51 protein-coding genes, 1 tRNA gene and 1 other RNA gene (1 of these 53 only partly in view) are annotated in these 57,671 nt (G+C 63.0%); 20 read left to right on the top strand and 33 right to left on the bottom strand.

Annotated features, from left to right (window positions below; all coding sequences use genetic code 11):
- Positions 1-166: 166 nt before the first annotated feature.
- From R4P64_RS14350 to R4P64_RS14325, 6 genes are all read right to left on the bottom strand, one after another.
- On the bottom strand, positions 167-940 hold the full coding sequence (locus R4P64_RS14350) for a fumarylacetoacetate hydrolase family protein (RefSeq protein ID WP_092808550.1): 774 nt from the start codon (positions 938-940) through the stop codon (positions 167-169).
- Positions 941-1,040: 100 nt separating this feature from the next.
- Positions 1,041-2,054, bottom strand: coding sequence for a 3-isopropylmalate dehydrogenase (locus tag R4P64_RS14345; RefSeq protein ID WP_033236585.1), 1,014 nt, complete (start codon positions 2,052-2,054; stop codon positions 1,041-1,043).
- A 72-nt stretch (positions 2,055-2,126) separates the two neighbouring features.
- Positions 2,127-3,719 (bottom strand): phosphoglycerate dehydrogenase, encoded by a 1,593-nt coding sequence (serA, locus tag R4P64_RS14340; protein ID WP_092808551.1) that lies wholly within the window; start codon positions 3,717-3,719, stop codon positions 2,127-2,129.
- A 250-nt stretch (positions 3,720-3,969) separates the two neighbouring features.
- Entirely contained in the window at positions 3,970-4,971 is a 1,002-nt protein-coding gene (gene ilvC / locus R4P64_RS14335) for a ketol-acid reductoisomerase (protein WP_172937779.1), read from the bottom strand.
- Positions 4,972-5,023: 52 nt separating this feature from the next.
- The gene (gene ilvN, locus R4P64_RS14330) at positions 5,024-5,527 is read right to left on the bottom strand and encodes an acetolactate synthase small subunit (RefSeq protein ID WP_033236588.1); all 504 of its coding nucleotides are present in this window, start codon (positions 5,525-5,527) and stop codon (positions 5,024-5,026) included.
- Complete coding sequence (locus R4P64_RS14325; protein ID WP_033236589.1) at positions 5,524-7,464, bottom strand: acetolactate synthase large subunit; 1,941 nt, start codon at positions 7,462-7,464, stop codon at positions 5,524-5,526. The genes ilvN and R4P64_RS14325 overlap by 4 nt, the downstream gene beginning before the upstream one ends.
- Before the next feature lie 267 nt (positions 7,465-7,731).
- On the opposite strand from R4P64_RS14325, the gene R4P64_RS14320 reads away from it, so the two are divergent.
- Both R4P64_RS14320 and ilvD read left to right on the top strand, forming a co-directional pair.
- Positions 7,732-8,259, top strand: a complete 528-nt coding sequence (locus tag R4P64_RS14320) for a PH domain-containing protein (RefSeq protein WP_045067163.1) — start codon at positions 7,732-7,734, stop codon at positions 8,257-8,259.
- A 114-nt stretch (positions 8,260-8,373) separates the two neighbouring features.
- Entirely contained in the window at positions 8,374-10,215 is a 1,842-nt protein-coding gene (gene ilvD, locus R4P64_RS14315) for a dihydroxy-acid dehydratase (protein ID WP_045067162.1), read from the top strand.
- Positions 10,216-10,275: 60 nt separating this feature from the next.
- Here ilvD and R4P64_RS14310 read toward each other — a convergent pair whose 3' ends face one another.
- From R4P64_RS14310 to R4P64_RS14290, 5 genes are read right to left on the bottom strand one after another with little or no spacing between them, the layout of a single operon-like run.
- On the bottom strand, positions 10,276-11,172 hold the full coding sequence (locus R4P64_RS14310; protein ID WP_317821342.1) for an STM4011 family radical SAM protein: 897 nt from the start codon (positions 11,170-11,172) through the stop codon (positions 10,276-10,278).
- Positions 11,169-12,509, bottom strand: coding sequence for an STM4012 family radical SAM protein (locus R4P64_RS14305; protein WP_317821341.1), 1,341 nt, complete (start codon positions 12,507-12,509; stop codon positions 11,169-11,171). Before R4P64_RS14305 ends, R4P64_RS14310 begins: the two co-directional genes overlap by 4 nt.
- On the bottom strand, positions 12,506-13,375 hold the full coding sequence (locus R4P64_RS14300) for an STM4013/SEN3800 family hydrolase (RefSeq protein WP_317821339.1): 870 nt from the start codon (positions 13,373-13,375) through the stop codon (positions 12,506-12,508). Before R4P64_RS14300 ends, R4P64_RS14305 begins: the two co-directional genes overlap by 4 nt.
- Positions 13,372-14,448, bottom strand: coding sequence for an STM4014 family protein (locus tag R4P64_RS14295; protein WP_287163042.1), 1,077 nt, complete (start codon positions 14,446-14,448; stop codon positions 13,372-13,374). The genes R4P64_RS14300 and R4P64_RS14295 overlap by 4 nt, the downstream gene beginning before the upstream one ends.
- Positions 14,449-14,479: 31 nt before the next feature.
- Positions 14,480-15,433 (bottom strand): STM4015 family protein, encoded by a 954-nt coding sequence (locus R4P64_RS14290; protein WP_045067921.1) that lies wholly within the window; start codon positions 15,431-15,433, stop codon positions 14,480-14,482.
- A gap of 395 nt (positions 15,434-15,828) precedes the next feature.
- Here R4P64_RS14290 and R4P64_RS14285 point away from each other — a divergent pair, with 395 nt between their 5' ends.
- Positions 15,829-17,364, top strand: a complete 1,536-nt coding sequence (locus R4P64_RS14285) for an amino acid permease (RefSeq protein ID WP_092808555.1) — start codon at positions 15,829-15,831, stop codon at positions 17,362-17,364.
- Positions 17,365-17,438: 74 nt separating this feature from the next.
- On the opposite strand, the gene R4P64_RS14280 is transcribed toward R4P64_RS14285, so the two are convergent.
- Positions 17,439-18,266 (bottom strand): DoxX family protein, encoded by an 828-nt coding sequence (locus R4P64_RS14280; protein WP_033236595.1) that lies wholly within the window; start codon positions 18,264-18,266, stop codon positions 17,439-17,441.
- Between the two features lie 89 nt (positions 18,267-18,355).
- Here R4P64_RS14280 and R4P64_RS14275 point away from each other — a divergent pair, with 89 nt between their 5' ends.
- From R4P64_RS14275 to R4P64_RS14265, 3 genes are all read left to right on the top strand, one after another.
- The gene (locus tag R4P64_RS14275) at positions 18,356-19,516 is read left to right on the top strand and encodes a PQQ-dependent sugar dehydrogenase (protein WP_317821333.1); all 1,161 of its coding nucleotides are present in this window, start codon (positions 18,356-18,358) and stop codon (positions 19,514-19,516) included.
- A 109-nt stretch (positions 19,517-19,625) separates the two neighbouring features.
- A complete protein-coding gene (locus tag R4P64_RS14270) occupies positions 19,626-21,173 on the top strand; it encodes an HNH endonuclease signature motif containing protein (RefSeq protein WP_317821331.1) in 1,548 nt (515 codons plus the stop codon).
- Positions 21,174-21,298: 125 nt separating this feature from the next.
- The gene (locus R4P64_RS14265) at positions 21,299-22,345 is read left to right on the top strand and encodes an NAD(P)-dependent alcohol dehydrogenase (protein WP_317821329.1); all 1,047 of its coding nucleotides are present in this window, start codon (positions 21,299-21,301) and stop codon (positions 22,343-22,345) included.
- 80 nt (positions 22,346-22,425) lie between these two features.
- Here the strand turns inward: R4P64_RS14265 and gatB are convergent, their stop codons facing one another.
- The 4 genes from gatB to R4P64_RS14245 all read right to left on the bottom strand — a co-directional run bounded on the left by gatB (position 22,426) and on the right by R4P64_RS14245 (position 26,982).
- Positions 22,426-23,937 (bottom strand): Asp-tRNA(Asn)/Glu-tRNA(Gln) amidotransferase subunit GatB, encoded by a 1,512-nt coding sequence (gene gatB / locus R4P64_RS14260; protein ID WP_317821327.1) that lies wholly within the window; start codon positions 23,935-23,937, stop codon positions 22,426-22,428.
- A 25-nt stretch (positions 23,938-23,962) separates the two neighbouring features.
- On the bottom strand, positions 23,963-24,994 hold the full coding sequence (locus R4P64_RS14255) for an ATP-dependent 6-phosphofructokinase (RefSeq protein ID WP_033233152.1): 1,032 nt from the start codon (positions 24,992-24,994) through the stop codon (positions 23,963-23,965).
- A 107-nt stretch (positions 24,995-25,101) separates the two neighbouring features.
- Complete coding sequence (locus tag R4P64_RS14250) at positions 25,102-25,764, bottom strand: response regulator (protein WP_033233151.1); 663 nt, start codon at positions 25,762-25,764, stop codon at positions 25,102-25,104.
- A 9-nt stretch (positions 25,765-25,773) separates the two neighbouring features.
- Positions 25,774-26,982 (bottom strand): sensor histidine kinase, encoded by a 1,209-nt coding sequence (locus R4P64_RS14245; protein ID WP_033233150.1) that lies wholly within the window; start codon positions 26,980-26,982, stop codon positions 25,774-25,776.
- 167 nt (positions 26,983-27,149) lie between these two features.
- Here R4P64_RS14245 and R4P64_RS14240 point away from each other — a divergent pair, with 167 nt between their 5' ends.
- The 3 genes from R4P64_RS14240 to R4P64_RS14230 are packed head-to-tail and all read left to right on the top strand — an operon-like array spanning position 27,150 to position 29,990.
- On the top strand, positions 27,150-27,833 hold the full coding sequence (locus R4P64_RS14240; RefSeq protein ID WP_317821324.1) for a hypothetical protein: 684 nt from the start codon (positions 27,150-27,152) through the stop codon (positions 27,831-27,833).
- Positions 27,830-29,113: an alpha/beta-hydrolase family protein gene (locus R4P64_RS14235; protein ID WP_317821322.1), complete on the top strand. Its 1,284-nt coding sequence runs from the start codon at positions 27,830-27,832 to the stop codon at positions 29,111-29,113. Before R4P64_RS14240 ends, R4P64_RS14235 begins: the two co-directional genes overlap by 4 nt.
- 25 nt (positions 29,114-29,138) lie before the next feature.
- Positions 29,139-29,990, top strand: coding sequence for a fused MFS/spermidine synthase (locus R4P64_RS14230; RefSeq protein ID WP_317821320.1), 852 nt, complete (start codon positions 29,139-29,141; stop codon positions 29,988-29,990).
- 8 nt (positions 29,991-29,998) lie between these two features.
- Here R4P64_RS14230 and R4P64_RS14225 read toward each other — a convergent pair whose 3' ends face one another.
- The 3 genes from R4P64_RS14225 to R4P64_RS14215 all read right to left on the bottom strand — a co-directional run bounded on the left by R4P64_RS14225 (position 29,999) and on the right by R4P64_RS14215 (position 36,041).
- Entirely contained in the window at positions 29,999-33,010 is a 3,012-nt protein-coding gene (locus R4P64_RS14225; RefSeq protein ID WP_317821617.1) for a bifunctional [glutamine synthetase] adenylyltransferase/[glutamine synthetase]-adenylyl-L-tyrosine phosphorylase, read from the bottom strand.
- Complete coding sequence (locus tag R4P64_RS14220) at positions 33,010-34,350, bottom strand: glutamine synthetase family protein (RefSeq protein WP_033233146.1); 1,341 nt, start codon at positions 34,348-34,350, stop codon at positions 33,010-33,012. Before R4P64_RS14220 ends, R4P64_RS14225 begins: the two co-directional genes overlap by 1 nt.
- A gap of 107 nt (positions 34,351-34,457) precedes the next feature.
- Positions 34,458-36,041, bottom strand: coding sequence for an alpha/beta hydrolase (locus R4P64_RS14215; protein ID WP_317543582.1), 1,584 nt, complete (start codon positions 36,039-36,041; stop codon positions 34,458-34,460).
- A 196-nt stretch (positions 36,042-36,237) separates the two neighbouring features.
- On the opposite strand from R4P64_RS14215, the gene panB reads away from it, so the two are divergent.
- From panB to pip, 3 genes are read left to right on the top strand one after another with little or no spacing between them, the layout of a single operon-like run.
- Positions 36,238-37,083 carry a 3-methyl-2-oxobutanoate hydroxymethyltransferase gene (gene panB, locus R4P64_RS14210; protein WP_033233144.1) on the top strand — a complete coding sequence of 282 codons (846 nt, stop codon included), beginning with the start codon at positions 36,238-36,240 and terminating at the stop codon, positions 37,081-37,083.
- Between the two features lie 54 nt (positions 37,084-37,137).
- The gene (locus R4P64_RS14205; RefSeq protein WP_033233135.1) at positions 37,138-37,569 is read left to right on the top strand and encodes a lipoprotein; all 432 of its coding nucleotides are present in this window, start codon (positions 37,138-37,140) and stop codon (positions 37,567-37,569) included.
- On the top strand, positions 37,569-38,540 hold the full coding sequence (pip, locus tag R4P64_RS14200) for a prolyl aminopeptidase (RefSeq protein WP_045067144.1): 972 nt from the start codon (positions 37,569-37,571) through the stop codon (positions 38,538-38,540). The genes R4P64_RS14205 and pip overlap by 1 nt, the downstream gene beginning before the upstream one ends.
- 7 nt (positions 38,541-38,547) lie before the next feature.
- On the opposite strand, the gene R4P64_RS14195 is transcribed toward pip, so the two are convergent.
- From R4P64_RS14195 to rnpB, 3 genes are all read right to left on the bottom strand, one after another.
- Positions 38,548-39,999: an RNB domain-containing ribonuclease gene (locus tag R4P64_RS14195; RefSeq protein ID WP_317821316.1), complete on the bottom strand. Its 1,452-nt coding sequence runs from the start codon at positions 39,997-39,999 to the stop codon at positions 38,548-38,550.
- A 9-nt stretch (positions 40,000-40,008) separates the two neighbouring features.
- On the bottom strand, positions 40,009-40,194 hold the full coding sequence (locus R4P64_RS14190) for a hypothetical protein (RefSeq protein WP_033233133.1): 186 nt from the start codon (positions 40,192-40,194) through the stop codon (positions 40,009-40,011).
- A gap of 336 nt (positions 40,195-40,530) precedes the next feature.
- An RNA gene (gene rnpB, locus R4P64_RS14185) (RNase P RNA component class A) lies at positions 40,531-40,944 on the bottom strand.
- A 54-nt stretch (positions 40,945-40,998) separates the two neighbouring features.
- On the opposite strand from rnpB, the gene R4P64_RS14180 reads away from it, so the two are divergent.
- On the top strand, positions 40,999-41,526 hold the full coding sequence (locus tag R4P64_RS14180; RefSeq protein WP_116103075.1) for a DUF1697 domain-containing protein: 528 nt from the start codon (positions 40,999-41,001) through the stop codon (positions 41,524-41,526).
- Complete coding sequence (locus tag R4P64_RS14175; protein WP_317821313.1) at positions 41,523-42,758, top strand: SLC13 family permease; 1,236 nt, start codon at positions 41,523-41,525, stop codon at positions 42,756-42,758. Before R4P64_RS14180 ends, R4P64_RS14175 begins: the two co-directional genes overlap by 4 nt.
- Here the strand turns inward: R4P64_RS14175 and R4P64_RS14170 are convergent, their stop codons facing one another.
- The 4 genes from R4P64_RS14170 to cobC form a co-directional block, all read right to left on the bottom strand.
- Positions 42,759-43,922, bottom strand: coding sequence for a bifunctional RNase H/acid phosphatase (locus tag R4P64_RS14170; protein WP_033233129.1), 1,164 nt, complete (start codon positions 43,920-43,922; stop codon positions 42,759-42,761). It abuts the gene before it with no gap.
- Entirely contained in the window at positions 43,919-44,656 is a 738-nt protein-coding gene (locus R4P64_RS14165; protein WP_095885946.1) for a zinc ribbon domain-containing protein, read from the bottom strand. The genes R4P64_RS14170 and R4P64_RS14165 overlap by 4 nt, the downstream gene beginning before the upstream one ends.
- Positions 44,657-44,736: 80 nt before the next feature.
- Positions 44,737-45,867: a Nif3-like dinuclear metal center hexameric protein gene (locus R4P64_RS14160; RefSeq protein WP_317821312.1), complete on the bottom strand. Its 1,131-nt coding sequence runs from the start codon at positions 45,865-45,867 to the stop codon at positions 44,737-44,739.
- Positions 45,864-46,913 (bottom strand): Rv2231c family pyridoxal phosphate-dependent protein CobC, encoded by a 1,050-nt coding sequence (gene cobC, locus R4P64_RS14155; protein ID WP_233363551.1) that lies wholly within the window; start codon positions 46,911-46,913, stop codon positions 45,864-45,866. The genes R4P64_RS14160 and cobC overlap by 4 nt, the downstream gene beginning before the upstream one ends.
- Before the next feature lie 56 nt (positions 46,914-46,969).
- On the opposite strand from cobC, the gene R4P64_RS14150 reads away from it, so the two are divergent.
- Genes R4P64_RS14150 through R4P64_RS14140 form a run of 3 tightly spaced genes read left to right on the top strand, consistent with a single transcriptional unit; the run spans position 46,970 to position 49,063 of the window.
- Positions 46,970-47,656 carry an HAD-IA family hydrolase gene (locus R4P64_RS14150; RefSeq protein ID WP_317821311.1) on the top strand — a complete coding sequence of 229 codons (687 nt, stop codon included), beginning with the start codon at positions 46,970-46,972 and terminating at the stop codon, positions 47,654-47,656.
- Positions 47,643-48,119, top strand: a complete 477-nt coding sequence (locus R4P64_RS14145; RefSeq protein WP_317821310.1) for a low molecular weight protein-tyrosine-phosphatase — start codon at positions 47,643-47,645, stop codon at positions 48,117-48,119. The genes R4P64_RS14150 and R4P64_RS14145 overlap by 14 nt, the downstream gene beginning before the upstream one ends.
- A 50-nt stretch (positions 48,120-48,169) precedes the next feature.
- Positions 48,170-49,063: an SURF1 family protein gene (locus tag R4P64_RS14140; RefSeq protein ID WP_095885941.1), complete on the top strand. Its 894-nt coding sequence runs from the start codon at positions 48,170-48,172 to the stop codon at positions 49,061-49,063.
- On the opposite strand, the gene R4P64_RS14135 is transcribed toward R4P64_RS14140, so the two are convergent.
- Positions 49,004-50,008: a cobalamin biosynthesis protein gene (locus R4P64_RS14135; RefSeq protein ID WP_317821308.1), complete on the bottom strand. Its 1,005-nt coding sequence runs from the start codon at positions 50,006-50,008 to the stop codon at positions 49,004-49,006. The two genes, R4P64_RS14140 and R4P64_RS14135, sit on opposite strands and share 60 nt — an antisense overlap.
- A 34-nt stretch (positions 50,009-50,042) precedes the next feature.
- Positions 50,043-51,098, bottom strand: a complete 1,056-nt coding sequence (locus tag R4P64_RS14130) for a type III polyketide synthase (RefSeq protein WP_033233112.1) — start codon at positions 51,096-51,098, stop codon at positions 50,043-50,045.
- Positions 51,099-51,249: 151 nt separating this feature from the next.
- Between R4P64_RS14130 and R4P64_RS14125 the strand changes: the two genes are divergently transcribed.
- A complete protein-coding gene (locus tag R4P64_RS14125) occupies positions 51,250-52,563 on the top strand; it encodes a glycosyltransferase (protein ID WP_317821306.1) in 1,314 nt (437 codons plus the stop codon).
- An 11-nt stretch (positions 52,564-52,574) separates the two neighbouring features.
- Complete coding sequence (locus R4P64_RS14120; RefSeq protein WP_045067125.1) at positions 52,575-53,252, top strand: YceI family protein; 678 nt, start codon at positions 52,575-52,577, stop codon at positions 53,250-53,252.
- Here R4P64_RS14120 and R4P64_RS14115 read toward each other — a convergent pair.
- The 5 genes from R4P64_RS14115 to R4P64_RS14095 all read right to left on the bottom strand — a co-directional run bounded on the left by R4P64_RS14115 (position 53,225) and on the right by R4P64_RS14095 (position 56,749).
- Positions 53,225-54,787: a bifunctional 3-(3-hydroxy-phenyl)propionate/3-hydroxycinnamic acid hydroxylase gene (locus R4P64_RS14115; RefSeq protein WP_317821303.1), complete on the bottom strand. Its 1,563-nt coding sequence runs from the start codon at positions 54,785-54,787 to the stop codon at positions 53,225-53,227. The genes R4P64_RS14120 and R4P64_RS14115 overlap by 28 nt on opposite strands.
- Before the next feature lie 155 nt (positions 54,788-54,942).
- Positions 54,943-55,014: transfer RNA gene (locus R4P64_RS14110), tRNA-Val, on the bottom strand.
- A gap of 32 nt (positions 55,015-55,046) precedes the next feature.
- Positions 55,047-55,511, bottom strand: coding sequence for a peroxiredoxin (locus R4P64_RS14105; RefSeq protein ID WP_033233192.1), 465 nt, complete (start codon positions 55,509-55,511; stop codon positions 55,047-55,049).
- A 104-nt stretch (positions 55,512-55,615) separates the two neighbouring features.
- Positions 55,616-56,041, bottom strand: coding sequence for a DUF3052 domain-containing protein (locus R4P64_RS14100; protein ID WP_033233108.1), 426 nt, complete (start codon positions 56,039-56,041; stop codon positions 55,616-55,618).
- A gap of 177 nt (positions 56,042-56,218) precedes the next feature.
- Complete coding sequence (locus R4P64_RS14095) at positions 56,219-56,749, bottom strand: hypothetical protein (RefSeq protein WP_033233106.1); 531 nt, start codon at positions 56,747-56,749, stop codon at positions 56,219-56,221.
- A 271-nt stretch (positions 56,750-57,020) separates the two neighbouring features.
- Here R4P64_RS14095 and aceE point away from each other — a divergent pair, with 271 nt between their 5' ends.
- Positions 57,021-57,671: the start of a pyruvate dehydrogenase (acetyl-transferring), homodimeric type gene (aceE, locus tag R4P64_RS14090; protein WP_095885936.1), read on the top strand. Its footprint extends 2,205 nt past the window's final position; only the first 651 of its 2,856 coding nucleotides appear in the window; its start codon is at positions 57,021-57,023; its stop codon lies off the right edge, out of view.

The following is a 57,671-nucleotide window of genomic DNA, read 5'->3' as shown; positions in this document are numbered from 1 at the left end:
GAACCTCTCATCGCGCGTCCGTAAGGCTGATTCGACGCAATTGTGATGATAACTACCTCATAACTATTTCAACCTCCTGCAAGGCGGGACATACAGTTATCAAACCGACAAGAAATCGAAAAGGGGCCTCACCCGTACGGATGAGGCCCCTGATCGAACGTGATGGTCAGCGTTTTGCGATCACCGGGTTGGTGAGCGTGCCGATCCCGGACACCGTGACCGAGACGGAATCGCCGGCAACGATCGGACCGACCCCGGCCGGGGTGCCCGTGAGGATGACGTCGCCCGGGAGCAGAGTCATGACAGCCGAAATCCACTCGATGATCTTCGGAATGTCGTGCAGAAGGAAAGCAGTGCTGCTGTCCTGCTTGACTGCGCCGTTGACCTCGGTCTTGATGTCGACGTCCGACGGATCCAGAGCCGTTTCGATCCACGGACCGAGCGGGCAGAACGTGTCATGACCCTTTGCTCGGGTCCACTGACCGTCGTGGCGTTGGTGATCGCGCGCAGACACGTCATTGGCAACGGTGTATCCGAGAACAACACTCAGGGCCTTTGCGGCCGGAACGTCCTTGCACGGCTGCCCGATGACGATCGCGAGTTCACCCTCGAAATGCACTTCGGTTGAACTGGGCGGCAACACGATCGGCGCACCGGGGCCGACGATGGATGTGTTGGGCTTGAGGAAGATCACCGGATCTGCCGGCGCCTCGCCGCCCATCTCGGCAACATGATCCGCATAGTTCTTGCCGATGCAGATCACCTTGCTGGCAAGGATCGGCGCCAACAGGCGCACATCGGCTAGTGGCCAACTACGGCCGGTAAAGGTGGGGTTCCCGAACGGGTGCTCGGCAATTTCCTTGGCGACGAGGGCATCCTCTTCACCTTCGATACTGACAAACGCAACACCATCGGGACTGGCAATTCGACCAAGACGCATGCGGGCAAGTCTATCGGGGTGCCGGAAACGACTGACGCGCGCAAGCCGTAAGGCTTACGCGCGTCAGAGTCGTGAGACGAATCTTACAGAGCGGCGGTGCTTACAGTGCCGCAGTAATGCGGTCGCCGATCTCTGTGGTGGAGATCGGGCCGTCGCCGCGGGTAGCCAGGTCAGCAGCGACCACAGCCTCGACGCGAGCGGCGTCGTCCTCGCGTCCGAGATGGCGAAGAAGCAGTGCGGCAGAGAGGATCGCGGCGGTGGGATCTGCGATTCCCTTGCCTGCGATGTCCGGGGCACTGCCGTGAACGGGCTCGAACATCGACGGGTTGGTACCGGACGCATCGATGTTTCCGCTTGCGGCCAAACCGATTCCGCCGGTCACCGCGCCGGCCAGGTCGGTGATGATGTCACCGAACAGGTTGTCCGTCACGATGACGTCGAAGCGCGACGGGTCGGTCACCATGTAGATGGTGGCAGCGTCGATGTGGCAGTACGCCGTCTCGACGTCCGGGAACTCCGCTCCGACGGTCTCGATCGCACGCGTCCAGATCGCTCCCGCGTTGGAAAGCACGTTGGTCTTGTGGATCAGCGTGAGGTGCTTGGAACGCGTCTGCGCCAACGCAAATGCGTAACGAACAACACGCTCGGCGCCGAACCAGGTGTTGATCGACACCTCGGTCGCGATCTCGTGATCGGTGCCGACGCGGATGGCGCCACCGTTACCGGTGTACGGGCCCTCGGTGCCTTCACGAACCACCACGAAGTCGATCTCGGGCTGCGCCGCGAGCGGCGACGTGGCACCCGGGTACAGCTGCGCCGGACGGAGATTGACGTGATGATCGAGCTGGAAACGCATGTTCAGCAGCAAACCGCGCTCGAGAATGCCCGGCGCAACGATCCGCGGATCGCCGATGGCGCCCAACAGGATTGCGTCGTGCTGACGGATCTGGTCCAGCTCGTCTGCAGGCAGCAGTTCACCGGTGGCGTTGTAGCGACGGGCACCGAGATCGTATTCGGTGGTTTCCAGATCGGGGACCAACTTGCCGAGCACCTTGAGTGCTTCAGCTGTGACCTCGACACCGATTCCGTCACCGGGAATGACCGCAAGCTTCATTGAATCCTCATTCGGTAGAACTGTGCGCCTTCATCAACCGCAAGGGTTGACAAAGGCGCACAGTGAAAACAATCAGGAAAGGTCGACCTGGGCAACGCGAGCGTCGAGCTGCGAGACGATTGCCTCGACATCGGCGTCGGAGACAACCTTGTCGACGCGCAGGATCGCCGTTGCGCCTTCGCCTTCGGCGTCCTGGCTCAGTGCTGCGGCGAGGATGTCGATGCCGGAGTTACCGAGGACGGTACCGAGCACACCGAGAACACCCGGGCGATCGCCGTAGTGGACAACGATGTTGTGACCCTCGGCGCGCAGGTCGAAGCTGCGGCCGTTGATGCTGACGATCTTCTCGACCTGTTGCAGGCCGGTGAGTGCGCCCGTGACGGAGGTGACGGTGCCGTCGGCGGCAACTGCACGAACCTCGACTGCGCTGCGGTGAGCGAGTGCCTCGGAGTGCTTTTCGACGGACACGGTGACGCCGCGCTGCTCGGCGAGTGCCGGAGCGTTGACGAACGTGACAGCCTCGTCGCTGCTTGCGGAGAACACGCCGCGCAGAGCAGCGAGGCCGAGGATGTCGACGGTTTCAGCGGACAGCTCGCCGGAGGCGACAACCTGGACCGTCTGAACAGCTTCGGGAGACAGCGTCGCAGCAAGGAGACCGAGCTTGCGGACGAGCTCGAGCCACGGAGCAACTTCTTCGCCGACCGGGCCACCGGAGACGTTGACTGCCTCGGGCACGAAGTCGCCGGCCAGAGCCAGGAGAACGCTCTTGGCGACGTCGATGCCCGCACGGTCCTGAGCTTCGGACGTCGAAGCACCGAGGTGCGGGGTGACGACGACGTTCTCGAGGCCGAAGAGCTTGGAGTCGGTGCAGGGCTCGGTGTTGAACACGTCGAGGCCGGCGCCGCGAACCTTGCCGGAGACCAGAGCGTCGTACAGCGCATCTTCGTCGATCAGTCCACCGCGAGCGGCGTTGACGATGATGACGCCGTCCTTGGCGCGAGAGAGACGCTCGGCGTTGATCAGGCCGGCCGTTTCCTTGGTCTTGGGGAGGTGAACGGAGATGAAGTCCGCACGCTCGACGAGCTCGTCGATGGTGACCAGTTCGATGCCGAGCTGCGCTGCGCGAGCGGCGGGCAAGTAGGGGTCGTACGCGATGATGGTGGTTTCGAACGCGGCGAGACGCTGTGCGAACAGCTGGCCGATGCGGCCGAGGCCGACAACGCCGACGGTCTTGCCGAGGATCTCGACGCCGTTGAACTTGCTGCGCTTCCAGGTGCTTTCGCGCAGGGTCTTGTCTGCGGCGGGGATCTGGCGAGCCGTCGACATGAGCAGAGCAACTGCGTGCTCGGCTGCCGAGTGGATGTTGGAGGTCGGTGCATTGACGACCATCACGCCGCGCTCGGTGGCTGCGGGGATCTCGACATTGTCCAGGCCGACACCGGCGCGGCCGATGATCTTCAGCTTGGTGCCTGCGGCCAGAACCTCGGCGTCGACGGTGGTGGCAGAGCGAACAAGAATCGCGTCGGCCTCGGGCACAGCTGCGAGCAGGGCAGCGCGGTCGGGTCCGTCGACCCACCGCACCTCCACACCGTCGCCGAGTGCCTCGACTGTGGACGGCGCGAGCTTGTCTGCGATCAGAACAACGGGGCGGCCAGGCTGGCTCACGTGCAAACTCCCTGATTAGGTGGGTGTGGGGGTGGTTTAACCCCCAGTAGTTTAGTGCGCGCCGTCTCGGCGTCCACAACTCGGTAGGCAATACCACATAGTGGACACTTTTGCGGGCGAATTCTCAATGAGAATTACGGCGGGCTTCAGTTGGCCCGGCAAAGACCTCCGGCCCAATGCCACTCCGGTCCAAGATAATTGGACCGAAGCAGGCATCAGGCCGGAGTGAAGACAAGCTGAAACAGCTTAATTACGCCGTTTCGGTGATCGGACGATCGACCCAGCTCATCAGGTCGCGCAGCTTCTTGCCGGTGACCTCGATGGGGTGCTCGGCGTTAGCCTTGCGCAGGCCTTCGAGTTCGGTGTTGCCGTTCTCGACGTTGGCAACCAGACGACGGGTGAACTCGCCGGACTGGATGTCGGCCAGGATCGCCTTCATGCGCTCCTTGGTGCCTGCATCGATGACGCGCGGGCCGGACAGGTAGCCACCGAACTCAGCGGTGTCGGACACCGAGTAGTTCATGCGGGCGATGCCGCCTTCGTACATGAGGTCGACGATGAGCTTGAGCTCGTGCAGAACCTCGAAGTACGCCATCTCGGGTGCGTAGCCGGCCTCGACCATGACCTCGAAACCGGTCTTGACCAGTTCCTCGGTGCCACCGCAGAGCACAGCCTGCTCGCCGAAGAGGTCCGTCTCGGTCTCTTCCTTGAACGTGGTCTTGATGACGCCTGCGCGCGTTCCACCGATGCCCTTGGCGTAGGACAGAGCGAGAGCCTGGCCTTCACCCTTGGGGTCCTGGTCGATTGCGATGAGCGCGGGAACACCCTTGCCGTCGACGAACTGACGACGCACCAGGTGGCCGGGGCCCTTGGGCGCAACCATGCCGACGGTGACGAACTCCGGAGCCTTGATCAGGTCGAAGTGAATGTTCAGGCCGTGACCGAAGAACAGCGCGTCGCCGTCCTTGAGGTTGGGCTCGATGTCATTCGTGAAAATGCTTGCCTGGGCGGTGTCCGGTGCGAGCACCATGATGACGTCGGCCCACTCGGAAACCTCTGCCGGCGTGCCGACCGTCAGGCCTGCTTCTTCAGCCTTGTCGCGGGACTTGGAGCCCTCCTTGAGGCCGATGCGGACCTCGACACCCGAGTCGCGCAGGCTCAGCGAATGGGCGTGGCCCTGGCTTCCGTAGCCGATCACAGCAACCTTGCGGCCCTGAATGATCGACAGATCGGCATCGTCGTCGTAGAACATCTCGACTGCCACAGTTCTCAACCTCTCCTTGGATTATTACGTGTCTAAAGTACTAGCGGGTGGCCGTGATCGACTTCGGCCCTCGACCGACTGCCACGACCCCGGACTGAACGATCTCCCGGATACCGTACGGATCAAGCATCCGCAGCAGGGCATCCAGCTTGGACCGGGTACCGGTCGCCTCGATGGTGACGGACTCCGGGGAGACGTCGATTACCTTGGCGCGGAACAGGTTCACCGTTTCGATGACCTGGGTGCGCACGCTTGCATCTGCGCGCACCTTGATGAGCACAAGCTCGCGAGCGACGGAAGCATCACCGTCTTGCTCGACGATCTTGATGACGTTGATCAGCTTGTTGAGCTGCTTCGTCACCTGCTCGAGGGGGAACTCGTCGACCGTGACGACGATGGTCATTCGAGAGATCTCGGGGATCTCGGTGCCGCCCACCGCGAGGGATTCGATGTTGAATCCTCGGCGGGAGAACAGGGCGGAGACGCGAGCGAGCACGCCTGGCTTGTCCTCGACGAGAACGCTGAGGGTGTGGGTGGTGCTCACTGCTGGTCCTCCCCTGTGCCCGCGGCGGGTCCGGCTTGCTCGCGTGACATGGCTTCATGGATGACGGCGGGCTCGGCTACTGCCTCGTCGTCGTCGAACAGCGGCCGGATACCCCGAGCCGCCATGATCTCGTCATTGCTGGTTCCAGCGGCGACCATCGGCCACACCTGTGCGTCGGCGGTGACGATGAAGTCGATCACGACAGGCTTGTCGTTGATGGACTGCGCCTCACGGATCGCAGCTTCGACGTCCTCTTCGCGCTCGACACGAATTCCGTGGCAGCCCAAGGCTTCTGCGAGCTTGACGAAGTCCGGGATGCGGATGGCGCCGTGCGTTCCCAGGTTGGTGTTGGAGTAGCGCTCTTCGTAGAAGAGTGTCTGCCACTGACGAACCATGCCGAGGTTGCCGTTGTTGATGAGGGCGACCTTGATCGGGATACCCTCGAGCGCGCAGGTGGCCAGTTCCTGATTGGTCATCTGGAAGCAGCCGTCACCGTCGATGGCCCACACCTCGGTGTCCGGCATGCCCATCTTTGCGCCCATGGCAGCGGGAACCGCGTAGCCCATGGTGCCGAGTCCACCCGAGTTGAGCCACGTGCGCGGCTTCTCGTAGCTGACGAACTGGGCTGCCCACATCTGGTGCTGACCGACGCCGGCGCAGTAGATGGCGTCCGGTCCGGCGAGCTTGCCGACGGTCGAGATGACGAACTCGGGGCTCAGCTGACCGTCGGTGGGACGGTCGTAGCTCAGCGGGTAGGTACGCCGGATGTCGTTCAGGTACGCCCACCATTCGGTGAGTTCGAACGTGGTGCCCGTGGCCATGTCGGCACGGATGGCCTCGATGAGTTCGGTGATGACCTCTTTGCAGTCGCCCACGATCGGGACGTCGGCGTAACGGTTCTTGCCGATCTCGGCCGGGTCGATGTCGGCGTGGATGACCTTGGCATCGGGAGCAAAGGAATTCAGCTGACCGGTAACGCGGTCGTCGAAGCGGGCGCCGAGCGTGATCAGCAGGTCGCTACGCTGCAGAGCGGCGACGGCGGCGACGGTGCCGTGCATGCCGGGCATGCCGCAGTTGAGATCGTGGCTGTCGGGGAATGCACCGCGGGCCATCAGCGTGGTGACGACGGGAATGCCCGTCAGCTCGGCGAGTTCGAGCAACTCGGCAGAGGATTCGGACTTGATGACGCCGCCACCGACGTAGAGGACTGGAGACTTGGCGTCGGCGATCAGGCGCGCAGCTTCGCGGACCTGCTTGCCGTGCGGCTTGGTGACCGGACGGTATCCGGGCAGGCGCATCTCCGGCGGCCACGAGAACGTGGTCTGAGCCTGGAGGATGTCCTTGGGGATATCGACCAGGACCGCGCCGGGGCGACCGCTGGATGCGAGGTAGAAAGCCTCGGCCATGATGCGCGGGATGTCGATACCGTCGGTGATCAGGAAGTTGTGCTTCGTGATCGGCATGGTGATACCGGAGATGTCGGCTTCCTGGAAGCCGTCGGTACCGATCAGCGAACGCGCGACCTGTCCGGTGATTGCCACGATCGGAACGGAGTCCATCTGAGCGTCGGCCAGCGGCGTGACCAGGTTGGTTGCACCGGGACCCGAAGTGGCCATGCAGACGCCGACCTTGCCGGTGGCCTGCGCGTAACCGGTGGCGGCGTGGCCGGCACCCTGCTCGTGGCGCACAAGTACGTGACGGACCTTGACCGAATCGAAGAGCGGGTCGTACACAGGCAGCACGGCACCGCCGGGGATGCCGAATACCGTGTCGACCTCGAGCTCTTCGAGGGCGCGAACGACAGACTGCGCGCCCGTTACCCGCTCCGGGGGGAGCTGGCGACGGGTAGCCGTCTGCGATGCGGCAGCCGCGGTAGTCGGGCTCGGTGTCCCTGACTTGCGCGGCGTGGGTTGAGGCCGTGCTGTTGGTGCGCTCACTGGGAAATCCTCTGATTTGGCTCCGGGCAACAAAAAACCCCCGTCAGCATCTGCTGAGCGAGGGTGGCGCGTCGTTATCTGGTGAGTTGAAAATTATCGACTCAGGCGACGACGCGCCGGTCGATTACGAGCAACTCATTCTGTTTCACGCACTCGACAGTAGAGGCGCTAGTCGCGAACGGCAAACTTGGTGAGTCAACCGTCCCAGAATCTGAGATACATCGGCTGCAATGCGAAGATGTAGAGGTGTCAACTTCGCAGCAGCCCGTGCCACCGGTTCAATCATCCCACACGCCGAAACCACTTCGGCACGTCATCCGCATTTCGCAGCTCGCCTACATGGCGTGCGCCTTCCTGCTCTTCGCGGTCAGCTTCCCGATCTTCGGCTGGCCCGCAGCATTCAGCTGGTTGCTGATCCTGCCGATCATCGCCGTCTACTTCGTCGCCCGGGTCCGCACCACCGTCAGCCCCGACGGCCTCGAGGTTCGTTCGATGTTCTCCAGCCGCACGCTGAGCTGGGACGAGGTCAAGGGCTTCCGTTTCCCGAAGCGCAGCTGGGCCCGCGCCGAACTCACCGACGGAACCGAGGTGACACTGCCGGCCGTCAGCTTTGTCCGGCTCCCCGAAATTGCGATCGCCAGCGGTGGCCGCATCACCGATCCCTACGCGGCAGCGGCAGACGCCTTCGACGCCGAAGAAGCGGAACGGGCCGAACAGTCCGCAAGCGGCAGCGCCCCTGAGCCCGAATCCGAATCCGAGCCGTCGAACGACCAGCCCGAATCAGAACAGAAGTAGCACGCGAGTAGCGTTGAATCGCCCTCGCTTCAATTCTTTTCGCCGCGTAAGCACACAGCCCTGTTGTTCGCGCAGCAGAAGTAGATCAGCAACGATCACATAAGGAACACGCCCATGCCCCCGTTGAGGTCACGCACCACCACCGTCGGACGTAATGCTGCCGGAGCCCGATCCCTGTGGCGCGCCACAGGAATGACGGATTCCGACTTCGGTAAGCCGATCGTCGCCGTAGCGAACTCGTACACCCAGTTCGTACCCGGCCACGTGCATCTCAAGAACGTGGGCGAGATCGTTGCCGAGGCCATTCGTGAGGCCGGCGGCGTCGCTCGTGAGTTCCACACCATCGCCGTCGACGACGGTATCGCCATGGGCCACGGCGGAATGCTCTACTCACTCCCGAGCCGCGAGATCATCGCCGACTCGGTCGAGTACATGGCAAACGCCCACACGGCCGACGCATTGGTGTGTATCTCCAACTGCGACAAGATCACTCCCGGCATGCTCAACGCCGCGATGCGTCTGAACATCCCGACGGTCTTCGTGTCCGGCGGACCGATGGAGGCCGGTAAGGCAGTGGTTGTCGGCGGCGTGGCCCAGGCCCCCACCGACCTCATCACCGCAATTTCCGCCTCCGCCAACGACGCCGTGTCGGAAGAAGGCCTCGACGAGGTCGAGCGCAGTGCGTGCCCGACATGTGGATCCTGCTCGGGCATGTTCACGGCCAACTCCATGAACTGCCTCACCGAGGCCCTCGGTCTCGCCTTGCCGGGCAACGGCTCCACGCTGGCAACCCACAAGGCTCGTCACGCACTCTTCTCTCGCGCGGGCACCACCGTGGTCGAGGCTGCCCTGAAGTACTACCGCGACGGCGACGAGTCGGTTCTGCCGCGCAACATCGCGACCCCGGCAGCGTTCCGCAACGCGATGGCTCTCGACGTCGCCATGGGCGGTTCCACCAACACCGTCCTGCACACACTGGCAGCGGCACAGGAAGGCGAGGTCGACTTCGACCTCGACACCATCGACGCGATCAGCCGCAAGGTGCCGTGCCTGTCCAAGGTCTCCCCCAACTCGGACTACCACATGGAAGACGTCCACCGCGCCGGGGGAATCCCGGCGCTGCTCGGTGAGCTTCGCCGCGGCGGACTCCTCGAAACCGACGTCTCGACCGTGCACACCAAGAGCTTCGACCAGTGGCTCGACGACTGGGACATCCGCTCCGGCAAGGCAACAGACGAAGCGATCGAACTGTTCCACGCTGCTCCCGGCGGCGTGCGCACCATCGAACCGTTCTCGACGGACAACCGGTGGTCTGCCCTCGACACCGATGCTGCCGGTGGCTGCATCCGCGACGTCGAGAACGCCTACACCGTGGAAGGCGGCCTGGTCGTCCTGCGCGGCAACATCGCCGTCGACGGCGCAATCCTCAAGACGGCCGGTATCGACGAGGAACTGTTCTCGTTCCAGGGCCCGGCTCTGGTCGTCGAGTCGCAGGAAGAAGCCGTCTCGGTGATCCTGCAGAAGAAGATCAAGGCCGGCGACGTCCTGGTCGTGCGTTACGAAGGACCAAAGGGCGGACCGGGCATGCAGGAAATGCTGCACCCCACCGCCTTCCTCAAGGGCGCAGGCCTCGGCAAGGAATGCGCGTTGATCACCGACGGCCGCTTCTCCGGTGGCACATCCGGTCTGTCCATCGGCCACATCTCCCCCGAGGCTGCTGCCGGCGGAGTTATCGGCCTGGTGCAGAACGGCGATCAGGTTCGCATCGACGTCGCGTCCCGCACGCTCGAGATCCTGGTCGACGACGACGTCCTCGCCGATCGTCGCGCCAAGATGGAAGCCTCGGAGCGTCCGTGGCACCCCGTTGACCGTCAGCGCACCGTCACCACCGCCCTGCGCGCCTACGCTGCGCTGGCAACGTCGGCTGACAAGGGCGCGGTTCGGTACGTCCCGTAGATAGCAGAAGCTAGCGAAGATCCCCGGCAGCGTTGATAACGCGGCCGGGGATCTTCTGTTTCACCGCACTACGTGCAGGGGTAACTGCCTGCTCACACGCGCACTCGTCAGCGTGGCCGGTATGCGCTCGAGCACTCCCCCGGCGAAAGCGTCGTAGAGCGGCAGCGATTCGAGATGCACGTAGCCGATGTGACAGTCACACATCGTTTTTGGACATTCTCGTGCGGTCAGTGTTTGCTCGAGGCTGCCGTCGTACAGATTCCCGATCACCTCGGGAACAAAGTGGCACCGCCGAATGGTGCCGTCACCGTCGACGGAAATGACGGATTCTCCGGTTCTGCAAGCTTTTCCGACGCTCGGATGCGGGTTCCGGCTGTAGGGAAAAAGCGGGTCCAGTTCGGTCCAGACCTGCGCTTCCTCATCCGAATACACCCGTCCCTCGGCTGCATTCACCCACAGGTAGACATTCTCGGGCAGTTTCTGGCGCAGCTCACTGGCAAGATCGAGATGCTCCGGGAATCCGACGACCCCCACCGAATAGCGGATGCCACCTCCGTCGAGTTCCCGGCATTTCACAAGAAATCTTTCGAGCGAGATCTGTCCCGGATGAAATGTGCACCACAGCGCCAGCGTCGACGGGTCTGCGTCGGCAAGCCACGTGGTACGAGCGCTGAGATTGGTTTGTATCGCGACCCGTTCGACGTGAGGCAACCAACTCAGTTCCGCGAGAGTGCGCCGATACCAGGACCGCACCAGCGCCTCACCCCACGGTGTGAACAGCACGGACAACCGTAGATCCGTCCGCTCGGCCACCCAAGCTGCAAACCGTTCCAATGATGCTCTGTCCGAACGTAATTCGGCTGGCGGATCACGGCGTTTCGCGAACGGGCAGTACGGGCAGTCGTAATTACAACTCGCCAACGGACCGCGGTAGAGAATCGACAACGAGGAGTTCATTTGGCCTCGTACTCTGCCATGTCCCGGTGGACACTCGCTGAGAACAACGCCGGGCCGATCGCGTCGGAGTGCGCCAGACCTTCGGGCGAGAGTTTCAGTCGATCGGGCTGTAGATCACCCGCCAACCACCCGGCGGCTTCGAAGGCCTTCAATTCCTCCGGAAAGTCGTCGGTATGTAGTGTTCCGAACCGCGCGAGATAGTCGGACAGATCCATCCCTTCGGCCTGAAGCACCGACTGCACGAGATGCCTGCGACGCGTCTCATCGGGAGTCATGAATCGACCGACTTCCGCGTAGGCGAACTCGTCGGCCGGCCGGGCGATGAACGTGTCGATGATCCCGCGGATCTCCCGCATGTCCACCGCATAATCGAACGAATAGTGAAGGTCAGCGGTGTACGAGCGTGCGCCACACCCCAATCCGATCATGCCGTCGGTCTGGCACGCGTAGTCGGCCGCCCCGTCGATGACCGCACCCTCGCGCTGGAACATACGCATCGAGACCTGCCGATACCCGGCCTGCTCGAGGTAGTCGCGGCCGAACCGATACAAGCGCAGACGCCGCTCGTCCCACTCGGCATCGGATTCCGTGACCGCTGTTTTCTTGCCCAAACCCGTGAGCGCTCGAACGTAGAGCGGATACAGATACAGCTCCTCCGGTTCCCACGCCAACGCCGCGTCGAGGGATTGCCGCCAGGTCTGCTCGGTCTGACCGTCGATGCCGTAGATGAGATCGATGTTGAGCACGGGAATTCGAGCGTCCCGGATCCGCCCGAGCGCGGCGTCGACATCGGCCCGCTTCTGCGGCCGCGCTGCCGCCCTCGCTTCGGAGTCGATGAAGCTCTGCACTCCCAGACTCAGGCGAGTAGTTCCGCGGGCTGCCAGCACGGACATCCGGTCGGCGGTTACCGTCGACGGCGACGCCTCCACCGAGAACGGAACAGATGAAAGATCGGCGCCCATGCTGAGTTCCGCGATGTCGCACAATCTGTCGAGTTCGGCGGCGTCGAGAAAGGTCGGGGTGCCGCCGCCGAAGGCCACGGCGTCGTAGTGAGTTCCGTCGCCGACAGCGTCCGACACAACACGTGCTTGGCGCTCGAGTGCGTCGAGGTATGCGGTGGTCATCTCACCCGGCGCGCCGATACGAGTGAACAAATTGCAGAATCCGCAGCGAACCTCGCAGAACGGAATATGTAGGTACAGCGACAGTGCGTCTTTCGGCTCTGATGCCCACAATTTCTGCAACGACGGGCGAGGCTGTAGCGGCCGGTACGCCGTCTTGTGCGGATACGCATAAACGTAATTTTGGTACGGACGTACCGTAACTGCGAGACTCATCGCTGTGGACCTTCCACGAAGAAATGTGCATAGGGAACTGTCCACACGCTGTCGTGACCCAGCCGGTGCCCGGTCCAACCGTCGTCGCCGTACGCTGTGCCGTGATCGGAACAGACGATGGCAAAGCACCGCCGCCGTGAACTCATGGCCTGCAGCAGTCGTGCGATATGGCGGTCGATGTATTCGAGTGCGGCAGCATGGGACTGGAGGGTGTCTCCCGACTCGGCGCTAGCACCTGCAAGGTGGAACCAATTGGGTTGATGCAGCGCAGCGGCATTGACGAACAGGAAAAGCTTCTGGTCCGGTTCGAGACCGGCCACCACCGTCTCGGCACACTCGACTTGCGCTTCGAAGGATTCCGGAGACGTCACACCGAAGCGCGATTCCCAATAGCTCTCGTCGAACATCGATGGCATCACCGAACCTAGGGGCGCGGCTTTGTTGAAGAACCCGACCCCGCCGATACACACAGTGCGGTAGCCGACCTGCCGCAGACCGTCCACCACATTGGGGGCCTCGAACACAAAAGTTCCGTCGGCGGTGGATTCACTCCCAGCGAATCGTGCGGCAAACAGTCGCGGATGCGGACCCTGGCTGGCGGGCGTCGGGAGAAAGCCGGCAAAAATCGCCTGATGAGAGGCGTAGGTGAAACTTCCCGGGGCATGGCGCTTTTCCCACCGTCCCCCGGGGAGGTACGACGCGAGAGTGGGAATGCGGCCACTCGACGCCAGTTCGCAGGCGACGTCGTAGCGGAGCGTGTCCAACGTGAGCAACAGGATGTCGTCCTGCCCCACGACCTCATTCATGTCGGGGTAGCTCGTGTCGACGTCGTTCATGTCGACGTCGTTCATGTCACGGTTGTTCACCGGGCATACTCCATGTTTTCCGATTTCTGTAGCGAATCTACTTGTGCTTGATACGTAGTCATTCCCTCGGCGGGGCTTCCGGGCAGACCGGTAAGCCCCGGCAGGAGATCTCCGAACGCATTGACCTCTCCCACCGTGAAGCGTCGCCACCCGACGCCGGGCAAGACGTCGATTCCGACATGGGGTGCCGCCGGAAAACACGCTGCTGCCCGCTCACTCAATTCCAGGAGCTGTGACCAATTCTCACCTGCAACAGCCTTCGCGTCGACGAGTGCACCGCGGGTACCGCCAAGGTGCAGATTGGTAAGCGGAGAAGCGCTGGTCCGCACTACAGCATGGGTGGCAACACCCCCGACAACCACCACACGAACGTCGGCGGTGCGTCCGCCGAGCGATGCTTTGGGTATCCACGCTTCGACATGAAGTCCGTCGGGCGCGAGCCGATCGACAATTGACGCGATGGCAGCCCTCGTTCGATATGTGCGCACTCGAAGTGAGTTGTGCAGCGCACCATCAGCACCCACCTCAACAGAGGTGACAGCCCGGACCTGCCCGCGCGGACCCCATTGCAGCGCAATCACTCCCGACGCCGACGAGCCGTGAGCGAGTTTGACGAACACTCGCGGCATGCGTGCGTCGGCCGCGAGTTGCTCGAGCTCGGCGTAGCTTCGAGGCGCAGTCTCCAACGCCGCGGGGACCCGCACCCCGGCAGCGTCGAGATGGCGATGGCAGCGCCGTTTGTCGAACATCACCGCAATCTCGTTCGCATCACCGAGAACCCGAGCACCGACGCGATCTGCTCGATCGGTAATCTCGCGAATCTCGGTAGTGAATCGTCGATACCACTTGCCGGTGCCCTCAACCCGTGTCGACTCGTCCGTACCGCGAAGGTATCGGTCCACCACGGAATCTTCTCCGGGCGAATCGATTCGAACGATCTCGCCAGCGTCGAAACCGTAATCTCGACCGATAATCTCACGCCAACCCAGAACACGCGGAGTCGGCAATCCCGCTGCCGTGACCGCGTCGACAAACCCGGAAACTCGACGATTGCCCGGAACCCCGATAACCACGAACCTCGAATGGAAAGGCGGCGACGAGGGATTACTCGGAGACTGCAACATATCGACAGATCTCGTCGTCGTACTCATCCGCGTCGGTCTGCTCGGACAGATCGACCCGAACTCCCAATTCGGCGCAATGCCGGGTCAATTCCGTGATCGCGGCATCACTGAGAAAATGATAGTGCAGGTCGAGAAACTCGAGACCCTTGAAAGAACTGGTGTCGAGAAGCGCTTGGGCACCGTCATCCGAGAGCGTGCCCATCGAAAGATCCACCGTGGTGAGCTGCCCGAGAATCGGGGCGGTAACAATCGCCTTGGCGATATCGTCCTGAATCTCGCTGTTACGCAGGCCCAGGTGCCGCAACGACGGCAATTTCGTACCGCCGAGAATGACAGCCAGATCCTCGATTGTCGCGTCTCCGCCGTAATTGTCCGTCCCGAGCCACAGATCGAGAAACTCGAGCGCCGGGAAGTTACTCGACGACACTCCGTGGACAACTGCGGCGGGCAGTCCACCCGACTCGATGGTCAATCGTCGCAAAGCGGCGTGGCCTGTTTCCGGGAACTGCAATTCCGTGCCACCACGAATGCCGAACTCGACCAACTCCGGAAACGCCCCGAGGACAGGGGTGACGTCGGATTGCTGAATCCAGGAAATCTCCTGCTGCTCCTGTGTGATGTCCGCGAGAAATAGCGCCCGCAGCGACGTCAACCGGTGACGTTGCTCGACAACCAGTTCCACGATCGACGACGAGTTGACCTCGTACGACTCACCCCACTGGCCGATGATCAGAGCCTGCACCGCCGACAGGTCCACCTTCTCGACAAACCGTGCCCAGGCCTCGGAAAACTCTTCCGAGTCATCCGAATACGGTTCCACCGAGATGCGCCACGCCACAGCACCCGCAGCGGGCAGTGCTGAATCAGTCGCCCCCGCAGCTGGGAAGTCGAAAGCCGGAAGCCCGTGCAACGCGTCGAGATGGGCCTGGATCATCACGATCTCCTTCAAGTCGGGTACCGCGAGCGTCGCGGTTGATCGCTTATTGATAGCAAGACCGACCGACAGGTACTGAAATGACGCGACACGACGCGCGGAGAGACTGACCGGAATGCGCTGCTGCTGCGGACAATTCGGACGCATTAGTACGAAATGTGCGTGATCGAATTCACTTCCCGTAGTGTGCACGGAGCCAGCTGATCAAAACAGATATGTACGGGGGGTTGATGGCGAGTGAAGTGATCATTTTATTTAGTTCAGTGGCCGCGACTTGCGCACTGCGCTCACCAATGGTTCCCTCATCTAGTCGATGAGACCCACATCACATTCGACAACTGTCAGCCACCTCCCGTCCCCCACAAGGTCGCCGGGAATCAATCAAGGAGCAATACATGCCCGGAGTCGGCATATGGCGCACCAAATCCGTCGAGCAATCGATCGCGGACACCGACGAGCCTGAAACCAAGCTCAAAAAGGAACTGACCGCGAAGGACCTCACGGTCTTCGGCGTCGCCGTTGTCATCGGCGCAGGTATCTTCACCCTCACCGCCAGAACAGCCGGCAACGTAGCGGGCCCCTCGATCTCACTGGCCTTTGTTCTTGCAGCCATCGCGTGTGCACTTGCAGCCCTCTGTTACGCAGAGTTTGCCTCGACGGTCCCCGTCGCCGGCAGCGCGTACACGTTCTCGTATGCAACCTTCGGCGAATTCGCAGCCTGGATCATCGGCTGGGACCTGATCCTCGAATTTGCACTTGCCTCCGCCGTGGTCGGCAAGGGGTGGTCGCTCTATCTCGGCAATGTGATCGGGGCGAGCGGAAGCACCACAGCTCACATCGGATCCATCAGCTTCGACTGGGGCGCACTGCTCATCATCGGAGCGATCACACTTATTCTCGCGATCGGCACCAAGGTTTCGTCCCGAGTCTCTGCCGTCATCACCGCGATCAAGATCGCAGTTGTTCTCCTTGTCATCGTCGTCGGTGCGTTCTACATCAAGAAGGAGAACTACTCGCCCTTCATCCCGCCCGCCGAAGGCGCAGAGAGCACGGCTAGCGGAATTCACCAGACGCTGTTCTCCTGGCTGACCGGAGCCGGCGGAAGCAGTTACGGCGCATACGGTCTCCTTGCCGCTGCCAGCCTGGTCTTCTTTGCCTTCATCGGGTTCGACGTCGTCGCTACCACCGCCGAAGAGACGAAGAACCCCCAGAAGTCGCTGCCGCGCGGAATCTTCGGCTCGCTCGCGATCGTGACCGTCCTGTACGTCGCTGTCACCCTGGTTCTGACCGGCATGGTCAAGTACACCGAACTCAAGGACGGTAGCCCGCTCGTCGGCGACTCGAGTGCCACGCTCGCCACCGCCTTCGAAGCCAACGGAATCGGATGGGCACAAACTGCCATCAACTTCGGCGGCCTCGCCGGCCTGACCACTGTTGTCATGGTCATGATGCTCGGCCAGACCCGCGTCCTGTTTGCCATGTCACGTGACGGCCTGATGCCCAGGAAGCTTGCCAAGACCACCAGCAAGGGCATCCCGCTGCGCATCACGCTGATCGTCGGCGGCATCGTCGCAGTGCTCGCTGCCTTCTTCCCCATGGGAACTCTCGAAGAGATGGTCAACATCGGCACGCTGTTCGCCTTTGTGCTCGTCTGCGTCGGCGTGATCGTGCTTCGCCGCACCCGTCCCGATCTGCCGCGCGGATTCCGCGTGCCGTGGGTGCCGTTCGTTCCGATTCTCGCGGTTCTCGCCTGCGGTTGGCTCATGCTCAACCTGTCGGTCGAAACCTGGATTCGATTTGTGGTCTGGATGGCGATCGGCGTTGTCGTGTACTTCGCGTACGGTCACCGCAAATCGGTACTCGGTCGCAAGCTGAAGGACGGCACGGCGATCCCGGCCGCCAATGCCGCACCGGTGCTCGTCAAGGATTGATCAACCCAGATCGACAAACAGCAGCCGCCCGCCTTCCCTTTCGGAGAGGCGGGCGGCTGTTTTTCTACATCCGATCAGATGAGCGGGTTTGCCCCGTTCAGGAAAATCCACGTGCACACGCCGGCACCGATACCCAGAATCAGCACAACCAACGAACCGATGAAGGGCCGCTTCGCCCAGCCTCGGCGGCCGTCCAGCGCGATTCGCCCTGGTCCCGTGAGGATGATCACACCAGCGCAGATCCCCAAGAGCATCTCGTACTCGGTTCCGTTTGGCGCAAAGTACTCGAGACCGGGCTCAGCCAACTGACGAAGCGCCCATGCATTGATCATCACGGCCAGCACCGACGCCGCGGCAATCGGAGTCAACAGACCCAAAATCAGCAGTGCGCCACCAGCCACCTCGCCGACCGCACCCAAAATTGCCAACAACTTGGCCTGTTCGAATCCCGCTTCGGCCAACATTGTTTCGAAGCCGCCCAGCCCCGGGCCGTTCCACAAACCCGTCAGCTTCTGTAATCCGTGTACCAACGCGGTGCCGCCCACCGCCAACCGGAGCGCCAAAAGACCGAGATCCAGTGTTCCTCGGCTCGGCCGCGGATCTTCGGCCACCGGAATCGGGTCTGCGACCGCGACCGGATCGGCCGGCATCTCGTACGCGGTATCGCGTGTGAGCACCTCAGTCGGTTTATCAAGTAACCCCGGACGATATGCCGGGATTTGTTCGGTCACGGAATTTGCTTGCGCTGAACCGAAATCGAGATCGTCGTCGGTTCGCGGCAACGAATTGCGGGCATTCACCGGAGGAAACTGCTCCGTCGGTGAGTCGTAAGGACTGGACACTTTGCCCGTCGCCACGCCGGGTTCCGACAGTTCGCTGGGGTCTTTTCGCTCGTCAGTCACGTAGGAGAGCCTAAAGCGGTGACGCGACGAGGTCGGGGAACCTACTCCGGCGTGGCGGCGCAGGGCATCGGTTACGTAACGTCTTCACCATGACTACGGGTGGACGCAACACGTCGCGCAGAACACGACGCGCCGCATCGGCAACCTTGGCACTCGCCTTCGCTGCGTCCGTCCTTTCCGGTTGCGCCGACTTCGACGAATCGACGGCAAGCCCGTTCACTCCGGAACCGACCATCCAATCGAACGCGGAAGTTGCGCCGCAGAACCCGCAACCCTCGACAACTACCGCTCCGCCCATAGCACCGCGCGGCCCCCTCGGTCCGTGTGTGGATGCCGACCCGGCGGTCATCGCAACGTGCCTCGACACCACCGGTGGACTTCTCACCCTGCCAGACGGAAACTCAGGTCTGGTTGCCGAACGCCGGACCGGCCGGATCCTGCAGGTCGCCCCCGGCCAAATCCCCGTCGAGGTCGCCAAGATCGACGTCGACGGAAGTGCTGACGGCGGACTACTCGATATTGCCCTGTCCCCTACCTTCGTCGAAGACAACCTGATCTACGCGTACGTCACGACGGGCTCAGACAATCGTGTGGTCCGCATAGCGCCGGGTGATACCGCAAAGGTAGTCCTCGGAGGAATTCCTCGGGGCACCAACGGGAACCGAGGTTCCCTCGAGTTTGCCGCACCCGATCAACTCATGGTCCTGACCGGAGATGCCGGAAATCCAGCTGCTGCAAACGATCCCGCATCACTGGCCGGCAAGTTGCTTCGCGTTCGATCCCTCGCCCCCAATGCCGCTCCCCCGCGCCCCGACGTTGTCCTGTCAGGTATCGGTAACGGCGGTGGCGTGTGCGTGGAACCCGGCATCGCGACGTGGGTCACCGATCGCACCGCACTGGAGGATCGCCTCCAGCGGGTAGGTGCAGACGGTACCGTGACCGCTCCGGCTTGGACGTGGCCCGACCGCCCGGGAGTGGGCGGCTGCGTGGCAGTACAAGGCGTTGTTGCAGTGGCTTTGGGCGCGGGTAAAGCCGTGGCTTCACTGGCAACCGACCCCGGTACCGGCGCCATCACCACACCGCCGGGCGCTGTTGCCAAGGATACTTACGGTCAACTCGAAGGCCTGGCCTTGGGCGCGGACGGATTGCTGTGGGTCAGCACCGTCAACAAGACGGCGGGCGAACCTGGCCCGAATGACGACAAGGTAGTGAAGATTCCCATGCCCAGCGGCGGTGGCGGAGTCGACTGATACTCGTCAAAAGCCAAGCCGCCCTGAAGTTTCCAGTCGACATTCAGACTTTTCCGACTGGTTTTCGGGAGCCCTCGTAATCGAACAGGATTTCGATTAGGGTTGGGGAATGTTCGATTCGGGGGTGGGAAGTTTCGGTATCTCAGCAGAGCTGAGTGGTACCGAAACCGATTGCGCCCTGGTTGATTTGATGGCTCAGTTGCATTCGTGCGAGGCGATGTTGGTCGAGCGGAAACTGGCCGTGGTGGCGGAGTTCTTCACCCGCCGCAGCGCCGAGCATGTCGAGGGCGGTACGTGGACGTCGTCGGCGCACGAGTTGGCCGAATCCGAGGTTGGCGCGGTCCTGACGATGGGGCGTGCCGCGGCCGGGAAGCTCATCGGGTTGGGTTTTGCTTTGAAGACGCGGTTGCATCGCACACGGGCGGCGATGGCCCGCGGCGAGCTCGACTTCTACCGGGTCACGTTGATCGAATCGGCGACCGCGAATGTCAGTGACGAGCTGATCGACGAAGTCGAACGCTTGCTGCTCGAGCAGGTGCTCGCTCCAGCCGTGGACGGCGGTATCGGGTTGACGGGTCGCCGGTTGACCGCGGCGATCGACCGGATCGTCGCCCGCGTCGATCCGGAAGGCATGCGAGAACGACGACGCCGCGCCCTCGCCGACAGGTTTGTCGGAGTCAGCGCCGCCGAGGACGGCATGGCCCGCATCCTCGGCAGCATCCCGGCGGAGCAAGCCCGCGCGTTCGACGGCCGATTGCGGGAATTGGCGATGTCGGTGTGCCGCCATGATTCCCGTACGTATGAGCAGCGCCGAGCCGACGCGTTGGGCGCTTTGGTGAGTGGTTCGACGGTGTTGGTGTGTGACTGCGAGCGCGACGATTGCCCGCAAGATCGCAGCGGCATGGTCATCATTCGCCGGCCACTCGTGCATGTCGTGATGCACGAATCCACCTTCGCCGGCAGCGATACTCCCGGCGGCGACGAACCCGCTCACCTCGACGGGTACGGAGTGATCAGCGCCGAGCATGCCCGTGACATCGCAAAAGACGCTGCGATAAAAGAAGTCCGCGTACCCGCAGATCCCGAACCGACATATGAGCCCGCGTCAGCGTTGGTCTACCGTCCCGGGGCAGCGCTCGATGCGTGGCTGCGGGTCAGCGCGGGCAGTTGCCAGTGGCCGCACTGCGATGTCCCCGCCTGGAACTGCGACCTCGACCACAACGATCCGTTCAACCACACCAACCCCGCGAAGGGTGGGAAAACGGTCGCGTCGAATCTGAGTGCGTTCTGCCGTAACCATCACCGCCTCAAGCACTCCGGACACTGGAGGCTCCACCCGAACCCGGATCGCAGCGTCACCCTGACCTCGCAGACCGGTCATTGCTACCGGACCAGAGCTGCCGGACTACTCGCCGGCCAACAGGAACCGCCGCCACCGGAAGGCGGCAAACCGCGACGCACACGGTTGGAGAACAAGGCTGCCCGTATCCGAAGCGAACGCAAACACCGGCGCGTCAAGATTCAGCACCGCACAGCACAACACGCGGAACGCAAACGCCGCCAAACCTTCCCGATCTCCACACGCCGACAGCATGTGCCCCGAAAGCGCACACCTAGCAAACACATCGACTACGGCAACGACCCACCGCCATTCTGAACAGACTCACCGATCCCGTGACCGAACATGCGCTGACGCGTACCCTTTTGTTAGCGGGACTAATCACCACGCTGCCAGGGCCCGTTGACCAACCACGACAACGCAGTCGGGACAAAGGAGTCGGAATGAAGGCAATCCAGTACACGAGAATCGGCGCTGAACCCGAACTCACGGAGATTCCCAAACCCGAACCTGGTCCAGGTGAAGTGCTCCTGGAAGTAACCGCAGCCGGCGTCTGCCACTCGGACGACTTCATCATGAGCCTGCCGGAAGAGCAGTACAGTTACGGCCTGCCGCTCACTCTCGGCCACGAAGGTGCCGGCCGTGTCGCAGCGGTTGGCGACGGCGTCGAAGGTCTCGACATCGGAACCAACGTCGTGGTCTACGGTCCGTGGGGCTGCGGAAATTGCTGGCACTGCTCACAGGGACTCGAAAACTACTGTTCTCGCGCAGAGGAACTCGGCATTCACCCTCCCGGACTGGGCGCCCCCGGCGCGCTGGCCGAGTTCATGATCGTCGACTCTCCTCGCCACCTTGTCCCGATCGGTGACCTCGACCCGGTCAAGACAGTGCCGTTGACCGACGCAGGCTTGACGCCGTATCACGCGATCAAACGTTCTCTGCCAAAACTTCGCGGAGGCTCGTACGCCGTTGTCATCGGAACCGGCGGCCTCGGCCACGTTGCCATTCAACTCCTCCGCCACCTCTCGGCGGCTACCGTTATCGCACTGGACGTGAGCGCGGACAAGCTCGAACTGGCAACCAAGGTGGGCGCTCACGAAGTTGTCTTATCCGACAAGAACGCGGCCGAGAACGTCCGCAAGATCACCGGAAGTCAGGGCGCCGCACTGGTTCTCGACTTCGTCGGCTATCAGCCCACTATCGACACCGCGATGGCGGTTGCCGGCGTCGGATCGGACGTCACGATCGTCGGGATCGGCGACGGCCAGGCGCACGCCAAAGTTGGATTCTTCCAAAGTCCTTACGAGGCTTCGGTGACAGTTCCGTACTGGGGCGCCCGCAACGAGTTGACCGAATTGATCGACCTCGCGCACGCCGGCATTTTCGACATCGCGGTCGAGACCTTCAGTCTCGACAACGGAGCGGAAGCGTATCGACGCTTGGCCGCCGGAACGCTCAGCGGCCGCGCGGTTGTGGTCCCTGGCTTGTAGATCGACAGCGGTAAACCACTGATGCCCAGCCGAATTCGATTCGGCTGGGCATCAGTGCTCAGTACTGAGTGTGCGACAGACTAGCTGCATGCCTCCAGGACAAGTTCCTTCACCCGTGCCGCGTCAGCCTGGCCGCGGGTGGCCTTCATGACGTCGCCGACAATCTTTCCGGCGGCCTGCACCTTGCCGCTGCGGATCTTGTCTGCGATATCGGGGTTGGCAGCGAGTGCCTCGTCGACAGCAGCCTTGAGCTTGGTCTCGTCACGCTCGACAACCAATTCGGGATGTGCCGCCAGAACCTGCTCGGGATCACCCTCACCGTCGAGGACGTGGTCCACAACCTGACGGGCGACCTTGTTGTTGAGCTTGCCGCTGTCGATGAGAGCAACAACCTGCGCGACCTGGGACGGCGTGATCGGCAGCGCGCCGAGTTCAACTCCGCGAGTGTTGGCCTGCTGTGACAGGTACGACAACCACCAGGATCGGGCGGCTTCTGGCGAAGCGCCGGCTTCGGTGGTGGCGATGACCAGGTCGATGGCACCGGCATTGACGAGGTCGCGCATGACCTCGTCGGAGATCCCCCAATCCTTCTGGATCCGCGCACGGCGGATCCAGGGCAGCTCGGGCAAAGTGGCGCGCAGTTCTTCGACCCACTCGGCGCTGGGGGCAACGGGTTCGAGGTCGGGTTCCGGGAAGTAGCGGTAATCTTCCGCGGTTTCCTTACGTCGACCAGCGGAGGTGGTGCCGTCGGCTTCCTGGAAGTGACGCGTCTCCTGGATGACCTCGATACCGGCGTCGAGCACTGCCGCCTGACGACGCATCTCGTAGCGGACTGCGACCTCGACGCTCTTGAGGGAGTTGACGTTCTTGGTCTCGGTGCGGGTCCCCAGTTCGGTGGAACCGATCGGCATCAGCGAGATGTTGGCGTCGCAGCGCATCGAACCCTGGTCCATGCGGACGTCGGAGACGTCGAGAGACTTCAGCAGATCACGAAGCGCCGTGACGTACGCGCGAGCGACCTCGGGGGCGCGCTCACCGGCACCGTGGATGGTCTTGGTGACGATCTCCACCAAGGGAACGCCGGCACGGTTGTAGTCGAGCAGCGAATGGCTGGCACCGTGGATACGACCGGTAGCGCCACCCACGTGGAGGGACTTACCGGTGTCCTCTTCCATGTGGGCGCGCTCGATCTCGACGCGCCACGTGGTGCCGTCGTCGAGGATCACGTCGAGGTAGCCCTCGGTTGCGATCGGCTCGTCGTACTGGGAGATCTGGTAGTTCTTGGGCTGATCCGGGTAGAAGTAGTTCTTGCGCGCGAATCGACCCCACGGTGTGATGGAGCAGTTGAGCGCAAGACCGATCCGGATCGCGGATTCGACAGCAGCAGCGTTCACCACTGGCAATGAACCTGGCAGGCCCAGACAGACCGGGCATACCTGGGTATTGGGTTCGGCACCGAACTCGGTGGGGCACGGGCAGAACATCTTGGTAGCGGTGCCGAGTTCTACGTGCACCTCCATACCCATCACAGGCTCGTACTTGGTCAGCACTTCGTCGTAATCGAGGATGTCGGGCGCATCGACAGCAGTCATGGTGACTAGTTTATGCGCCGGACGCTCAGCCGAAGAATGCGGCTGCCTCCTCGTAACGCTCCTTGGGCACGGTCTTGAGCTTGCGGGTTGCCTCGGCGAGAGGAACCAGGTCGATGGACGTACCGTGCAGGGCCACCATCTGGCCGAAATCACCACGATGAGCTGCGTCGGTGGCGTGGACGCCGAAGCGGGTGGCGAGTATCCGGTCGTGCGGCGTCGGGGTGCCACCACGCTGGATATGGCCGAGAACCGTCGTCCGGACTTCCTTGCCGATGCGGCGCTCGATTTCGTTGCCCAACTGCTGAGCGACGCCGGTGAAGATCTTGTGTCCGAACTCGTCGATGCCGCCTTCACGCAAAGTCATGGAAGCTGGATCGGGCATCGCCCCTTCGGCGACAACGCAGATGAAGTGAGAATCACCACGCTGGAAACGCTTCTTGACCATGGCGCACACTTCGTCGACGTCGAACGGCTGCTCCGGAACCAACGTCAGATGAGCACCGGACGCCAATCCGGCCTGCAGTGCGATCCAGCCGGCATGTCGACCCATGACCTCGACGAGCATGACGCGCTGGTGCGATTCCGCTGTGGTGTGGAGGCGGTCGATCGCGTCGGTGGCAACGGCCAGCGCTGTGTCGAAACCGAATGTGACGTCGGTGCAGTCGATGTCGTTGTCGATGGTCTTGGGCACTCCGATCACCGGGACACCGCTCTCCGCGAGCCAACTGGCCGCGGTGAGTGTGCCTTCACCGCCGATCGGGATCAGGACATCGATTCCGTTGTCGTCGAGAGTTTGTTTGATCTGATCGAGTCCGGCCCGCAGTTTGTCGGGGTTGACGCGTGCGGTTCCCAGAATGGTTCCGCCGCGCGTGAGGATGCGATTGATGCGGTCGTCGGCCGCGAGGGGAACCTTCCGATCTTCGAGCAGACCACGCCAGCCGTCGCGGAAGCCGACGACGGTACTGCCGTACCGCCCGTCCGACGTGCGAACCACCGCACGGATAACCGCGTTCAACCCTGGGCAATCGCCGCCACCTGTGAGGACTCCGATTCGCATTGTAAAAAGCACCTCTCAACAGTTGGGTGATTGCAGGATCTGCTGTCCATCTTCCCCCAGCAGGCGCGGTGGCGCAGGATTGTCACTTTTCAGATCAAGCCCGGCAATCATCCCGGTGTGACAAGTCCACTTTCGTATGCAACGACAACCGCTTGTGCTCGATCTCGCAGGTCCAGTTTCGAGAGAACCTTGCCGACGTGTGTCTTCACCGTCTGTTCCGCGACAAACAGGTGCTCGGCAATTTCGATGTTCGACAGCCCTCGTGCGATCAGTTCCAGCACTTCACGCTCGCGTGGGGTCAACATGTCGAGAGCGCTGGAACGAACCCGGGTGGGTGTTCTCCTACTCGTCACTTCCTCGATCAACCGCCGTGTCACGGTCGGAGCCAGCAATGCATGTCCTTCGGCGACGACGCGCACCGCCCGAATCAGTTCCTCGGCGGGGGCGTCCTTGAGCATGAAACCACTCGCACCGATCCGCAGAGCCTCGTAGACGTAGTCATCGATGTCGAAAGTCGTGAGCATGAGGACCCGAACCGGTGGCTCCCCACCCGTTGCCAGAATCTGGCGCGCTGCATCGAGGCCGTTCATCTCCGGCATCCGCACGTCCATCAACACGACGTCGGGGCGCAGGCGCGCTACTTCGGCAACCGCAACCCTGCCGTCGGGGGCATCTCCGATGACGCTGATATCGGGTTGCGCGGCGAGCAGGGCTCCGAATCCCTGTCTGACCATTGCCTGATCGTCGGCGATGAATACTGTGATGGGCACTCCGACAGCCTAGGCGGCGACCGTCGGCAATATAGCGCGGACCTCGAACCCGCCGCCCGCCAGCAGTTGCGTGTCAACCATTCCGCCGACGGCGGACGCACGCTCGACCATCCCGCGGATTCCATTGCCACCGGCGGTATCCGAAGACTTGGCGACACTGGAAGTCGGGACACCGCCACCCGCCGGCGGTCCGTTCACCACCCGAACCTGCGTGGACGCTTGGCCGAACTCGACGGACACCTCGATGGGGCTACCCGGTGCATGCCGGACGGCATTGGTGATCGATTCCTGCACGATGCGATACACGACAAGACCGGTGGACGCCGACACGCGTGTTCGATCACCATCCACGTTCCATACCAACGGAATTCCCGCGCGGGCGCTGCCTGCCAGTAGCTCGTCGAGTTGCAGCGCTCCCGGTTGCGGTGCGACCTGGGTGGCTTCGGCGTCGCTGCGCAGTACACCCAGCAACCCGCGAATCTCGTTGAGCGCAGCGCGCCCCGTGTCACCGATCGAGTCGAACTCGGCGCGGATCTCGGGCGTCACGTCGCCGAGTCGGTACGGCGCACTCTGCGCCTGCACCACCACCATCGACATGTGGTGGGCGACAATGTCGTGCAGCTCGCGGGCTATCCGGGCCTTCTCTTCCAACACGGTTCGGCGGGCACGTTCGACTTCATTTACCTCTTCCTGCTTCGCCAACGCACGACGTGAAAGAACAAGCCACCGAATCAGGAAGCAAAAGACCACCAGCGCGGTCAGACCCACCGCCCACCCGGCACCGTCCTGGCCCGGAGTCTCGGCAAAGAACAACAGGACCGTCGAGATCCACGCAACCCCCACCACCGGTACCGCAGCAGTGAGACTGACCGCGGCAAGCAGAGCCATGATCACCATGATGTGAACGACCTGCCAGGGATATTCGTACCCGGGCACGAGATCGAATACGTGTGGAATCACCAACGCCGAGATCGCGGAAACAGCCCATCCCAGAGCGGGATTGATTCGGATCAGGACAAAGGGAAACGCGGCCAACGCAGCCACGAACGGCTGAATCGGCGGTGACACCGCATGCGTCAGGTGCAACGTCGGCCAGGCGACCGTAAAGAGAATCAACGTCACGACAACTACAGCTACGTTCGCGAACTGATCACCGGTCAACCGCCGCGACGCGCGGGTCACACTCGCCTGCGCCACTTTCATCTTTCCTGCCTTCATCACCTGTCCAGCCTAGAAAGCGAACCCTCGAAAGTCGTCATACTGCGGAGTGAGAAACCCCTAACTCCGCAGTATCAGTGGTCCAGGGTTCCTCTCACCCCAGAGCACAGACAAACCACTCTGCGGAGCGATGCTCAGGTGCGCCCGCCGTTCATAGCGTCGACAGCATGCGGATCACACGAGCAACGACGCTGCCCCAGCGCAGCGCTATCTGGGCGACACAGCGCAGCGCAACCTGGGCAGCGCTGAGTGTTGTCGCAGCGGCGACGGTCACCATCAGTGCCGCACCTCGCGACGTGCAAGCGGCAGCGCCGGAGAATCACCTTGCCGCACAGGCCGTTGCAGCGGTCACCAGCTCTGATGCCGCACCAAGCGTGCCGCGCGACTTTGCCGCGTTCTCAGGCTACGAACCCGTCATCGTCGCCGGTCACCTCGCCAATCCGAACGGTGCCTGCTCGTCCCCCGTTCCCCTTCCCGACGAGTTCGACTCCGCCTGCAAGGCCCACGATCTCGGCTACGACCTGCTCCGCTATGCACAGTTCCACGGCGACGAGCTCGGCCCGTGGGCACGGCAAGCGCTCGACGGCCAACTCGACCAGCGAATGCACGATGCCTGTGACACGAGGGAATCCCGGGCGACGCGGTCCTACTGCTTTGCCATGGCCGACATCGCAACCACTGCCGTGAACGGAAATTCGTGGCGTCAGAACTACCTGACGCCGGTTCAGGAATCCGGGTTCGGATACGCCGCCGCTGGTGTGCTCGGCCTCTCCGCACTCGGACTCACCTTCCTTCGGCCACGGCGACCTGCCGCGGCCGGCGCCTACTCGCAGAAAGCCGTTGCAGCATGAGCGTTCTCGATACCGTCCAACCGTCGGTGCTCTCCCGGATCGCAGCGGTCCCGCTCCCCCGCATCTCGGCAACGGTAGCCACGGGTTCGATGGCCGCAGTATCTCTGGCACCCAGCCTGTTGCCGAGAACCGCCGTACTGCAAGGACTCTTCAGCGGTGTGCTCATGGCGGTGGGAATCTTTGTTGCCTGGGCACTGACGACTGCATGGCACGCACTGCCGCTGCGGACACGATCGGAACGGTTCGACACTCGATCCTGGCGCACCCGAACTGCGATCGTTGCCACCGCAGTTGTTGCACTGTTCGCTACGTCTGCCAACGGCTGGCAGAACTCACTCCGCGTTGCGATGGGGGCGCCGCCGGTCGGAATTCGCTACTGGATCGAAGTCATGTGCATCACGACACTGACCGTGCTGATCCTGACCTCGGCGGCATCCGGCATTCGGAAAGTACTGCACCGCCTGGGTTTTGCCCGCACCATCGGCATAGCAGCGATCTGCGCCTTCGGACTTCAGCTGACCTTCGGCAGCATCGCCACCGCGTCGGCGCAGTCAGTGGAAGGGCAGAAGTTCCTTGCCTCCGGGACCGATTCGGTGCGTGTCTACGCCGATCTCGACTCCGGACCGGACGCAGGATCGCGGGCCGACCATGCGGTGGCCGAACTCGACCGCGTCGGCGGATTTGCTCGTAGCGCCGTCGTTGTGGCCGTCCCCACCGGTTCGGGGTGGATCGACACTCGGGCCGTCGACGGTATCGAGCAGCGATTCGGCAGTGACGTCGCGATCGTCGGTCAGCAGTACTCCGCTGCACCGAGTTGGGCTGCATTTCTGTTCCAACGCTCCGATGCCGAGGAATCGGCGCAGGCAATGCTGACCGCGGTCGCCACCCGCATCGCGGAACTTCCCGCCACCGAACGCCCCGACCTCTATCTCTACGGCCAGAGTCTTGGCGCCGTGGGCGGCAGCGCTGCCCTGGCCGAGGCCCTTCCGACGCAGTTGTGCGCCGTCCTCTGGGCCGGACCGCCCGCCGGCGCTACCCGAGTGGACGGGACAACCGTTCTGGCCAACACCTCCGATCCTGTGGTGTGGTGGTCGCCGGCCCTCGCGACGACGCCACCAGACCTGAGCCGCGCGGTCCAGGACGCCCCGATGCCGCAGTGGATTCCGGTGGTCAGTTTCCTTCAGACCAGCGTCGACATGCTCGCCTCCCTCGACGTCCCCGCGGGTCACGGTCACCGATACGGCACCGAGCAGGGCACGCAACTCGGAACCTGCCACTAGAACACAAGCGCCTAGAGTGGGTGCAGTGGCCAAAGGAACGCGCAAGACCAAGACTCGCAGCACCACCCCCGACCGCCGAGACGACGGACCTGTTCCCGGCGTCTTCCCCATCGACACCGGCACGTGTGAACTTGTTCGTGATCAGTACTCGGACACGGGGTGGATTCTGCAGATCAACGGTGTTCCCAGCTCACACATCGATCTGGCCGACCCGAAGACCTTGGACTTCGAGTACATGCGCTGGATCGCCCACCTGGTCGATTCGGAACGCGACCCGAAAGAGCGTCTGCGCGTCCTGCACCTCGGCGGCGGCGCCTGTTCGATGGCTCGGTACATCTGCGCGACGTACTCCGACGCCCGTCAGGTTGTTGTCGAAATCGACAGCGCATTAGCCGAATTGGTTCGCGACTGGTTCGATCTGCCGCGTGCACCACTGCTCCGCATCCGCGTCGGCGAAGCGCGCGCGGTCACGGAAACTCTCACCGATTCGACGCGGGACATCATCATCCGAGATGTCTTTGCGGGCAGCACAACTCCGGTTCCACTGACCACGGCGCAGTTCACCACCCACGTACGACGCGTCCTTGCACCAGGCGGGATTTACCTCGTCAACTGCGGCGACACCCCGGACTTGCAGGGGTCGCGCGCCGAAGCTGCAACCATCGGTGCGCAGTTCGAGCACCTGGCCATCATCGCCGATCCGGCAATGCTCAAGGGCAGGCGCTACGGAAATATGATCATCGCGGGTAGCGACGTTCCGATCGCACAGTCGCCGGCCCTTGCCCGTGAACTCCTGGGCGGCGGAGTTCCCGCACATGTGTGGGGAGACGCCGAGGTCCGCAAGTTTGCGGCCTCGGCATCCGTCCGAGAAGACTGAAGTCGGCGTTACTCTCCGCCGAACACCCGTTCCACCACCGCTTTTGCCCGTCGCGTGATGCGGAGATAGTTGTCGAGGAACTCCCCCGAGTCATCTCCGTATCCCGCAACCTGCGCCACGGCAGACAGGACGCGTCCCGGTCCTGGCAGTTGATCGGTCGGCTTTCCGCGAACCAGCACAAGGCAATTGCGGGCCTTGGTCGCCGTGATCCACGCATCACGCAGCAACTCCACGTCGGATTCACTGAGCAACTCGGCTGCACCGATCGCGTCCAGCGTTTCCAGCGTCGACGTGTTGTGCAACGACGCGATCTTGTCGGCGTGACGCAGCTGGATCAGCTGCACGGTCCACTCGATATCGGCCAGTCCGCCGCGACCCAGTTTGGTGTGCGTAGCGGGATCGGCTCCACGAGGAAGACGTTCGGAATCGACGCGAGCCTTGATTCGGCGAATCTCGCGAACCGCCGTTTCGCTGACGCCGCCCTCTGGATAACGGGTCTTGTCGATCATGTGCAGGAATCGCAGACCCAGATCCGGATCACCGGCCACCGGGTGGGCGCGAAGCAGTGCTTGAATCTCCCACGCCTGCGCCCATTTAGCGTAGTAGGCGTCGTACGATTCGAGGGTGCGGACCATGGGGCCGTTGCGTCCCTCGGGGCGCAGTCCCGTATCCACCTCGAGCGGCGGATCAGTGCTGGGAGCACCGAGAAGCTTGCGCACCCTGTCCGCAATGCTGTTGGCCCACTTGACCGCAACGGTCTCGTCGACGCCCTCGACGGGCTCGCACACGAACAGAACGTCGGCGTCGGAGCCGTATCCCAGTTCGCCGCCGCCGAGTCGGCCCATGCCGATCACGGAGAACGCCGCAGGCGCGGGCGTTCCCAGTTCGGCAACACTGGCCTTGATCACGGCGGACAGCGACGCGTTGAGTACCGCGGCCCACACCGACGACAGTGCCTTGCACACCGCCGGAACGTCGAGCATCCCCAGGATGTCGGCCGACGCAATGCGCGCCAACTCGTGGCGACGCAACGAACGTGCCGCTGCGACAGCGCGATTGGGGTCACTGTGCCGCGCTGAGGCGGTGAGAATACCGCGCGAGACGTCCTCTGGTACCGGTTCGATCAGACGCGGGCCACTCGGCGAATCCGCATACAGGCGAATGACGTCTGGTGCCTTGATCAGCAGATCCGGCAAGTACGCGGAAGAGCCAAGCACCGTCATCAGACGTTCGGCGACGGCAGCCTCGTCGCGAAGCAACCGAAGGAACCAGGTCTGATCGACCAGTGCGTCGGACAAGCGTCGGTACGCCAACAGTCCGGCGTCGGGATCCGGTGTGTCGGCAAGACATTCGAGTAGCGTCGGCAAGAGCAGCGCCTGGATCCGGCCCTTGCGGGACGCTCCGGCTGTCAAGGCCGTGAGGTGCCCGAGAGCATTCTCGGGGGCGGTGTATCCCAACGCCGCCAACTGGCGAACGGCAGCTTCCGGCCCCAGCGCCAACGATTCCTTGTCCATCCGCGCAACAGACTCGAGCAGCGGACGGTAGAACAGCTTGGCGTGCAACCTGCGGATTCGATGGGAGTTCCGTTTGATCTCGGCGCGCAACACCCCGAGCGCGTCGAGGCGGCCGTCGGGACGCATGTGCGCGGCGCGGGCCAGCCAGCGCAACGCCTCGTCGTCGTCCGGCGGCGGCAACGTGTGGGTGCGCTTGAGCTTCTGCAACTGCAGACGATGCTCGAGGAGACGCAGGAATTCATAGGACGCCGTGAGGTTCGCGGCGTCGTCTCGACCGACGTAGCCACCGGCGGCCAGCGCTGTCAGCGCATCGACTGTGCTCTGCACGTGCAGAGTGTCATCGGCGCGGCCGTGCACCAATTGCAGGAGCTGGACGGCAAATTCGACGTCTCGCAAACTTCCGCGACCGAGTTTGAGCTCGCGCTCACGCATCTCGGGCGGAACCATTTCCTCGACGCGTCGGCGCATGGCCTGCACTTCGGGAACGAAGTCCTCACGTTCGGACGCCGTCCAGACCATCGGGCTCATGGCCTCGGCGTACTGACGCCCGAGTTCCATGTCCCCCGTCATCGGACGGGCCTTCAGAAGAGCCTGGAACTCCCACGTCTTGGCCCACCGCTTGTAGTACGCGATGTGGGAATCGAGTGAGCGCACCAGTTCGCCGCGCTTACCCTCGGGGCGGAGCGCAGCGTCCACTTCGAAGAACGCGGACGTGCCGATCCTCATCAACTCGCCCGCTACGCGAGAGGCAGTGGCGTCGGCCGGTTCGGCAACAAACACGACATCGACGTCGGACACGTAGTTCAGTTCGCGCGCACCACATTTGCCCATCGCGATAACCGCAAGGCGGATGGGGCACGTGCCTTCGGGGCACACGGTGGCGATCGCTACCGACAGAGCCGCAGTCAGTGCCGCGTCGGCCAGATCCGAGAGCTGATGCCCGATGGTCTGATACGGAACCACGGGTTCGTTTTCGACGGTGGCCGCCAAATCGCACGCGGCCAGCAACATCAGCTGATCCTTGTACGACTTCCGCAGCGCAACTACCGCGTCCGGACCGGTCATCGCAGCGCGGTACGTCTGCGAGCCTGGGGTTGCGCCCTCGTCCAACGTTGCGCCGACGGCCCCGAGCAGCGCCGTGGTGGCGGCGGCCTTGGTAGGCAGCGATGCGCCGTCGAGAATGCGCCAAGCGGACGGATCAGCAACGATGTGATCACCGAATGCCGCCGACGCTCCGATCAGCCCGAGCAGCCGTCCGCGCAGGCTCTTGTCCTTACGCAGCGCGTCGTCGAGGTCACTCCATCCGTCGCCCAGCGAATCCTTGATGCGCACCAACGTGCGCAACGCAAGATCGGCGTTGGCGGAACGCGAGAGTGACCACAGGAGTTCGATGCTCTCCGAGTCCACCCAGCCGAGTTGGCGGAGCTCGTCGGCTGCGGTGTTCTCGACCAACCCGAGCCGGCCCGGCCCGGGTACCACGGATCGCGCGGACGGCGGCTTGACCATCACAGGCCGAGGTAAGTCTTGAGCTCGAACGGCGTCACGTGGCTGCGGTATTCCTCCCATTCACGCCGCTTGTTCCGCAGGAAGAAGTCGAAAACGTGCTCGCCGAGAGCCTCGGCAACCAACTCCGACTTCTCCATCTCGCGCAGAGCACCGTCGAGGTTGCTCGGCAATTCCTTGTACCCCATGGCGCGACGCTCAGCGGAGGTCAACGACCACACGTCGTCCTCGGCCTCGGGAGGCAAGGTGTAGCCCTTCTCGATGCCGCGCAGACCGGCCGCGAGCAGCACCGCAAACGTCAGGTACGGGTTGCACGCCGAGTCTGGGCTGCGGATCTCGACACGACGCGACGACGCCTTGTTCGGCGTGTACATCGGCACGCGGATCAGCGCCGAGCGGTTGGAGGGTCCCCACGACGCTGCCGTCGGAGCCTCGCCGCCGTGGACCAGGCGCTTGTAGGAGTTGACCCACTGGTTCGTGACGGCACTGATCTCGTTGGCGTGCTCGAGAATGCCGGCGATGAATGCCTTGCCGGTCTCCGAGAGCTGCATCGGATCGTCCGGGTTGTGGAACGCGTTCGTGTCGCCTTCGAACAGGCTCATGTGCGTGTGCATCGCCGAACCGGCCTGATCGCTGAACGGCTTGGGCATGAAGCTCGCCCGCACGCCTTCACCGATCGCAACCTCCTTGACGACGTACCGGAACGTCATCACGTTGTCGGCCATGGACAACGCGTCGGCGTAGCGGAGATCGATCTCCTGCTGCCCGGGAGCGGCCTCGTGATGGCTGAACTCGACCGAGATCCCCATGGACTCGAGAGCGTCGATCGCGTGACGACGGAAGTTGGGAGCCGAATCGTGCACGGCCTGATCGAAGTAGCCACCGGAATCGGCCGGGATCGGCGGAGTGCCGTCCAACGGACCGTTCTCGAGGAGGAAGAACTCGATCTCGGGATGCACGTAGCAACTGAAGCCCAGGTCGCTGGCCTTGCTCAGCTGACGACGCAGCACGTGCCTTGGGTCAGCCCACGAGGGCGAACCGTCCGGGTTGGTGATGTCGCAGAACATGCGAGCCGAATGCTGCGCGCCGTCCTTGTGCGCCCACGGCAGGATCTGGAAAGTCGACGCATCAGGGCGGGCAACGGTGTCCGCTTCGGACACTCGGGCGAATCCCTCGATGGCGGAACCGTCGAAACCGATTCCCTCTTCGAAAGCACCTTCGAGTTCCGCGGGGGCGATCGCCACCGATTTGAGGTAACCGAGAACGTCGGTGAACCACAAGCGGACGAACCGAATGTCGCGCTCTTCCAGGGTACGAAGCACGAATTCTTTTTGGCGATCCATGCACGCGAGAGTAAGCAAGCCACGTTAAATCTGTGTTACATCAGCGGCACGAGTTACCCGAGTGATGCGTCACTCTCACATAGCCCCTGCATGCGGGCCTACAGGCGTTAACATGTCAGGCCGTCCTCCGGGACCTTCAGGTAGACGAGGTAGTTGACGACCGCGTCGTCGACGCACGGTTCGCCGTCCAGAACAACGGTGTGCTGTGTTCCCTCGAACGTGATGAGCGCGGCCCCGAGTTGCTTCGCGAGATCCACGCCGGCCTGATACGGAGTAGCCGGATCCTGCGTCGTCGACACGACGACCAGCGTCGGGAGGCCGGCGTCGGCCAGAGCCTGCGGATCGAGCTCATGCGGACTGCCCGTCGCCGGGACCGGCCAGAACGCACACAGATCCAGCGGCGCCTGACCGGTGCCCCGGCCGTCGTCGAGGAACGGTGCGGCCTCGCGATACCGCGTGTCGGCCTCACCGGCTTCTGCCCGATCGGTTGTAGCCGGATCGTCGACGCACCGGATGGCATTGAACGCATCGTTGATATTGGAATACGTGCCATCGTCGTTTCGCCCCTCGTACTGGTCGGCCAAACTCAACAGCGCATCACCCCGGCCGTCCGCCAGGCCGGACAGCCCCATCCGCAACGTGGTCCACAACTGCTGTGAATACAGCGCCTGCTGCACACCGGTGATCGCGTCCCCGTAGCTGAGTCCGCGCGGATCCGTGGTGTCGGCAGGGTTGTCGATCAGCGGTTCCAGCAACGCCTGCAATGTCTCGCGCGCCTGCGCCGGATCACTTCCGAGCGGGCAGTCCCGCTGCGACACGCAGTCGGCGACAAAGGCGTCGAACGCGACCTGGAAGCCCTCTCCTTGCAGTACAACTTCGTCGACGACGTCCTGATTCGGATCCAACGCGCCGTCGAGCACCATCGCCCGAACGTTCTGCGGGAAGGTTTCGGCGTAGGTCGAACCGATTCGCGTCCCGTACGAGAACCCGAGGAAGTTCAACTCGGAATCACCGAGCGCACCGCGGATCACGTCCATATCGCGCACCACTTCATACGTGCCGACGTGGGCGAGGAAGTCGGTTCCGGTGTTCGCCACGCACGCGGCGGCGTAGTCCTTGCTGTCCTGCTCCGCGTCGGCAATCCCTTCGGGCGTCATGTCGATATCGACATCCGCGCGCTCGGCATCGAACTCCGCCGGCGTCAGGCAGCGCACCTGAGGCGTCGACGCACCCACGCCCCGCGGATCGAACCCGATCCGGTCGAAGCGCTCGGCGAGCTGTGTCCTGGAGCCCTGGGTTGCCATCGCCAGCCCCGATGCACCCGGTCCACCTGGGTTGATCAACAGCGATCCGATTCGATCCCCCGTCGCTGCCGCTCGCGAGATGACAACCTGCGCCGTGTCACCGGCCGGATTCGCATAGTCGACGGGAACCGTCACCGCGGCGCAGTCCACCGAACTACTGAGCGGCGAATCACCTGGCGTGGCAAATCGTTCGCACGAACCCCAGTCGAGGGTCTGCTCGTAGAACTTCTCCAACCCTGCCGGAACCGAAGCGGGTACCGCGGACGTTGCAGACCCCGAAGAATCGGTGGAGGGATTGTCGCCGTCGGCAACAGTGCAACCGGCAACTAACAGGAGAGCAGCGACGCTTGCGGCACACACACCGGAGAGGCGAACTAACTTCGACATACCGTCGATGGTGCCAGGAAATAGTGGTTACCAGCCATTCGCTACTTCGGATGGCCGCTCGCCGATGTGACCCATCGCACCAGGTTTTGCTATTCGCACCGACGGTTTCCGGTGGCAGACTGATCGTGTCATCACCCACACCCGGGGACCCGACGGCAATCAACGCCTAAGGCCTCGAGGCACGAAAGGGACAACGATGTCCGAGACTCCTCTGTACGGTTCTGCAGCTGCTACCCCGGCTGCTCCTATGCGCAAGACCCGCGTCCATCACCTCGCCGAGATGAAGCAGAACGGCGAACGTTGGTCGATGCTCACGGCCTACGACTACTCGACGGCCCGAATCTTCGAAGAAGCCGGCATTCCGGTTCTCCTCGTCGGTGATTCCGCCGCCAATGTCGTATACGGCTACGACACGACGGTGCCGATCACCGTCGACGAACTTCTCCCGCTGGTTCGCGGTGTTGTTCGCGGCGCACCCCACGCACTGGTCGTTGCCGACCTCCCGTTCGGCACCTACGAAGCCTCCGCCGAACAGGCTCTGGCAACTGCCACCCGCTTCATGAAAGAGGGCCTCGCCCACGCCGTGAAGCTCGAGGGCGGCGAGCGGATGACCAAGCAGATTGCTGCTATCACTGCTGCCGGTATTCCCGTCATGGCGCACGTCGGCTTCACCCCGCAGAGCGTCAACTCGCTCGGCGGATTCCGCGTCCAAGGCCGCGGCGACGGTGCCGACCAACTTGTGGCCGACGCCATTGCAGTGCAGGAAGCCGGCGCTTTCTCGGTGGTCATGGAAATGGTTCCGGCCGACATCGCGGGCCAGGTCACACGCAAATTGACCATCCCCACCGTCGGTATCGGGGCGGGCAACGAATGCGACGCCCAGGTCCTCGTCTGGCAGGACATGGCCGGCTACACGAGCGGTAAGACAGCCAAGTTCGTCAAGCGTTTCGGTAACGTCGGTGACGAACTGCGCTCCGCGGCCGCAGCCTATGCATCAGAAGTTCGCACAGGCGCCTTCCCGGCCGTCGAGCACAGTTTCTGATCCGAGACCGGCGAACGCCGCCTGTCTCTCGAAAAGAAATTCAGGGGTGCGTTCATGATCGGTAACCGTCGTCATTTCACAGCTGCCGTAGTTGGTTCGGCCGCTCTCGTGACGGTTCTGAGCGGATGCGCGGGAGGGACCACAACCTCTCCCGCGCCCAGCTCGGCCACACCGACCACATCGGCCGCGGCAACCACGACCGCTGCCGCGGCGGGCACGTTCACCGAAGCGCAGGTACAGCAGCTGTGCTCGGACATGGAAGCCGAACTGCAGAATTGGCGAACAGTCACCCCGACCCTCGGCAAGGGCGCGCTCAACCTCTTGGTCGGGTCCTGGGCGAGCCAGAACGGCATCAATCTGATCGACCTTGCGGCGCATCGTGATCGCGTCGACACGGCGATGGCGGCCACGTGCCCGGAAATCCGGGATGGCGCGCTGTACGCGCTGGAGATCCCCGACCTCGCTTCGGGCATGGTCGGTTTCTGATGACCGAAACCGGTGAACTCCGCGAACTCTATCCCCCGATCGAGCCACACACGTCGGGCTTTCTCGACGTCGGCGACGGCCAACGCATGTACTGGGAGATCAGCGGAAACCCCGACGGCAAACCCGTCGTATTCCTGCACGGCGGCCCCGGCGGTGGGACACACCCGTCGCTGCGGCAGTTCTTCGATCCCGACGCATACCGGATCATCCTTCTCGACCAGCGCGGATGCGGTCGGTCGACGCCGCACGTCGCCGACGGCGCCGATCTGTCGGTCAACACCACCGACAAATTGCTGCACGACATCGAAGCCCTGCGTGAGCATCTCGGAATCGAGAAGTGGATGGTGTTCGGCGGGTCGTGGGGTTCGACTCTCGCACTCGCCTATGCCGAAACCTTCCCGACTCGGGTCACCGAACTCGTGCTGCGTGGGATATTCCTCCTGCGCCGAAGCGAAATCGACTGGTACTACAACGGCGGAGCGGGTCATATGTTCCCCGAACGCTGGGCCAAGTTCCTCGAACCGGTACCCGAGAACGAGCGCGGCGATGATCTGGTTGCGGTCTACCACCGCCTCCTTCATTCCGACGACGCGGATGTGGCAGAGCGCGCCGCTGTCGCCTGGTCCGCATGGGAGGGTTCGACAAGCTTCCTGATCCCGAAACCGGAGAAGGTCGAGGAGAACTCCGAAGTACGCTTTGCCCTGGCTTTCGCGCGGATCGAGAACCACTACTTCGTCAATGCCGGCTTCATCGACGAAGCTCAACTGCTGACCAAGAGTTCGGCCCTGCACGGCATTCCCGGAACAATCGTGCAAGGCCGCTACGACGTCGTCTGCCCCGCCACCAGCGCCTGGGACCTCCATAATGCCTGGCCGGAGTCGAAGCTCGTCATCGTCGACGACGCCGGCCATTCCGCGATGGAACCCGGCATCACCCATCACCTGCTCGAGGCAACAGACTCCTACCGGTAACTCGGCTCTATGCCGGGAAGCTGAACTCCACAGTCCGCTTAGCTGTGTCGACGGCGGTGAGTCGCACCTTCACCCGCTCACCGTCGTCGGGAGTGCCGACGCACTTGGCGATCACGGTCACCGACGGTATGAACACCTCGGCAGCGCGCTTGCCGTCCTTGGATCGCATCACCACAGCATCGAATACCTCGCCGACGCGGCCCTCGAGCAACGTCACCTCGGTCAGATCGATACATGCGCGATCCACCTTGTTCGCGACGGAATCCGATCCGCTCATGATCGGCGGCAATTCAGGCAACGCGGTCCGCACCCAATCCGGTACAGGCGTACCAGCACTGATCGCCAGACATATCTCGGTACTGAATCGATCGGACAGCCGGCGCAGCGGAGCAGTCACGTGAGCGTAGGGCGCGCCGATGCCCGCATGCACTGTCAGATCGGGCAATTGGCCGTCGAACGCCGCATAGTCGGCGCCGCGCAGCAAAGACGGCGCTACCGACATCAAGGCCATCGTGGACGGCTCCTGCGCGTCGAGTCCGGCAAGAATCTGCCCCACCGTCTTGCCCGGCGGCCACGTAATACCCAGCGCAACCGCAGTTCTCCGCAACGTGTCCACTGCCGATTGCTCGGCCGGCGGCAACGTCCGCAACAATCCGACACCTGCGTCGATCATCATTCGGCCGGCGCACATCCCGGTCAACAGAGACACTTCGGCATTCCAGTCGTCGGCTTCCGTCCGCGGTTCCAACACAATTCGCCACCGACCGGATTGATCCGGTCCGGCTTCTTCCCGCACCACGGACTGCTCCGGCAACTTCAACTCGATGGCGCCCCGGGCTACCGCCGAGTCACCGCGGAGACGGCCGAATTCCGGCAGCGCCGCAATCGAGGGGTGCAAGGTGCCGGCCTCGGCGTCGGCCTGAACCGTCGAATAGTCCAGACGCGCCACGGATTTCACGAGGGCTCGGGTTACGGACCACGACGTCGGCTCGGCGTTGACGTCGAGTTCGATTCGCCAGAGCGCTGCCGGACGAACCACGTCCGGCAAGAGGCTGGCCGAATCTTCCGACAACACACGCGGATGCAGGGGTACGGAACCGTCCGGGAGATAAAAGGTTTGGCCCCGTCCCCGGGTTTCGACGTCGAGCGCGGCGCCCGGAACCACCACCGCGGCAACGTCCGCGATGGCGTAGTGGACGACAAAGCCGTCTGCTGACTTCTCCAGATGCACTGCCTGATCGAGATCCATCGATCCGGGCGGATCGATGGTGACGAACTCGATGTGCGTAGCGTCCAGTCGGCCGTCCGCATGGCGATCTCGGGCATTCTCGGCCTCGACCATCGCCGCACTGCCGAACGCGTCGGGCAACGAAAACTCAGCCCGAATCGTCCCGAAGTCGATTCCCTGCACCGTTATTCGACCTAGGGGCACGCGTCCTCCACCTTCGATTCGGCGCATAAACCGAACTTAGTTGTTCCAGTCGTCGTCGGCCCGATCAGCGGCTTTGTTGCGTTCCGCGGCGATCTGCAGTGCATGCTCTGCCGACTCCCGATCAGGGTACGGCCCCATTCTCGTCAAAGATGAGGGACCCTTGCCTTGGGAGACAGAACCATCGGACACATCGAAGTACCAGAGTCGATCTTCATCAGTCATGAATACAGTGTGGCATTTCAGTGGGAGTCAGGCTTGTAGATCGCTGTGAGACTGCTATTCTTTCGACTTGGCCTGGCAGGTGAAAACCGGACAATCGAACGGTGAGTTCTGCTTGATCGCCCTCGACAAGCTACGAACAGAAATTGGAGCGCGCAATGTCCGCAATTCTTTACGATTACCTTCTCCCGCTCATGGGCCATGACGCGGCAACCTACTGGGCGACCCTGTTGGTCATCAAGCCCATCTGATAACCGCCACACGAACTACGACATACAACCCCCGTCGGCCATGCCGGCGGGGGTTGTATGCGCTTGCGAAGCCTTGAAAAAGTCAGGGCGAACGAGTTGGCGTATAAGCCGGATCCTGTCCTCGACACCGAAGTGACGAGTGGCGACCATCCATCTGGACACACCGTCGCCGGGTGCCTCACGCGGTTCACCCGCAAGCTCGGGCGAGCAGCCCTCGAACACTTGCGCAGCCGCACCGCACGCGATGCGACCTTCAACCTTGCTCCGGGCGGGGTTTACCTAGCCACCCCGGTCACCCGGGGTGCTGGTGCGCTCTTACCGCACCGTTTCACCCTTACCTGCCCCGAAAGGCAGGCGGTCTGTTTTCTGTGGCACTGTCCCGCGAGTTGCCTCGGGTTGCCGTTAACAACCGCCCTGCTCTGTGGAGTCCGGACTTTCCTCGACTCGGGGCCTGTGCGCACTACGCGCTGGTTCCCTGATCCGCGGCCGCCCGGCCAACTCGTCCGCCCCAGTAGGTTACCGGGTGGCTGTCGGTGACCCGAACTATGGTCGCTGTATGACTCGGTACGTGGCCCTGCTACGCGGCATCAATGTCGGCGGTATCAACATCAAGATGGTGGACCTTGCGCGCGTCTTCACAGAACTCGGATTCGAGCGTGTGAAAACGGTCCTGGCGTCAGGCAATGTCCTCTTCGACAGCACCAGTGCCGATGTGCCCGCGCTGAAGAAAACCATCGAAACCGCCCTCAACCGCGAATTCGGGTACGAAGCCTGGGTCTTCGTGCTCGACACCGCAGCGCTGCAGGCCATTGTCGACGGATATCCCTTCGATTCCGACCGCGAAGGCTGGCACGCATACGCGATGATCGCGTCGGAGCCGTCAGTGCTCGCAGAACTCGCCGAATCGGCCGCTGGACTCGACCCGGCAGTCGAACAGGTAGCACCGGGTGACGGCGTTTTGTACTGGGAGGTCGAGAAAGGCATGACCGTCAAGAGCGTCTTCGGCAAGAACACCGGCAAACCGAAATTCAAGGCGTACACCACCACCCGCAATCTGAACACGCTCCACAAACTTCTGAAGTGAGTCTGCTTCCGATCATTCTGGTCGGCGTTGTGCTCGTGTTCGCGATCGTTCGCCCACGCGGGCTGCCCGAGATCGTGGTAGCCGGCCCCGCCGCGATTGCTGTGGTTCTCGCCGGCGCGGTCACTGTCGGTGAAGCCCGCGATGAAGTGACAGCAATGGCACCGACCGTCGTGTTCTTGGTTGCGGTGCTGATTCTCGCGCATGCCGCCGACGCTCTCGGTGTCTTTCACTGGGTGAGTCAGGTACTGCGGCAAGGCTCGCGCCGCGATCCGCGCCGCCTGCTCACCTACGTCTTCGGCGCAGCGGCCCTGACAACCGCGGTACTGAGCCTCGATGCAACGGTTGTGCTGCTCACCCCGGCTGTGATCGTTGCCGCCCGATCCATCAACGCCAGCCCACAACCGAACTCGTATGCCGCTGCGCACCTCTCGAATTCGGCGTCTACCCTGCTGCCCGTCTCCAATCTGACCAATCTCATTGCGTTTTCGGCAACCGGACTGACCTTCCTGCACTTCACCGCCCTGATGGCGCTGCCGTGGATCGTGACGATCGTGATCGAGTACGTGATCTTTCGATGGTTCTTCCGATCGGAGCTGCGCGCGGACACAACCGACGGACCGGTTCCGGAAATCCGTCACTCCCCCGCACCCGTGCTGCCGTTGTCGATCATCGGCGCAACGCTGTTCGGCTTTGCCGCTTCGGGATTCGTCGGCATCGAACCGGCGTGGGTGGCCGTCGCCGGCGCAGCAGCGCTGTCTGCGATCGCTCTCCGTCGCCGCAGAACCGACCTGAAGCGCATCGTGTACGCGGCCGATCTGTGGTTCTGCGCATTTGTGCTGGTGCTCGGCGTTGTGGTGGCAGGCGTCGCACACGGTCCCGTCGGGGACGCTGTTGCGCGGATACTGCCGTCGGATACCGGCTATGTCTCGCTGCTCGTGGTGGCAGCGGTCGCGGCGATCGCGTCGAACCTCGTGAACAACCTGCCGGCCACCTTGCTGATGATCGCGGCCCTTGGCCCCTCGGCCCCGACCGGCCTGGTACTGGCCATGCTGATCGGGGTGAACCTCGGCCCTAATCTGACCTACGTCGGCTCACTCGCAACAATGCTGTGGCGGCGAGTGGCCACCAGCGTGGACGCTGCGCCCACGCTGGCAACCTTCACACTGCTCGGTCTGGCTACGACGCCACTGACCCTTCTCGGGGCAGTCAGCGCGCTCTGGTTAGTTCTGTAGTCAGCGCAGGTGCGACGTGTCGTTCACGAGTCGCACCGATGCTCCACCGTCAGGGTAGAACTCGGCGATGCTCAGCGACGCCAAATCCAGGTGCAGGCGATACAGCAACGACGGACCAGCGTCGAGCGCCAATTGCACCAGGGTCTTGATCGGTGTCACATGAGAGACGACGAGCAGTGTCGACCCACCGTACGTTGCGATCAGATCGTCACGCGCGGCAATAACGCGCTCCCGAACCTCGTCGAAGCTCTCACCGCCGGGCGGCTTCACGGACGTGTCGGACAACCATGCCGTGTGCAGTTCCGGATCACGCTGCGCCGCTTCACGAAACGTGAGCCCGTCCCAGTCGCCGAAATCGGTTTCGATCAGACCTTTGTGCTCGATCACCGGCAGGCCGAGAACCCGCGCCGACTCCTCAGCTGTCTCGCGCGTGCGGCCGAGCGGAGACGAGACAATGGCGTCGATGCCACCGCGACTGCCGAAACGTGCTGCTGCGCCGGCGGCCTGAGCGCGCCCCAGTGCCGTGAGGATCGGATTACCCCGGCCCGAATAACGGCGATCGACCGACATCGCTGTCTGACCGTGACGCAGCAACAACATCCGCGTCGGCTTGCCCACGCTGGCCGTCCACCCAGGCGAACCGGCGATCTGCGGTTCGGACGAGGTCTCGGCGGGCGCAGTTCTCGGTGTGGACACCGGGACGGGTTCGCTTGCGGTCTCGATACCTGCAGAGTCAAGGCCGGCAGTTTCCATTCCGGCAGCCGCGTCCATCGCCTCGTTTGCCAGCCGATCCGCATGCGAATTCTCCGCGCGGGGAATCCAGGTGTACGTCACGCTCGCGAACTGCGCCGCCACCTCTGCGGCCTTGCGCTGGAGCGGAATCATGTCCGGGTGCTTGACCTTCCAGCGACCGGACATCTGCTCGACAACCAGTTTGGAATCCATCCGGACATCAACGTCGGAGGCGCCGAGTTCACCGGCAGCGGTCAATCCCGCAATGAGCCCGCGATACTCCGCAACATTGTTGGTGGCGGTGCCGATGCTTTCCTTGCGTTCGGCCAGCACCGTGCGAGAGCTGTCGAACACGACAGCGCCGTACCCCGCCGGACCTGGGTTTCCCCGCGATCCACCGTCGGCCTCGACGATGACTCGTGACAAACTCACAGACCGGACTCCTTGGTACGCACCATGATTGCGCCGCACTCGGGGCAACGGACAACAACGTCGGATGCCGTGCCGGCAATGCGCGAGATCTCACCGCGGTCGATTTCGATCCGGCAGGCACCACAGCGGCGAGCCTGTAGCAGGGCTGCGCCCGGCCCCCCGAGGGTGCGCTGCTTTTCGTATACTGCCAGGAAATCGGCGGGGAACTCGCCGACCAGACGCTCACGGTCCGCGACGCAGCGCTCCTGCGCCTTGTTCAGATCGGCCATAGCGTCGTCGCGACGACGCTTGGCGTCGATCAGTTCCTCTTCTGCCTGCGACAGCTGCGCGCCGGCGTGATCGTAATCTGCCTGCAGCGCCTCACGCTGTTCCATGACCTCGAGCAACTCGTCTTCGAGAAGCCCCTGCCTACGCACAAGGCTGCCGAGTTCGTGTTCGAGTTCGGTGAGCTGCTTGGCAGCTACGTTGCCGCTCTGCAAGAGAGTGCGGTCTTTGTCTTCGCGCTGACGGACAGCGTCGATCTCACCTTCGAGCTTGCGGATATCGCGATCGATGTCGTCGATCTGGATTTCGACGCCGACGGACGCGTCCTTGCGGCTGATGCGCTCAGCCTCGAGACGGTCCACTTCCTGCTGCTCGGGAAGCGCACCGCGTCGATGTGCGATCCGGGTGAGCTCCGCATCCACGCCGGCGAGGTCGAGAAGCTTGGCTTGCACCTGTGGTTGGACGTTCACGCTGTGTAACTCCTGCTGTATGTCCGGTGACGGGTCTGCTGTTGAAATGTTCGTGCAACCGTACCCTGATCGGTGGCCACCTACGACGCACTCAGGCACCACGGATCGGTGCGGATGGTGCTGACTCGACTGTGCCACTCGGGAACGAACCCGAATGCGGCGTCGACCACCGACTTCGCCTGGGCACACCACGGATATTCACTGGCCCAATGTGCAACGTCGACGAGCGCCGGTCCACCGGCCCGCAGATGCTCGTCCGCCGGATGATGCCGCAGGTCGGACGTCACGTACGCGTCGACGCCCAGCGCGGACACCACACCGAGATACGAATCGCCGGAACCGCCGCAGACCGCGACGGTACGCACCATCGCGTCGGGGTCGCCGGCCGCGCGAACGCCCCATTCCGTCGACGGCAGTGCTCCTGCGACTCGCGCCGTGAACTCACGCAGCGTTTCGGCGTGCGGAAGCTCACCGATGCGGCCGAGGCCCCGAGAACTCGGGAAGGTGGCCAGCTCGAACACGTCGAAGGCCGGTTCTTCGTAGGGATGTGCGGTGCGCAGAGCGTCGAGTACCGCCGCGCGTTCGGTGCGCGGCGCGATGACCTCGATCCGATCTTCCGAGACCTGCTCGAGAGCGCCGACGCTTCCGATTGCGGGAGTTGCCTTGTCGCCGGGAAGGAATTGCCCGGTGCCCGTGACCGTCCAGCTGCACTCGCTGTAGTCGCCGATGCGGCCGGCTCCTGCCTCGAACAGTGCGCCCTGCACTGCGTCGGTGTGGTCGATCGGCACCATGACCACCCACTTGTCCAGGGGCTGTGAGGGCTTCGGCTCGATCGGGCGCAGCACGGTCAGACCCAAGGCGTCCGCCAGAGCGTCGGAGACGCCGGGATCGGCCGAATCGGCGTTGGTGTGCGCCGAGAACAAGGCACATCCCGCTTTGATCAGCTTATGCACCAAGGCGCCCTTCGGCGTGTGCGCGCCGACGGTGTCCACTCCGCGCAGCAACAACGGATGGTGCACAACCAGCAGGTCCGCGCCGGAGGCAATTGCGTCGTCGACCACGGATTCGGTGGGATCCACGGCAAAAACCACGCGGCTCACCGAATCGGCCGGGTCACCGCACACCAATCCGACGGAGTCCCACGACTCGGCCAATGCCGGTGGGTACGCGGCCTCGAGTACAGCTATGACGTCGGCGAGGGTTGTGCTCACAAGATCTCCTTCATCGCGTCGATCAGGATCGACACCTGATGCGGCGGACGGACTGCCAACCGCAGATGATTCGGGCCGAGTCCGGGGAACGTATCGCACCGTCGAACAGCGATGCCGCGCTCGCGCAGATGCAGACGCATCGCTTCGCCATCGGCAAGTTCGAGCAGAACAAAGGGCCCTACCGCAGGCTCGTGTACCGAAATACCGTTGGCCGAAAAGCTGAGGGCGCGAAGCTCGCGGCACAACGACTCGCGATCACGGGCGATCGCAGTTGCCTTCTCCTGCGACTGCGCCACCGCCGACGGTTCACAACAGGCCCTGATCGCTTCGATCTGCAAACTTCCGAGGGGCCAATGTGCCCGGCCTTCGGTGAGCCGCGTCAGCACGTCGGCTGCTCCGAGCGCGTAGCCGCATCGCAAACCCGCCAGCGCCCATGTCTTTGTCAGACTGCGCAGCACCAGCACGTCCGGCAGAGACTGATCAGCGACACTCTCGATTTCACCTGGCACCGCGTCGCCGAAGGCCTCGTCCACGACCAGAATTCGGCCCGGCCGACGCAGTGCAAGCACATCGACTTTCGGATGCAACACCGACGTCGGATTGGTGGGGTTACCCAGAACCACCAGATCTGCCGATTCGGGGACGGCTGCGTCACGCAACAGATACGGCGGTTCCAGGATCACCTGCGTCACGGGCACACCGGCTTCCCGCAGAGCCAATTCCGGTTCCGTGAACGAGGGATGGATCAACGCAGCCGATGTCGAGCCGAGCCGGGGCAGCATCGCAAATCCCTCGGCCCCACCGGAGAGCAACAGCACTTCGTCGGGCCGTCGGCCATGGCGCGCAGCGACGGTTTCCCTGGCCCGCAGTTCCGCGGCCGCAGACGGATACGAACCGAGGCTCGACAGCTCGCGCGCCAGACGCTCCCGAAGCCACTCCGGAGGCCCGTCTCCTTGGACGTTGACGGCAAAATCGAGAAGCCCCGGCTGCGCGTCGACGTCCCCGTGGTGACGCAAACTGTCCAGGTTGTCCGCTGCGATACTCACGGTGACGAGACTACGGGCGCGGACAAGGCTCCCCACGTGCGGGATAATGAGCTTCTGTGAGCTCACTTCCCCTCGATAGTTTTCCCGTTGTCCTCTTCGACCTCGACGGAACCATCACCGATTCGGCCCCCGGAATCCACCGCGGGTTCCGTCATGCGCTGGCTACCGTCGGCCGGCCCGAACCCACCGAAGAGATGCTCGCCGCAGTCATCGGCCCGCCCATGATCGACACATTCCGCTCGATGGATATGCCCGCCGACGAGGTCGAGGCGGCGATCGGCGCGTACATCGAGCGCTACGACGCCGTCGGCTGGAGTGAAAACTCGGTCTTCGACGGTATGGACGATGTACTCGCCCGGGCCAGCGCGCACGGCACCCGCTTGGCGGTCGCGACGTCGAAGTCGGAACGGTTTGCGATTCGTATCCTCGAGCACTTCGGCCTCGCCCACTATTTCGAGTTCATCGGCGGCGCCAGCGACGACGGTTCCCGGCGGGCCAAGCCGGATGTCATCGAGCACTCGTTGACCTCGCTCGGACTTACCCCGGTAGCCGCAACCGACGGCGGCACCGCGGATGTGATCATGGTGGGCGATCGCGATCACGACGTTCTGGGAGCAGCCAAGTTCGGAATTCCCGCGCTGTTCGTCGAATGGGGTTACGGTCACGCATCCGAAGCGGACGGCGCCCGTCACTCGGTTGCGTCGACCACCGAACTGGGAGGACTACTCGATGGCCGGCACTGAGTCATTACTGCACGTGACGTTTGTCTGCACCGGCAATATCTGCCGGTCGCCGATGGCAGAGAAAATCCTGCTCGGCCATCTGCAACGCGAAGGTCTCGACGATCAGGTTCGGGTGACCAGCGCCGGTATCGACGGCTGGCACAGCGGCGAGGAAGCCGACTCACGAACCAACAAGATTCTCCTCGCGGCCAACTACCCGACCGGCCACAGCGCAGCTCAGGTCAACGACGACCACCTGTCGGCGGACCTCGTCGTACCCCTCGACACCGGCCACGATCGTGAGCTCGCTCACCTTGGCGTTCCGACGGAACGACGTCGGCTGCTGCGTTCCTTCGACCCCGATGCCGACGGGGACTCGGTGCCGGACCCCTACTACGGTGACTTCTCCGATTTCGAACTGGTCCAGGATCAGATCGAAGCGGCAATTCCGGACATCCTGGTCTGGATCCGCGAACGACTGTAGGACGCGGAGCTGAATTCACTCAGTTCGGAGAAACGGATACCGTAGTAGTCGTGCGGAGACTCAAATTCTTGTTGCGGCCCGGTTGGTTGGTACTGGCAGCTGTGGTCGGCATCTTCGCCTACATGTGCTTCACCGTGCTGGCGCCATGGCAGCTCGGAAAGAACACGTCCACCGAGTACCGCAACGATCTGATCTCCAATTCCATCAACGCGGAGACAGTGCCCATCGGCAATGTCATCGCCGACGGCACCATCGCGCCGGCCGACGAGTGGCGAAACATCACAGCCACCGGGTCCTATGTGCCCGATGCCGACATCCTCGTCCGCCTTCAGTCCGTCGAGGGTGCACCCGCCTACGAGGTCTTGACTCCGTTCGCCCTCGACGACGGCCGAACCATCCTCGTCAATCGCGGCTTCGTGCGGCCGATCACGGGTGCGGAAGCGCCTCCGATTGCCGCGCCGCCCACCGATCCCGTCACCTTGAACGGCCGGGTTCGCTTGTCGGAGGGCACGGCCCCCGGCCGAGTTCCGATGTTCGAAGACGGCGCGAAGCAGGTCTACTCCATCGACGCGGGCCCGATCGGCGAATTCATCGGCACCGATCTTGTCAACGCGTACATCCAGCTCGAGCCCGACCAGCCAGGCGGACTCGGCACCATTGCGCTCCCCCAACTCGACGCGGGCCCGTATCTCTCGTACGGATTCCAGTGGCTCGCATTCGGCATCATGGCACCACTCGGACTGGCGTACTTCATCCGTGCGGAATGGCGGGAGCGACGCAAGGAGAAGGAAGAGTCTGCCGATACAGCTGGCGACGACTCGACTCCAGCGCCGACTCCGACCCCGGCACGCACTATCGGGCGTCGCAAAAAGCCGGAGCCCGAATCAGTTCCGCGAACGGCGAAGGAAGTCAAACTTGCCGACCGCTACGGCAACAGCCGCTGACGTTATCGCGGCTCCGATCTGAACTATCGAGGACAGCCTCGACGCCCGGCGCAAATCCGTCGGCGTCGGGGCTGGTCCGTTTCCGAGCACCGGACGCATTTCGACGCCGTAGGAGTACTGCGTGCGTCCTCCGAGCGAGATACCCAATGCTCCCGCAGCGGTGGCCTCGGCCACGCCCGCATTGGGACTCGGATGCGCCGACGCGTCACGACGCCACGCGGATAGAGACTCACGCGGCGAACCGCCGACCAACGGTGCCGATGCGGCGGTGATCACACCAGTCAATCGGGCGGGCACAAGATTGACCAGATCGTCGAACCTGGCTGCGGCCCATCCGAAGTTGCGGTACTTCTCGGAGCGGTAGCCGATCATCGCGTCCAATGTGTTTGCGGCGCGGTAGACGAACAAGCCCGGGATACCGAGCACGGCACCCCACAGCAGCGCGCCCACTGTCGCGTCGGACGTGTTCTCGGCCACCGATTCCAGAGCCGCTCGGGTGAGGCCCTCCTCGTCGAGGACCGATGGATCGCGTCCGCACAGTGACGGGAGTAGGTCGCGCGCAGCGGTGAGGTCCCCACTTCGCCTGGATTCCTCGAGCCGCACGGCCATGTCGTGTCCGGTCCGCGCGAGCGACGTCCCGCCGAGCACCGCCCACGTGGCCGCGGCCATGACACCGGCGTGTGCGAGCCACCCGCCGCGTCGAGCAACGCTTTCGGAGACCAGTCCGAGTGCCCCCACTCCGGTCAACAACACCGTTACGTGCACGGTGCCCGCAACCTTGCTGTCGGAGTAGGAAACCCGCTGCAGAGCAATCGCACTCGTACCGAAACCGGCGACGGGATGAAACCTTGCTGGGTCGGCAAAGTAGCGGTCGGCCGCAAAGCCTAGGAGCAGGCCGGCGGCGCGAGCAGTGACAGGGTGACGGTTCTTGGACGCGTTGAGCACAGAACAGTTCTACCCGCGCCCGCTGCCGTCAGGTTCAGACGGCCTGGAACCGCATGGTTTCCGCGGTCAGTCCCGGACCGAAAGCCATCGCACAACCGGCCTTTCCACTGTGCTCGCCGTTCTTGTTCTGCTCCATCATCTCTGCCAGCACGAAGAGCACGGTGGCCGATGACATGTTTCCGTAGTCGTTGAGGATCTTTCGTGATGCGGCCAGATCGGTCGGCGCCAACTCCAAAGAGGTTTCGACGGCATCGAGTACGGACCGACCGCCGGGGTGCACAGCCCACAAGCCGATGTCACTCTTGTCCGCACCGGCAAGAATCAGCTTCATGCTTTCATCGTCCAAAGCGCGCGACAGGGTCCCGGGAACCTTGCCGGACAACACCATGTCGAAGCCGAGCTCACCGATTCTCCACGTGATCAGTTCCGCGGAATCGGGAACCATCACTGCCTGGAAGGAATTCATCGCCAGCCCTTCGGACTCGGCGGAGATCAGGACGGCGGCACAACCGTCGCCGAACACGAGGAACGAGAGCATCGTCTCGAGATCCTCGGACTTCTGCAGATGCAGCGAGCAGAGTTCCGTGCTGACCACGAGGACCCGCGCATTGGGCTCCGAACGAACGATGTGATGCGCCAGCTTGAGTCCGTTGATGCCGGCGAAGCAGCCCATGAACCCGATCTGCGTGCGCTCGACGGACGGGCTGATCCCACACTGTTTGATGATCTCGAAGTCGATTCCGGGAGAATAGAATCCGGTACACGTGATGACGATCAGGTGGGTGACCTCGGAGGCACGGTCACCGAGATTCAGACCGTTCACGGCGCGCACGGCCAGTGCCGGTGCGGTGCGTTCGAACTCGATCATGCGCGTTTCGGTGTTGATTCCGTTGGGGTCGCCGCTGTAAAAGTCGTCAACCGAGCTGATTCCGGAGTATCGGTGCGAAATCTGCGCCCGATCGGCCATACGGCGGAACAGCAACTGCTTGCGCCGAAGAGTGAAGGAATTGTCTGCGAACTCCACGAAGGCATCGTGTATGTCATGCTCTGGCACGACCGTCGAGATCTTGTTGATGTAGGCGGTAGTCATGTCGAGCCTCCGAGGCACTTGGTTGAAGCTTCTACAGTGTGCAGAATTCAGATGAAATCACATCGGAGAACAAAACGGGGACCTACGTCGTTTGGCGGACTGTCCAGTCTCACAATGCATCCGAGACCGATACACAGAAACAAGGAGACCGGTGAGTTCGATACTGCTCTGCAGCGCACCGCTGACAGGCCACGTTGTTCCGATGCTCGCTGTCGGAAAAGCTCTGATCGAAACGGGTCACTCCGTATCGATACTGACCGGCAACAAGTTCGCGCGGCGCGCCGACTCAGCGGGAATCACACACATCCCCCTTCCCCCCGAATGCGATTTCGACGAGCACAACATGGAAGCCGCGTTCCCCGGACGGTCACGTCGGCCCGGACCACTTCGTTCCCGATTCGACCTCGAGAGAATCTTTGTCGCATCGATGTCCGCGCAGTACAGGGCAGTTGAGCGCATCATCGAATCCACATCCGTCGATGCCGTCGCCGCCGAGAATTTGTTCATGGGATTGATCCCGCTGCTGAGCGGATCACCCGCTTCCCGACCGCGTGTATTCGCGATTTGCACATCACCTCTCATGTGCACGAGCATCGATACCGCACCGTTCGGACCGGGGTTTCCACCGTCGTCGACCCGCGCCGGACGCATCCGCAACCAGGCGCTCAACAGCGCTTTCGAGCACGGAATTCTGCGCGCCGCACAGTCGTCCGCCGACCGCCAACACCAACGACTGACCGGCACACCGATCCCGGATTTTGTTCTGAACTGGCCCATTCTCGCCGATGAAACATTTGTGCTGACCACCGAATCGTTCGAGTATCCGCGCAGCGATCGCGACCACCGATTGACGTTCAGCGGCCCGATCCTCTCGACATCGAGCAGCGATTTCACGCCACCCACCTGGTGGAACGACCTCGACGGAGACCGACCAGTGGTGCTCGTCACACAAGGGACACTCGACAACGGTGACCTGAATCGATTGATGGAACCCACAATTCGTGGCCTGGCCGATCAGGACGTACTTGTCGTCGCCACAACGGGGGGCCGCCCGATCTCCGACGTGTCGGCCACAGCCGAGAACCTCCGCGTCGCGGAGTTCCTCCCTTACGATCAACTTCTTCCCAAAGTCGATGTCATGGTCACCAACGGAGGCTGGGGCGGCGTGCACTACGCCCTCGCACACGGCGTCCCCTTGGTAGTTGCCGGAACCACCGAGGACAAAGCCGAAATCTGCCGCCGGGTGGAAATCTCCGGTACCGGCATCAACTTGCGACGCGGCACCCCACGTGCGCGTTCCATCGCCACCGCCGTCCGACGTGTCCTCGACGACAACGCGTTCCGCACGCGCGCTCAGAAATTGCAACGAGACCTCTCCGAGCTATCAGCCAGCGCAACCATCGCGGCAACCATTGCGGGGGCGTCCGAAAACGTAACTCCCCCATCTGGTTCACAATTGCACTAATCTTCGCCCTCATGAACAAACGATGGTGGTGGGTGATCGGCTCCGCGGTGGCCGTAGTGCTGGCAGTCGTACTTGCCGGACCCTGGGTGTACGCAAATTTCATTCACGGTGATCAGCCGGATGCGCTCGGACTGAGCGACGACGCCGCTCCCGCCGACGCGTCGGCAGAGATCGACGGTACGTGGACCGTCGGGCCCGGATCGAAGGCCGGCTACGAAGTGTGGGAAACGCTCCAGGGACAACGGGTCTTCGTCCGCGGACAGACCGAGAAAGTCAGCGGCACCGCGACCGTCGAATCCGAGAAGCTGACCGAGGGAACCGTCGAGGTCGCCGTTGCCACCATCGCAACCGACGACGGCCGACGCGATTTCCAGTTCAGCAACTCCGTGATGAACGCCAGCAAGTTCCCCAAGGCGACGTTCACCATCACCGAACCCGTTGACCTGAGCACAGTCCCAGCCGACGGCACCATCACCACCATCCCGATCACCGGCGAACTCACCTTGAAGGGCGAAACCCGTCCGGTGACAACTGATTTCGATATCCGCAGGTCGGCTGCAGGAATCGAAGCCGCCGGAGCCATCGATGTCACGTGGACCGATTACAAGATCGACAAGCCCACCATGTTCGCCAACATCATCGTCGAGGATGCCGGCCAGATTCAGTTCTCGATCATCCTGTCCAAGTAGTTCGCCGCGACTCGGGAACCGACCAGCGCACGCGCCCACGTGGATTCGCGCGCAGGCCCGTTCCCGAGTTTTGCATAATCCGCCACCACCCGATCCGGGCGCACGAGAACTGCGCGGGCGCGGTGTCGATCCATCCACGACGACACCGCGCGACCGGTTTCGTCACTACCGACGAGCACTTCCACAGCTCCGAGCGCCGACGCGAGAACCCTGAGATGGGTGTCCATCTCACCGCGATACACCAGAGCAAAACCAGTGCCAAGACGATCGTCGTCGCCGGCATGTTGTTGTGGAAACATCAATCCGACAGGGTTTCTCGCCAACACGGGGCGCCTCGCCAACAGCCCTGCCCGCAGCCTCGGAGAAATCGACTTCATCGCCGGTCCACTGAACCCCGGCACTCGGCACACCGCTGTCAGGATGGATTGACGCGCCTGCGAGATGAAGCCCTTTCCGCCGGCCATCACCCAGCCGATCGCCACAGCAGCTCGAACAATCTGCGTCACATGCGGTTTCCGTTCCTCCTGATAGCTGTCGAGGATCGACCGTTCAGCAGTGCCGTCCACCACCGCCGCCAGCTTCCACGCCAGATTGGCCGCGTCACGCAACCCTGCACCCATGCCTTGCCCGATGAAGGGTGGCGTCAAGTGCGCGGCATCGCCGAGCAGGAAGACGCCGTCGCGCCCCCACACGTCGGCCACAGCGGCACGGAATGTGTATCCGGTATGACGCAGCACTTCCGCTGCCTCCCAGGGCACCTCGCGGAACCACGGCGCCAGTAATGCGCGTAAGGAATCCGCCGACGCGAGTTCGTCGACACTCTCCCCGGGATTGATCCGGAACTCCCACCGGTAGCGGTCGGGGCCGATCTGCATGAACGTCGACGGGCGCGACGGGTCGCACACTTGGTAGACGCCATCCCACACGTCGAGGGAGACGCCGCACCGCACATCGACAACCAACCAGAGTTCTTCGAAATGGAGATCACGTATCGTCGTGCCGAGGAACTCGCGGGTCCGACTGTTCGCGCCGTCGCATCCGAGCACAAAATCGGCAGTGACTGTGCGCCTCCCTCCGGAATCCTGTTCCACCAGTTCAACTTCGACAACCGATCCCACGCTACGAGTCACAGTCGCCTCCACCCCGGCGACTACGGTGGCTGCGGGAAAGCCCGCAAGATTGCGCCTGAGCAGGTTTTCGAGGTCAGGCTGATCGAACATATTCGCCTGGGGCCAGCCGTGTTCTCCGACGCCCTCACGGCGTAACTCCAACAGGGTTTCCAAACTGCCGTCCACCAACCGCATCCCTCTGGCGGTTTTGCTGATTGCAGCGAATTCGTCAGCTACACCCAGCTTTTGGAGTATCCGGTGGACCTCGTCGTCGAGGTGCACCGCACGAGGAAGCGGGTAGATGCCGCGGTGGCGTTCGACGACCATGGTCTCGACACCACGTTGGGCGAGCAACGTCGCGGCGGCAATACCAGTCGGCCCAGCTCCGATGATCAGTACAGCTACATGTTGGGCGTGCGTTGGCACCGATGCTCCAGAGTTCGACGTGCAAGAGTTCGATCATCTGTGGGCGGGCACGCTACGTCAAGGGGTTCGTCAGCCAGATCAACCCGGAGACCGGACACTAGAGATAAACAAAACCCTGACCGCGCCGGAGCGCAGATCAGGGTTTTGTCATTCGGTGGGCGCGGAGGGTTTCGAACCCCCGACCGCTGGTGTGTAAAACCAGAGCTCTACCACTGAGCTACACGCCCGAACTCCCGGCGAGAACCTCACCGGGAGTGCTCTAAGACTCTAGCGCGGCAATCGCATTTGCCCAAAGCGCGTGGTCACGGGCCTCTCCGGGGCCATTCATCTCGGCAAAACGAATGATTCCGTCCTTGTCGATGACAAAGGTTCCACGATTTGCGAAGCCCAGCTTGTCGTTAAACACGCCGTACTTCTGCGCAACCTCACCGTGCGGCCAGAAATCGGAGAGCAACGGGAAGGTGTAGCCCTGCTCGGCGGACCAGATCTTGTGTGTCGGCGAAGCGCCGACGGAGATGGCCAGGATTGCCGTGTCGTCGTTTTCGAATGTCGGAAGCTCGTCGCGGACCTTGCAGAGTTCGCCCTGGCATGTTCCGGTGAAAGCCAACGGGTAGAAGACGAGCAGAACGTTTTTCTTACCGCGGAAGTCTGCGAGCGAGACTTCCTGGTTGTTCTGATCCTTCAACGTGAATTCCGGTGCCTGAGCACCAACTTCGAGAGGCATGGATTTCATCCTTCACTGACGATAGGAAAAGTTTCGGAAATATGACAGTGCATCGGACGTCGCACTTGCGTCATCCGATGCACTGTTGCTTGATGCCGGCTTGATCAGCGCTTGCCTGCCGGGCGAGCCTTCGGCTGAACGAGTCGGCTTGCCGACCAGTCACCGAGGTTCGCAGCAGACGTCTGAGTCAGTCCTGCTGTAGGGGCAGATTCAGCGATCTCGCTGGGCTCGACGTGTCCGTCGCGCCCTGTCTTAGGTGTGAGAACCCAGACAAAACCTTCGTCTGCGAGAGGACCGATGGCATCCATCAGAGCGTCGACAAGGTCTCCGTCTTCGTCGCGCCACCACAGCAGCACGACGTCAATGACTTCGTCCGAATCCTCGTCGAGCATTTCCCCGCCGATGGTTTCCTCAACCGCGGCACGAATGCCGTCGTCGGTATCCTCATCCCAGCCCAGTTCCTGCACCACCATATCGGCAGTAATCCCGAGTTTCTGAGCGTAGTTCTGGGCATCCGCCGCGGCGACCACGGTGGGGTCCTCCTTTTGTTGATGGTGCACGGAGTCCCCGCGCACCGACCGTTTAACGTTCGATTAGGGAAAGCGAACATGGTCGAAGGCGTTAGCGCAAGCCGACCACGCCGAAAACTTTTCCGGATTTGTGTCCGCAGACACGCCCGGAACCCTACGCCTTCGAAAATCTGCAGGTCACAGCGCTCCGCATTCGGTGCGGATCGAATCCCGAATTGAATTGGTTGTATCGGTGATCGAATTGATTTCGTCCGGCGAATGGTCGCGCTTGACGACGCCGGCGATCGACCGGAGGTTGTCGGCCAGGTCTCCGAACAGTCCGGACAGCGAGGCTGGGACGTCCGCGGTCGCGGTGTCGAGCCACCCTGCGAATTCGTCTGCCGAGGACGCAGCTGCCTGCGCTTTGCTCGTCACGTCGGACTCGTCGTTGTTGTTGGCGTCGATATAGGCGTTGAAGACGGCCACGTCGTCCTTCGATCGGCGTATCAGCTCTTCACAGGTCTGGAACGCGGTCTCGACCGCGTCGGCTGCAGCTTTCGACGACGACGCTGCAATCGACGCCGTCACCTCGGCCTGATAGGCAGCAGCCTGCACCCTGTTCGGAGTCGGTGATCCCTCGACGGCACCCGAACACCCCACGATCACCACAGAACCCACCGTCAACGCGCCGATCGCGACAACTAATCCACGACGTCGATACCGGTCCACGCTTTTTCCCGATCCCCTGACCGGTCCCGCCTTCATCACCGACGAATCCCCCCTCACATCGCGTTGCCACCGGCAACTCTTGCAGCCGAACGTCGAACTCGAGAACGCTACCCGACGGTAACCGGGGCCACAGTGTGCCAGGCCGACCGGGATGGTGAAAGATGAGGTACGCGCCATATTCATCATGGAAGTGGATCGGACCTAACAAGGTCCCGGTCACCTACGTAAGGACGCCCAACCACGCGTCCCTAACCCCTCTGAGGAGCACACGTTGTCTGACCTGATCCAGGGTCCCTCGTCCGAGCCGAACGCCGAGTCCGGGGGCACGGGAGTGCCAGGTTCACCATCCCCCAGCGCACCCCCTGGAGCGGACGGCCGTGTTCGCGTCATTCGCGAAGGCGTCGCGTCGTACCTGCCGGACATCGACCCGGACGAAACCACTGAATGGCTCGAGTCCTTCGACGGACTTCTGGATCGATCAGGACCTACCCGCGCCCGCTACCTCATGCTGCGCATGCTCGAACGCGCCGGCGAGAAGCACGTCGCACTGCCCGCTCTGACGTCCACCGATTACGTCAACACGATCCCGACCGAGAACGAACCGTGGTTCCCGGGCGACGAAGAAGTCGAACGCCGTTACCGCGCTTGGATCCGCTGGAACGCAGCCATCATGGTGCACCGCGCGCAGCGCCCCGGCGTCGGCGTCGGTGGCCACATCTCCACCTACGCGTCCTCCGCCGCCTTGTACGAGGTGGGCTTCAACCACTTCTTCCGTGGCAAGGATCATCCGGGCGGCGGCGACCACATCTTCATCCAGGGCCACGCCTCCCCCGGCATCTACGCGCGAGCATTCCTCGAAGGCCGTATCCCGGCCGAGCAGATGGACGGCTTCCGTCAGGAGCAGAGCCACGCCGACAAGGGC

This window comes from Rhodococcus sp. IEGM 1366, assembly GCF_033142425.1.
Lineage (GTDB): Bacteria > Actinomycetota > Actinomycetes > Mycobacteriales > Mycobacteriaceae > Rhodococcus_F > Rhodococcus_F globerula.
This window is presented reverse-complemented; position numbering and strand designations above follow the sequence as displayed.

What these genes read in the sequence shown, in the direction of transcription:
- R4P64_RS14350 (WP_092808550.1), bottom strand. Translation starts at nt 940, where the DNA reads ATGCGTCTTGGTCGAATTGCCAGTCCCGATGGTGTTGCGTTTGTCAGT.
- R4P64_RS14345 (WP_033236585.1), bottom strand. Translation starts at nt 2,054, where the DNA reads ATGAAGCTTGCGGTCATTCCCGGTGACGGAATCGGTGTCGAGGTCACA.
- ilvC (WP_172937779.1), bottom strand. Translation starts at nt 4,971, where the DNA reads ATGTTCTACGACGACGATGCCGATCTGTCGATCATTCAGGGCCGCAAG.
- ilvD (WP_045067162.1), top strand. Translation starts at nt 8,374, where the DNA reads ATGCCCCCGTTGAGGTCACGCACCACCACCGTCGGACGTAATGCTGCC.
- R4P64_RS14310 (WP_317821342.1), bottom strand. Translation starts at nt 11,172, where the DNA reads ATGAACTCCTCGTTGTCGATTCTCTACCGCGGTCCGTTGGCGAGTTGT.
- R4P64_RS14305 (WP_317821341.1), bottom strand. Translation starts at nt 12,509, where the DNA reads ATGAGTCTCGCAGTTACGGTACGTCCGTACCAAAATTACGTTTATGCG.
- R4P64_RS14290 (WP_045067921.1), bottom strand. Translation starts at nt 15,433, where the DNA reads ATGATCCAGGCCCATCTCGACGCGTTGCACGGGCTTCCGGCTTTCGAC.
- R4P64_RS14285 (WP_092808555.1), top strand. Translation starts at nt 15,829, where the DNA reads ATGCCCGGAGTCGGCATATGGCGCACCAAATCCGTCGAGCAATCGATC.
- R4P64_RS14275 (WP_317821333.1), top strand. Translation starts at nt 18,356, where the DNA reads ATGACTACGGGTGGACGCAACACGTCGCGCAGAACACGACGCGCCGCA.
- R4P64_RS14270 (WP_317821331.1), top strand. Translation starts at nt 19,626, where the DNA reads ATGTTCGATTCGGGGGTGGGAAGTTTCGGTATCTCAGCAGAGCTGAGT.
- R4P64_RS14265 (WP_317821329.1), top strand. Translation starts at nt 21,299, where the DNA reads ATGAAGGCAATCCAGTACACGAGAATCGGCGCTGAACCCGAACTCACG.
- gatB (WP_317821327.1), bottom strand. Translation starts at nt 23,937, where the DNA reads ATGACTGCTGTCGATGCGCCCGACATCCTCGATTACGACGAAGTGCTG.
- R4P64_RS14255 (WP_033233152.1), bottom strand. Translation starts at nt 24,994, where the DNA reads ATGCGAATCGGAGTCCTCACAGGTGGCGGCGATTGCCCAGGGTTGAAC.
- R4P64_RS14245 (WP_033233150.1), bottom strand. Translation starts at nt 26,982, where the DNA reads ATGAAGGCAGGAAAGATGAAAGTGGCGCAGGCGAGTGTGACCCGCGCG.
- R4P64_RS14240 (WP_317821324.1), top strand. Translation starts at nt 27,150, where the DNA reads ATGCGGATCACACGAGCAACGACGCTGCCCCAGCGCAGCGCTATCTGG.
- R4P64_RS14235 (WP_317821322.1), top strand. Translation starts at nt 27,830, where the DNA reads ATGAGCGTTCTCGATACCGTCCAACCGTCGGTGCTCTCCCGGATCGCA.
- R4P64_RS14225 (WP_317821617.1), bottom strand. Translation starts at nt 33,010, where the DNA reads ATGGTCAAGCCGCCGTCCGCGCGATCCGTGGTACCCGGGCCGGGCCGG.
- R4P64_RS14220 (WP_033233146.1), bottom strand. Translation starts at nt 34,350, where the DNA reads ATGGATCGCCAAAAAGAATTCGTGCTTCGTACCCTGGAAGAGCGCGAC.
- R4P64_RS14215 (WP_317543582.1), bottom strand. Translation starts at nt 36,041, where the DNA reads ATGTCGAAGTTAGTTCGCCTCTCCGGTGTGTGTGCCGCAAGCGTCGCT.
- panB (WP_033233144.1), top strand. Translation starts at nt 36,238, where the DNA reads ATGTCCGAGACTCCTCTGTACGGTTCTGCAGCTGCTACCCCGGCTGCT.
- R4P64_RS14205 (WP_033233135.1), top strand. Translation starts at nt 37,138, where the DNA reads ATGATCGGTAACCGTCGTCATTTCACAGCTGCCGTAGTTGGTTCGGCC.
- pip (WP_045067144.1), top strand. Translation starts at nt 37,569, where the DNA reads ATGACCGAAACCGGTGAACTCCGCGAACTCTATCCCCCGATCGAGCCA.
- R4P64_RS14195 (WP_317821316.1), bottom strand. Translation starts at nt 39,999, where the DNA reads ATGCGCCGAATCGAAGGTGGAGGACGCGTGCCCCTAGGTCGAATAACG.
- R4P64_RS14190 (WP_033233133.1), bottom strand. Translation starts at nt 40,194, where the DNA reads ATGACTGATGAAGATCGACTCTGGTACTTCGATGTGTCCGATGGTTCT.
- R4P64_RS14180 (WP_116103075.1), top strand. Translation starts at nt 40,999, where the DNA reads ATGACTCGGTACGTGGCCCTGCTACGCGGCATCAATGTCGGCGGTATC.
- R4P64_RS14145 (WP_317821310.1), top strand. Translation starts at nt 47,643, where the DNA reads ATGGCCGGCACTGAGTCATTACTGCACGTGACGTTTGTCTGCACCGGC.
- R4P64_RS14130 (WP_033233112.1), bottom strand. Translation starts at nt 51,098, where the DNA reads ATGACTACCGCCTACATCAACAAGATCTCGACGGTCGTGCCAGAGCAT.
- R4P64_RS14120 (WP_045067125.1), top strand. Translation starts at nt 52,575, where the DNA reads ATGAACAAACGATGGTGGTGGGTGATCGGCTCCGCGGTGGCCGTAGTG.
- R4P64_RS14105 (WP_033233192.1), bottom strand. Translation starts at nt 55,511, where the DNA reads ATGCCTCTCGAAGTTGGTGCTCAGGCACCGGAATTCACGTTGAAGGAT.